At 31.7% G+C, this 57,671-nt stretch carries 51 protein-coding genes and 4 tRNA genes (1 of these 55 running past the window's edge); 30 read left to right on the top strand and 25 right to left on the bottom strand.

The genetic code is table 11. The features are described 5' to 3' along the window. From ACU4C5_RS00425 to yajC, 5 genes are all read left to right on the top strand, one after another. Positions 1-221: the final stretch of a hypothetical protein gene (locus ACU4C5_RS00425; RefSeq protein ID WP_446845074.1), read on the top strand. The gene continues 961 nt to the left of window position 1, outside the view; only the last 221 of its 1,182 coding nucleotides appear in the window; its start codon lies off the left edge, out of view; its stop codon occupies positions 219-221. Positions 222-244: 23 nt separating this feature from the next. Next, positions 245-880, top strand: coding sequence for a hypothetical protein (locus tag ACU4C5_RS00420; RefSeq protein WP_446845073.1), 636 nt, complete (start codon positions 245-247; stop codon positions 878-880). Positions 881-1,029: 149 nt separating this feature from the next. Beyond that, positions 1,030-1,941: a transcription antitermination factor NusB gene (gene nusB, locus ACU4C5_RS00415; protein ID WP_446845072.1), complete on the top strand. Its 912-nt coding sequence runs from the start codon at positions 1,030-1,032 to the stop codon at positions 1,939-1,941. Positions 1,942-2,010: 69 nt separating this feature from the next. Next, positions 2,011-2,571, top strand: a complete 561-nt coding sequence (locus tag ACU4C5_RS00410; protein WP_446845071.1) for a DUF1573 domain-containing protein — start codon at positions 2,011-2,013, stop codon at positions 2,569-2,571. Positions 2,572-2,579: 8 nt separating this feature from the next. Further along, positions 2,580-2,870: a preprotein translocase subunit YajC gene (gene yajC, locus ACU4C5_RS00405; protein WP_446845070.1), complete on the top strand. Its 291-nt coding sequence runs from the start codon at positions 2,580-2,582 to the stop codon at positions 2,868-2,870. Between the two features lie 151 nt (positions 2,871-3,021). Here yajC and pepT read toward each other — a convergent pair whose 3' ends face one another. Continuing rightward, the gene (pepT, locus tag ACU4C5_RS00400; protein ID WP_446845069.1) at positions 3,022-4,266 is read right to left on the bottom strand and encodes a peptidase T; all 1,245 of its coding nucleotides are present in this window, start codon (positions 4,264-4,266) and stop codon (positions 3,022-3,024) included. Between the two features lie 137 nt (positions 4,267-4,403). Here pepT and ACU4C5_RS00395 point away from each other — a divergent pair, with 137 nt between their 5' ends. The 4 genes from ACU4C5_RS00395 to guaB all read left to right on the top strand — a co-directional run bounded on the left by ACU4C5_RS00395 (position 4,404) and on the right by guaB (position 8,531). Beyond that, on the top strand, positions 4,404-5,435 hold the full coding sequence (locus ACU4C5_RS00395; RefSeq protein WP_446845068.1) for a quinone-dependent dihydroorotate dehydrogenase: 1,032 nt from the start codon (positions 4,404-4,406) through the stop codon (positions 5,433-5,435). A 3-nt stretch (positions 5,436-5,438) separates the two neighbouring features. Continuing rightward, entirely contained in the window at positions 5,439-6,068 is a 630-nt protein-coding gene (locus ACU4C5_RS00390; protein WP_446845067.1) for a LysE family translocator, read from the top strand. A 30-nt stretch (positions 6,069-6,098) separates the two neighbouring features. After that, positions 6,099-6,962 (top strand): hydroxymethylglutaryl-CoA lyase, encoded by an 864-nt coding sequence (locus ACU4C5_RS00385; RefSeq protein WP_446845066.1) that lies wholly within the window; start codon positions 6,099-6,101, stop codon positions 6,960-6,962. 96 nt (positions 6,963-7,058) lie between these two features. Continuing rightward, the gene (gene guaB / locus ACU4C5_RS00380) at positions 7,059-8,531 is read left to right on the top strand and encodes an IMP dehydrogenase (RefSeq protein ID WP_446845065.1); all 1,473 of its coding nucleotides are present in this window, start codon (positions 7,059-7,061) and stop codon (positions 8,529-8,531) included. A gap of 76 nt (positions 8,532-8,607) precedes the next feature. Here the strand turns inward: guaB and ACU4C5_RS00375 are convergent, their stop codons facing one another. Genes ACU4C5_RS00375 through ACU4C5_RS00355 form a run of 5 tightly spaced genes read right to left on the bottom strand, consistent with a single transcriptional unit; the run spans position 8,608 to position 13,812 of the window. Beyond that, complete coding sequence (locus ACU4C5_RS00375; protein WP_446845064.1) at positions 8,608-10,053, bottom strand: hypothetical protein; 1,446 nt, start codon at positions 10,051-10,053, stop codon at positions 8,608-8,610. A 4-nt stretch (positions 10,054-10,057) separates the two neighbouring features. Further along, positions 10,058-11,251 (bottom strand): hypothetical protein, encoded by a 1,194-nt coding sequence (locus ACU4C5_RS00370; protein WP_446845063.1) that lies wholly within the window; start codon positions 11,249-11,251, stop codon positions 10,058-10,060. Between the two features lie 33 nt (positions 11,252-11,284). Then, positions 11,285-13,150 carry a M1 family metallopeptidase gene (locus tag ACU4C5_RS00365; RefSeq protein ID WP_446845062.1) on the bottom strand — a complete coding sequence of 622 codons (1,866 nt, stop codon included), beginning with the start codon at positions 13,148-13,150 and terminating at the stop codon, positions 11,285-11,287. Between the two features lie 12 nt (positions 13,151-13,162). After that, positions 13,163-13,579 (bottom strand): hypothetical protein, encoded by a 417-nt coding sequence (locus ACU4C5_RS00360; RefSeq protein ID WP_446845061.1) that lies wholly within the window; start codon positions 13,577-13,579, stop codon positions 13,163-13,165. After that, a complete protein-coding gene (locus ACU4C5_RS00355; RefSeq protein WP_446845060.1) occupies positions 13,576-13,812 on the bottom strand; it encodes a hypothetical protein in 237 nt (78 codons plus the stop codon). The genes ACU4C5_RS00360 and ACU4C5_RS00355 overlap by 4 nt, the downstream gene beginning before the upstream one ends. Positions 13,813-14,290: 478 nt before the next feature. On the opposite strand from ACU4C5_RS00355, the gene ACU4C5_RS00350 reads away from it, so the two are divergent. From ACU4C5_RS00350 to ACU4C5_RS00310, 9 genes are all read left to right on the top strand, one after another. Further along, positions 14,291-16,237: a peptidylprolyl isomerase gene (locus tag ACU4C5_RS00350; RefSeq protein ID WP_446845059.1), complete on the top strand. Its 1,947-nt coding sequence runs from the start codon at positions 14,291-14,293 to the stop codon at positions 16,235-16,237. Positions 16,238-16,239: 2 nt separating this feature from the next. Continuing rightward, positions 16,240-17,094, top strand: a complete 855-nt coding sequence (locus ACU4C5_RS00345; RefSeq protein WP_446845058.1) for a peptidyl-prolyl cis-trans isomerase — start codon at positions 16,240-16,242, stop codon at positions 17,092-17,094. Then, on the top strand, positions 17,078-18,508 hold the full coding sequence (locus ACU4C5_RS00340; protein WP_446845057.1) for a peptidylprolyl isomerase: 1,431 nt from the start codon (positions 17,078-17,080) through the stop codon (positions 18,506-18,508). Before ACU4C5_RS00345 ends, ACU4C5_RS00340 begins: the two co-directional genes overlap by 17 nt. Before the next feature lies 1 nt (position 18,509). Beyond that, positions 18,510-19,463, top strand: a complete 954-nt coding sequence (locus tag ACU4C5_RS00335; RefSeq protein WP_446845056.1) for an AAA family ATPase — start codon at positions 18,510-18,512, stop codon at positions 19,461-19,463. A gap of 440 nt (positions 19,464-19,903) precedes the next feature. Next, complete coding sequence (locus ACU4C5_RS00330; protein ID WP_446845055.1) at positions 19,904-22,681, top strand: bifunctional aconitate hydratase 2/2-methylisocitrate dehydratase; 2,778 nt, start codon at positions 19,904-19,906, stop codon at positions 22,679-22,681. Positions 22,682-23,195: 514 nt separating this feature from the next. Further along, positions 23,196-25,469, top strand: coding sequence for an aconitate hydratase (locus ACU4C5_RS00325; RefSeq protein WP_446845054.1), 2,274 nt, complete (start codon positions 23,196-23,198; stop codon positions 25,467-25,469). A 121-nt stretch (positions 25,470-25,590) separates the two neighbouring features. Then, the gene (locus ACU4C5_RS00320; RefSeq protein ID WP_446845053.1) at positions 25,591-26,262 is read left to right on the top strand and encodes a Crp/Fnr family transcriptional regulator; all 672 of its coding nucleotides are present in this window, start codon (positions 25,591-25,593) and stop codon (positions 26,260-26,262) included. 107 nt (positions 26,263-26,369) lie between these two features. After that, positions 26,370-27,731, top strand: coding sequence for a spondin domain-containing protein (locus ACU4C5_RS00315; RefSeq protein WP_446845051.1), 1,362 nt, complete (start codon positions 26,370-26,372; stop codon positions 27,729-27,731). A gap of 115 nt (positions 27,732-27,846) precedes the next feature. After that, the gene (locus ACU4C5_RS00310; protein WP_446845050.1) at positions 27,847-28,419 is read left to right on the top strand and encodes a TlpA family protein disulfide reductase; all 573 of its coding nucleotides are present in this window, start codon (positions 27,847-27,849) and stop codon (positions 28,417-28,419) included. Here ACU4C5_RS00310 and ACU4C5_RS00305 read toward each other — a convergent pair. From ACU4C5_RS00305 to ACU4C5_RS00265, 9 genes are all read right to left on the bottom strand, one after another. Beyond that, entirely contained in the window at positions 28,405-29,526 is a 1,122-nt protein-coding gene (locus ACU4C5_RS00305) for a lycopene cyclase family protein (protein ID WP_446846412.1), read from the bottom strand. The genes ACU4C5_RS00310 and ACU4C5_RS00305 overlap by 15 nt on opposite strands. Before the next feature lie 50 nt (positions 29,527-29,576). Continuing rightward, a complete protein-coding gene (locus ACU4C5_RS00300; protein WP_446845049.1) occupies positions 29,577-30,026 on the bottom strand; it encodes a sterol desaturase family protein in 450 nt (149 codons plus the stop codon). 8 nt (positions 30,027-30,034) lie between these two features. Beyond that, positions 30,035-30,874 (bottom strand): phytoene/squalene synthase family protein, encoded by an 840-nt coding sequence (locus ACU4C5_RS00295; RefSeq protein WP_446845048.1) that lies wholly within the window; start codon positions 30,872-30,874, stop codon positions 30,035-30,037. Between the two features lies 1 nt (position 30,875). Further along, positions 30,876-32,342 (bottom strand): bifunctional phytoene desaturase/3,4-desaturase, encoded by a 1,467-nt coding sequence (crtID, locus tag ACU4C5_RS00290; protein ID WP_446845047.1) that lies wholly within the window; start codon positions 32,340-32,342, stop codon positions 30,876-30,878. Positions 32,343-32,386: 44 nt separating this feature from the next. Next, positions 32,387-33,286: a MerR family transcriptional regulator gene (locus ACU4C5_RS00285; protein WP_446845046.1), complete on the bottom strand. Its 900-nt coding sequence runs from the start codon at positions 33,284-33,286 to the stop codon at positions 32,387-32,389. A 154-nt stretch (positions 33,287-33,440) separates the two neighbouring features. Beyond that, positions 33,441-33,513 (bottom strand) — tRNA-Lys (locus ACU4C5_RS00280). Between the two features lie 154 nt (positions 33,514-33,667). Beyond that, positions 33,668-33,740: transfer RNA gene (locus tag ACU4C5_RS00275), tRNA-Lys, on the bottom strand. A gap of 26 nt (positions 33,741-33,766) precedes the next feature. Further along, positions 33,767-33,850: transfer RNA gene (locus tag ACU4C5_RS00270), tRNA-Leu, on the bottom strand. Positions 33,851-33,903: 53 nt separating this feature from the next. Beyond that, positions 33,904-33,976, bottom strand: a tRNA-Lys gene (locus tag ACU4C5_RS00265). 146 nt (positions 33,977-34,122) lie between these two features. Here ACU4C5_RS00265 and ACU4C5_RS00260 point away from each other — a divergent pair. Beyond that, positions 34,123-34,620, top strand: a complete 498-nt coding sequence (locus tag ACU4C5_RS00260; RefSeq protein ID WP_446845045.1) for a shikimate kinase — start codon at positions 34,123-34,125, stop codon at positions 34,618-34,620. On the opposite strand, the gene ACU4C5_RS00255 is transcribed toward ACU4C5_RS00260, so the two are convergent. Both ACU4C5_RS00255 and hslR read right to left on the bottom strand, forming a co-directional pair. Continuing rightward, positions 34,612-35,106: a phosphoribosyltransferase family protein gene (locus ACU4C5_RS00255; protein WP_446845044.1), complete on the bottom strand. Its 495-nt coding sequence runs from the start codon at positions 35,104-35,106 to the stop codon at positions 34,612-34,614. The two genes, ACU4C5_RS00260 and ACU4C5_RS00255, sit on opposite strands and share 9 nt — an antisense overlap. Before the next feature lie 54 nt (positions 35,107-35,160). After that, complete coding sequence (hslR, locus tag ACU4C5_RS00250; RefSeq protein WP_446845043.1) at positions 35,161-35,559, bottom strand: Hsp15 family ribosome-associated heat shock protein; 399 nt, start codon at positions 35,557-35,559, stop codon at positions 35,161-35,163. 136 nt (positions 35,560-35,695) lie between these two features. On the opposite strand from hslR, the gene ACU4C5_RS00245 reads away from it, so the two are divergent. Beyond that, positions 35,696-36,640 carry an FKBP-type peptidyl-prolyl cis-trans isomerase gene (locus ACU4C5_RS00245; protein ID WP_446845042.1) on the top strand — a complete coding sequence of 315 codons (945 nt, stop codon included), beginning with the start codon at positions 35,696-35,698 and terminating at the stop codon, positions 36,638-36,640. Positions 36,641-36,716: 76 nt separating this feature from the next. Here the strand turns inward: ACU4C5_RS00245 and ACU4C5_RS00240 are convergent, their stop codons facing one another. From ACU4C5_RS00240 to ACU4C5_RS00230, 3 genes are read right to left on the bottom strand one after another with little or no spacing between them, the layout of a single operon-like run. Beyond that, complete coding sequence (locus ACU4C5_RS00240; RefSeq protein WP_446845041.1) at positions 36,717-37,307, bottom strand: outer membrane beta-barrel protein; 591 nt, start codon at positions 37,305-37,307, stop codon at positions 36,717-36,719. 56 nt (positions 37,308-37,363) lie between these two features. Then, positions 37,364-38,317, bottom strand: coding sequence for a transketolase family protein (locus tag ACU4C5_RS00235; protein ID WP_446845040.1), 954 nt, complete (start codon positions 38,315-38,317; stop codon positions 37,364-37,366). A gap of 19 nt (positions 38,318-38,336) precedes the next feature. Continuing rightward, entirely contained in the window at positions 38,337-39,182 is an 846-nt protein-coding gene (locus tag ACU4C5_RS00230; RefSeq protein ID WP_446845039.1) for a transketolase, read from the bottom strand. A 303-nt stretch (positions 39,183-39,485) separates the two neighbouring features. Here ACU4C5_RS00230 and tgt point away from each other — a divergent pair, with 303 nt between their 5' ends. The 10 genes from tgt (at position 39,486) to ACU4C5_RS00180 (ending at position 52,836) form a co-directional block, all read left to right on the top strand. After that, complete coding sequence (gene tgt, locus ACU4C5_RS00225) at positions 39,486-40,616, top strand: tRNA guanosine(34) transglycosylase Tgt (protein ID WP_446845038.1); 1,131 nt, start codon at positions 39,486-39,488, stop codon at positions 40,614-40,616. Between the two features lie 74 nt (positions 40,617-40,690). After that, positions 40,691-41,767, top strand: a complete 1,077-nt coding sequence (locus ACU4C5_RS00220; protein ID WP_446845037.1) for an LptF/LptG family permease — start codon at positions 40,691-40,693, stop codon at positions 41,765-41,767. Beyond that, positions 41,754-42,653, top strand: a complete 900-nt coding sequence (locus ACU4C5_RS00215) for a DMT family transporter (RefSeq protein WP_446845036.1) — start codon at positions 41,754-41,756, stop codon at positions 42,651-42,653. The genes ACU4C5_RS00220 and ACU4C5_RS00215 overlap by 14 nt, the downstream gene beginning before the upstream one ends. A 140-nt stretch (positions 42,654-42,793) precedes the next feature. Then, positions 42,794-43,747 carry an acetyl-CoA carboxylase carboxyltransferase subunit alpha gene (locus ACU4C5_RS00210; protein WP_446845035.1) on the top strand — a complete coding sequence of 318 codons (954 nt, stop codon included), beginning with the start codon at positions 42,794-42,796 and terminating at the stop codon, positions 43,745-43,747. A gap of 171 nt (positions 43,748-43,918) precedes the next feature. Then, positions 43,919-45,460, top strand: a complete 1,542-nt coding sequence (dnaB, locus tag ACU4C5_RS00205) for a replicative DNA helicase (RefSeq protein WP_446845034.1) — start codon at positions 43,919-43,921, stop codon at positions 45,458-45,460. A 113-nt stretch (positions 45,461-45,573) separates the two neighbouring features. Further along, positions 45,574-46,614 (top strand): AI-2E family transporter, encoded by a 1,041-nt coding sequence (locus ACU4C5_RS00200; protein ID WP_446845033.1) that lies wholly within the window; start codon positions 45,574-45,576, stop codon positions 46,612-46,614. A gap of 142 nt (positions 46,615-46,756) precedes the next feature. Beyond that, a complete protein-coding gene (locus tag ACU4C5_RS00195; RefSeq protein ID WP_446846411.1) occupies positions 46,757-47,941 on the top strand; it encodes an asparagine synthetase B in 1,185 nt (394 codons plus the stop codon). A gap of 1 nt (position 47,942) precedes the next feature. Beyond that, positions 47,943-49,652: a sensor histidine kinase gene (locus ACU4C5_RS00190; RefSeq protein WP_446845032.1), complete on the top strand. Its 1,710-nt coding sequence runs from the start codon at positions 47,943-47,945 to the stop codon at positions 49,650-49,652. Next, positions 49,645-50,313 carry a LytR/AlgR family response regulator transcription factor gene (locus tag ACU4C5_RS00185; RefSeq protein WP_446845031.1) on the top strand — a complete coding sequence of 223 codons (669 nt, stop codon included), beginning with the start codon at positions 49,645-49,647 and terminating at the stop codon, positions 50,311-50,313. The genes ACU4C5_RS00190 and ACU4C5_RS00185 overlap by 8 nt, the downstream gene beginning before the upstream one ends. A gap of 237 nt (positions 50,314-50,550) precedes the next feature. Then, a complete protein-coding gene (locus ACU4C5_RS00180) occupies positions 50,551-52,836 on the top strand; it encodes a T9SS type A sorting domain-containing protein (protein ID WP_446845030.1) in 2,286 nt (761 codons plus the stop codon). A gap of 600 nt (positions 52,837-53,436) precedes the next feature. Here the strand turns inward: ACU4C5_RS00180 and ACU4C5_RS00175 are convergent. The 5 genes from ACU4C5_RS00175 to thrS form a co-directional block, all read right to left on the bottom strand. Then, positions 53,437-54,240 (bottom strand): HAD family hydrolase, encoded by an 804-nt coding sequence (locus ACU4C5_RS00175; RefSeq protein ID WP_446845029.1) that lies wholly within the window; start codon positions 54,238-54,240, stop codon positions 53,437-53,439. 122 nt (positions 54,241-54,362) lie between these two features. After that, the gene (rplT, locus tag ACU4C5_RS00170; protein WP_446845028.1) at positions 54,363-54,707 is read right to left on the bottom strand and encodes a 50S ribosomal protein L20; all 345 of its coding nucleotides are present in this window, start codon (positions 54,705-54,707) and stop codon (positions 54,363-54,365) included. Positions 54,708-54,816: 109 nt separating this feature from the next. Then, positions 54,817-55,014: a 50S ribosomal protein L35 gene (rpmI, locus tag ACU4C5_RS00165; RefSeq protein ID WP_038530922.1), complete on the bottom strand. Its 198-nt coding sequence runs from the start codon at positions 55,012-55,014 to the stop codon at positions 54,817-54,819. 66 nt (positions 55,015-55,080) lie between these two features. Next, the gene (infC, locus tag ACU4C5_RS00160) at positions 55,081-55,635 is read right to left on the bottom strand and encodes a translation initiation factor IF-3 (protein WP_446846410.1); all 555 of its coding nucleotides are present in this window, start codon (positions 55,633-55,635) and stop codon (positions 55,081-55,083) included. A 36-nt stretch (positions 55,636-55,671) separates the two neighbouring features. Beyond that, positions 55,672-57,615 (bottom strand): threonine--tRNA ligase, encoded by a 1,944-nt coding sequence (gene thrS / locus ACU4C5_RS00155; protein WP_446845027.1) that lies wholly within the window; start codon positions 57,613-57,615, stop codon positions 55,672-55,674. Positions 57,616-57,671 lie beyond the last annotated feature (56 nt).

Here is a 57,671-nt window from a genome sequence, read left to right as displayed (position 1 = left end):
ATGCTACAATTGATAATAAATCTAAAGATCAAATTATTCGAAAATGGAAAAGAGAAAAAACAGAATTTTTTATTACTAACCTTTTAGATCAGGGAGGTGGATTTTGGGAAGGTAAGTATTCTTTTTCAGATAGAGATTGGGCTATTTATGATAGAGGAACAAATTTCTCCTATACAATGCCGCATCGCTGGGTACCAGTGGGGAACAATATCAATTATTAAATTGATAGATATCAAATTTATATATGAGGGATTATTATCAAAAAACACAATACATTATTAGTGTTATTTTATTATTAATAAGTACAAATTTATTTGCACAAGAGGATGATGTACAACCCTTTTTTAATAACACTTATTTATCTGTAGAAGCTAATTACAGAAGTTATGGCACAAATGATCATACAGGAATTGGAGTAGGAATAGAAGCTTCCAAAGATATAAAAAAGTGGCTAGGTATTGGTGTGAATTTAAGTTATTGGAATAATGAAAGATTAGATTGGGATTTTGTAAATCCTTTTACAGGAGAATCTTATAAATATTATGGTAAAATTACAGAATATAAAATAGCACCATTTGCTCAATTTATTCCCATAAACACTAAGTATTTTGATTTTTATATACAAACAGGAATTAAAACAGGGTACTACTATCAAAATTATTATTTGGGAGGATATAATACAAGCTATAATCCTGAGAGTTTTGATGTATTTATTTATGATGAAGGAAATAAAGGCATTTCTTTTGGGTACGAATTAGGATTTGCATTAAGGTTTCAATTTAAAAATATAATACTTGTACCAAGTACAATTTTTTCAAATGATATAAATGGAGACGGTTTTAATTCTTTAAACTTAAAAATAGGATGGTATATTAATTAAATAGTTATGTTATGCAGAATTTGTTTCTGTAATGAATAAATAATATTATTTTTGCAAGGCGAAAAGTTAAACTAACTTTTCGCCTTTATAATTTTTAAAAAATAACGCTCTTACAAATGCTTAACAGAAGACACATTCGAATTAAAGTCATGCAAACCGTATACGCTTTTAACGGAACTGAAAGTGATAACTTAAAAAAAGACGAAAGATTTCTCTTAGATAGTCTTGAAAACATGTACGACCTGTACTTAGTAATGTTATCATTATTGATAGAAATTCAAAAAAGAGCAGAAGATCACCAACAAAAAACACAACAAAAACTTTTAGCGACTCAGGAAGAAAAAAATCCTAACCTAAAATTTGTAAACAATCAAGTATTAAAAGCTTTAAGAAACAATACTTTATTAGAAACAGAAATTGAAGGTCGCAAACTTAATTACTGGTATTTAGATTTTGAATATGTTGAAATCTTATTCAAAGAAATTAAAGACAGTAAATTGTACCAAGATTACATGGCTAAAGAAACATCAAGTTTTGATGAAGATAAACGCCTTGTAGTAGATTTATTTACAGATGTAATTGCTCCAAACGAAAAATTATTTGAGTACTTTGAAGACAAAAAATTAACTTGGATAGATGATTTACCTGTAGTAAATACAAGCGTTTTAAAATTACTTAAAAAAGTAAAAAGTAGCTCGCCAGAAACACACTTTACGCCAGAATTATTTAAAGATTTAGACGATAAAGAATTTGCTGTAGATTTATTTAGAAAAACAATCTTAAACCTTTCTAAATATGGTGAAGAAATTGCTGAAAAAACTACAAACTGGGATGCTGAGCGTATTGCAAGCATTGATGGTGTGTTATTGAAAATGGCAATTTGTGAGTTTCAAAAATTTAGTTCTATTCCTGTAAAAGTAACAATGAACGAATATCTTGAAATTTCAAAAGAATACTCTACACCAAAAAGTAGCATCTTTATTAATGGGATTTTAGATAAAATAGTTAAAGAATATACAACAAACGGAAGCCTAAATAAAATTGGTAGAGGGTTGATGTAGTGATAAATTATTAGTACATTTATCGGCTGAAAGGAAAAATTAATTAATAATTATTAAAATTTTATCAAAATGAAAAAAGTGATATTAAGTTTAAGCGCCCTATGTATGGTAGCTTTTACATCTTGTAAAGAAGATGCAGCAAGTAAAGTTAAATCTGAAAATGTAGCACAAGCAGCTGAAAGAGATGCAGTAGCAGGAGACCTTCCAGTGATTTCTTTTGAAGCAGCAGAACATGATTTTGGAACTATCCAAAACGGAACGCCTGTTGAAACAAAATTTAAATATACAAATACAGGTAAAGCTCCTTTAGTTGTAAGTAATATTAAAAGTACTTGTGGTTGTACAGTACCTAAAGACTGGAGTAGAGAACCTCTAGCTCCTGGTGAAACTGCAGAATTTACTGTAAAGTTTAACGGTAAAGGTGCAAACCAAATTACTAAAACTATTACATTAACTACAAATACTGAAAAAGGTTCTGAAGCTGTAAAAATTAAAGCGTTTATACAAGCAGATCCTAACGCAGCAGTAAAATCATCTGCAGCAAGTAGCGCAAAAACAATTATCCAACAACCAGCAGCAGCTACAAAAAGTAGCACGCAAGCAGGTCATGAAGGACATAACCACGACTAATTTATATTATGGACCAGATTCAAAGTTTTTTACCATTTATAGCAATGTTTGCTGTAGTGTATTTCTTTATGATTGCACCACAAATGAAACGTGCTAAACAAGAAAAAAAGTTTGCTGCCGAACTTAAAAAAGGTGATAAAATTATCACTAAAAGTGGTTTACACGGTAAAGTTTTAGAATTTAATGATAAAGACAATAGTTGCATCATTGAAACCTTAGCTGGAAAAATTAAGTTTGAGCGCTCTGCTATTTCTATGGAAATGAGCAAAAAACTCAACACTCCCGAAGTAGTGAAATAATAATACATTGGCTATAAGCATAAAAGCCACTTCTTAATTGAAGTGGCTTTTTTTTGTAAAATAATTAGGGTGGTAAATTTAAAAAAGGGCTAAAAAAAAAGCCTCACATATTAGTGTGAGGCTTTTTATGTAATAAGTACTTCTATGTTAATTAAGCCTTTGCTTTTTCAGCAGTTAATTCTGCAATTTTACAAATCACTTCAGTTGCTTTTATCATACTTTCAACAGGAACATATTCATAACGTCCGTGAAAGTTATGTCCTCCAGCAAAAATATTTGGACAAGGTAAACCCATGTAGCTTAACTGAGAACCATCTGTACCACCACGAATTGGTTTTATAAGTGGTGTAATGTTTAATTGTTTCATCGCTTCTTCGGCAGTATCAACAATATGCATTACAGGAGTAACTTTCTCTTTCATATTAAAATATTGATCTTTAATTTCAATAGAAATTACTTCTCTTTCATATTCCGTATTAATATCAAAAGCTAATTTTTTAATCGCTTCTTTACGTGCTTCATAATGGTCTTTATCATGATCTCTAATAATATAATGCAAAGTTGTATCTTCAACTTTACCTTCTATATGATGTAGGTGAAAAAAGCCTTGGTAACCATCTGTATGTTCAGGTGTTTCTAATCTAGGTAATGCATTAATAAACTCGGTAGCAATGTACATTGAGTTTATCATTTTACCTTTTGCATATCCAGGATGTACAATTTTACCTTTTACTTTTACTGTAGCTCCGGCAGCATTAAAGTTTTCAAATTCTAATTCTCCGACCTGACTTCCATCCATTGTGTAAGCCCAATCTGCACCAAATTTTTCAACATCAAATTTATGAGCACCACGACCAATTTCTTCGTCAGGTGTAAATCCAATTCTTATCGTTCCGTGTTTTACTTCAGGATGTTTTACTAAGTATTCCATTGCCGAAATAATTTCTGTAATTCCTGCTTTATCATCTGCTCCAAGAAGAGTTGTTCCATCAGTTGTAATTAAAGTTTGTCCTACATATAGTAATAAATCTTCAAAATAATCTGGAGATAATACAATGTTTTCAGCTTCACTTAATACAATATCTTTTCCGTCGTAACTGTCAATAATTTGAGGATTTACATTTGCTCCTGTAAAATCTGGAGAGGTGTCAAAATGCGAAATAAATCCAATTGTAGGTACATCATGGTCAACATTACTAGGTAGCGTTGCCATAATATATGCATGCTCGTCAATAGTAACATCTGTCATACCAATAGTTTTAAGCTCTTCAACAAGTGCATTTGCTAAATCCCATTGTTTAGCTGTACTTGGTGTAGCATCTGAGTTTGGATCTGATTCTGTATCTACAGTAACGTAGCTTACAAAACGTTTTATGATAGCGTCTTTTGTAATCATTTGATATAAATATTTAAAAATTTTAGAGCGCACATTAAATCACGCTTTACAGTCTTCAAATTTACAAATATTAAGTTTTTTATCTTTTGAATTGCTTACTTTTTTAATTAGAATTACTTTTGTACAAACATACATTGATGTACAAATTACTGCTTAGACCGTTATTTTTCCTTTTCGATCCCGAAAAAATCCACCATTTTACATTTTCATTAGTAAAAAACACTTCTAAAATTCCAGGAATGGCATTGTTATACAGAAGTTTATATACTATTGAAGATCCTAAACTAGAACGTAAACTTTTTGGCTTAACTTTTAAAAATCCTGTTGGATTGGCTGCCGGTTTTGATAAAAATGCTGTTTTATATAATGAGTTGGCTAATTTTGGCTTCGGTTTTATTGAAATTGGTACGGTAACTCCAAAAGGTCAAGCCGGAAATCCTACAAAACGTTTATTCAGATTAAAAGAAGATCAAGGAATTATTAACCGAATGGGGTTTAATAACGAAGGTCTAGAAACTGCTATTACGCAATTAAAAAAGAATAAAGGGAAAGTGATTATTGGTGGAAACATTGGTAAAAATACACAAACAAAACCTGAAGATTATACAAAAGATTATCTTGAATGTTTTACAGCATTACATCCTTATGTAGATTATTTTGTGCTAAATGTAAGTTGTCCTAACGTAGGAAGTCACGCCAAATTAAATGATAAAGATTATTTGTTAGAATTGATAAGTACGGTGCAAAAAGCAAATAAGACTTTTGAAAAACAGAAGCCTATTTTACTTAAAATTGCTCCAGATTTAAACAATACGCAACTAGATGAAATTATAACGCTTATCGCGGAAACAAATTTAGATGGTGTTATTGCAAGTAATACTTCTGTAGATCGCTCAGAATTAAAAACCTCTCAAGAGCGTTTAACCGAAATTGGAAATGGTGGTGTAAGCGGACAACCGGTTAAGGAGAAATCTACAAAAGTGATACAATATTTATCAGATAAAAGTAATAAAGCTTTCCCTATTATAGGAGTAGGAGGGATTCACTCTGCAGAAGATGCACTTGAAAAAATAAATGTAGGTGCAGATTTAGTTCAAATCTATACCGGATTTATTTACGAAGGTCCTTCTTTAGTGAAGAAAATAAACAAAGCATTATTAAACGCATAATTAGTGTTAGATTATAATATTCTTATATCATTTGTAGTTTCTACTTTAGTTTTAGCATTCTCTCCTGGGCCAGATAACATTTACGTACTTATGCAAAGTGTAGTAAATGGTAAAAAGTATGGTTTGGCAACTGTATGCGGACTCATTTCTGGCTGTTTGGTACATACTAGTTTGGTGGCTTTTGGAGTTTCGGCAATTATAAAAAATAATGATGCATTATTTTTTTCTATTAAATTATTAGGAGCAATCTATCTATTGTATCTCGCTTTTAAAGTCTTTAAAAGTGATGCGCATTTAAATTTAAATGCAGATAATATTCAGCAAAAAAGTCTTGGAGCTTTATATAAACAGGGTTTTATAATGAATGTTCTTAACCCTAAAGTCTCTATTTTCTTTCTAGCATTTTTTCCTGGATTTCTGTTTAGTACAGAATTAAACATTAGGTCTCAGTTTTTTATTTTAGGCGGACTTTTTATGTTTGTTTCATTTATAGTGTTTGCTTTAATAGCTGTTTTAGCGGCATTAATTTCAACTTATATAAAGCAACATAAAAATGTAGGTGTGCTTTTAAAGTGGTTACAAGTTATTGTTTTTATAGGGATTGCGATTTTCATATTACTTTCCGAAAAATAGTGCTATTTTTACGCTATAAATCTAAATAAAATGTCTCAACCTATAAAAATTATTGAATGCCCAAGAGATGCAATGCAAGGGATAAAACCATTTATTCCTACAGCACAAAAGGTGCAATATATTCAGTCGTTACTTCGTGTAGGATTTGATACTATAGATTTTGGAAGCTTTGTATCTCCAAAAGCTATTCCGCAGTTGGTTGATACTACAGAGGTTTTGTCACAGTTAGATTTGTCTCAAACCACAAGTAAATTATTAGCCATTATTGCTAATACTCGTGGAGCTGTAGCTGCAGCAAAACATCCTGAAATAAAATATTTAGGCTATCCGTTTTCTATTTCTGAAAATTTTCAAATGCGAAATACGCATAAAACTATAGCACAATCTGTGGTGACTTTAAAAGAGATTTTAGAAGTTGCCGATAAAAATGATAAGGAAGTTGTGGTGTATATTTCAATGGGCTTTGGTAATCCTTATGGTGATCCATGGAATGTTGATATTGTGGGCGAATGGACAGAACGTATGAGTAAAATGGGGGTTAAAATTTTATCGCTTAGTGATACCGTAGGAACCTCAAACCCTGAAAATATTGATTATCTATTTTCTAATTTAATTCCAGAGTATAACGATATTGAGTTTGGTGCACATTTACATACTACGCCAACCACATGGTTTGAAAAAGTAGATGCTGCTTATAAAGCTGGTTGTGTACGTTTTGATGGTGCAATTCAAGGTTTTGGAGGTTGCCCAATGGCAAAAGATGAACTTACAGGAAATATGCCTACCGAAAAGTTATTATCATACTTTACAACAAAAAAACAATCTAATTTAAATGCGATGTCTTTTGAGAGTGCTTATAATGAGGCTACAAAGTTGTTTTCGGCATATCATTAATGCGTTTTCTATTTTTTAATGAATAATTAATGACAACATTAAATTAAATTAACAATTTATATTGTACATTTGTTTGCAATTAATTCTAATTGCAACATGACAGCACATCAAAATAAAATTGTCGGAGAAGGTTTAACCTATGACGACGTACTTCTTGTTCCTGCTTTTTCAGAGGTTCTTCCAAGAGAAGTAAATATTCAAACTAAATTTACACGTAACATTACTATAAATGTTCCTATTGTTTCTGCAGCAATGGATACCGTTACCGAAAGCAAAATGGCAATAGCCATGGCTAGAGAAGGTGGTATAGGCGTACTGCACAAAAATATGACCATTGAGCAACAAGCTGCTAAAGTAAGAAAAGTAAAACGTGCTGAAAGCGGTATGATTATAGATCCGGTAACTTTACCTCTTACAGCAACTGTTTTTGATGCTAAACAAAATATGGCTGAACACAGTATTGGAGGTATTCCGGTAGTTGATGCTAATGGTATTTTAAAAGGAATTGTTACAAATCGTGACTTGCGATTTGAAAAAATAGGAGAAAGACCTCTAGTAGAGGTAATGACTTCAGAAAACCTTGTGACTGCTGCGGTAGGAACGTCTTTAAATGATGCTGAAGCAATTTTACAAGAACATAAAATTGAAAAATTATTAATTGTTGATGACAATTATAAATTAGCAGGTTTAATCACCTTTAGAGATATTACAAAATTAACTCAAAAACCAATCGCTAATAAAGATGAATTTGGTCGTTTACGTGTAGCTGCCGCTTTAGGTGTTACAGGAGATGCAGTAGATCGTGCTGAAGCTTTAGTGAACGCTGGTGTTGATGCTGTAATTATTGATACTGCTCACGGACATACCAAAGGTGTGGTAGCGGTTTTAAAGGCCGTTAAAGCTAAGTTTCCAACGTTAGAAGTTATTGTAGGAAATATTGCAACTGGTGCTGCTGCTAAATATTTAGTTGAAGCTGGTGCCGATGCTGTGAAAGTAGGAATTGGACCTGGTTCAATTTGTACAACTCGTGTAGTTGCAGGAGTTGGTTTTCCTCAGTTTTCAGCAGTTTTAGAAGTTGCTGCAGCAATTAAAGGAACAGGTGTTCCGGTAATTGCAGATGGAGGAATTCGTTATACAGGAGATATCCCAAAAGCTATTGCAGCTGGTGCAGATACCGTAATGTTAGGATCACTTTTAGCAGGAACTAAAGAATCGCCAGGAGAAACTATTATTTACGAAGGACGAAAATTTAAGTCGTATCGTGGAATGGGTTCTGTTGAAGCTATGAAACAAGGTAGTAAAGACCGTTATTTTCAAGATGTAGAAGATGATATTAAAAAATTAGTTCCAGAAGGAATTGTTGGTCGTGTACCTTACAAAGGTGAGTTGGTTGAAAGTATTCACCAATTTGTTGGAGGTTTAAGAGCAGGAATGGGATATTGCGGTGCTAAAGATATTGAAACACTAAAAGAAACCGGACAGTTTGTAAAAATTACAGCTAGTGGAATTAACGAAAGTCACCCACATGATGTAACAATTACTAAAGAAGCGCCTAATTATTCTAGATAGAATACATTATATAATATAAAAAAACGTCCTAAACTTTTAAAGCTTAGGACGTTTTTATGTTTTATGAGTTTATGTTTTACCAAGTCATTTTAGTAAACCAATAGTCGTTTCCGTAGTTTATAATATAATACGACATATTATATTGTGGCACGGTTACTACTGTATGCGGAATTAAATATGGTGATGTTGGCATACTAGATCCGTTTGGTCTTACAGAAGGTCTGTTAAACGTTGGTTTGCTATCTGTGAAAAATGGATAATTAGTAATGTAATTATTGTTTGTAAATACATGTAAACCGTTCTCAATATATAATGCTGAGAAAGATCCTTTTTCTTTGGCTTCGTTAGTAAAGTTTTTTCCGTTTAATAAAGAGGTGAAACTTTTAAGTGTTCCTTTTGTATCCATATTTACAATCACACTTGCACCAATAGTATAATGATAATCTAAATCGTTAGTTACCGTGTTTCCTACTTTTCTGAATTCACTTTTAGTTAAACGTTTTTCTCCAATCATAAAGATATCATCTCCAATAACTTTTATGTCTGCAACTTCTAAACTTTTTAAGTCTTTAGCGTTTAAACTTTCGCTCCAATTATGAAAACCTATTAATTTGTTTTCAGATAAGCTATATAAAAAAGCACCATCATTATCATTTCCTTCGGTAGAATTTACTTTAATCATTCCCTTTTTACCATTCCAGAAAAAACCAGCAAGCATTGGTTGTCCGTTTACATCAACAAGTGTCATGTGCATTGGTTGAAATTCACTAGTTGTTAACGGTGTGTTTTCAATAGTAACACCATTATACTTTAGTAGGTGAGTCGCTCTTGTTTTTTTGTAAATATCTGTGGTTTTAGCTACGTAAACAGTTCCTGAGTTATCTACAAAAACATCTTCGTTATATGCTCTTTCACTTTCAAAAGATAAGGTTTCAGAATGTTCAGATACAAGATTTAAATTGTTGTCATATACCCAAATTTGTGCTTTTTCATTGGTTTTCTTTACAAATGGCATAGTTGCAAAAATGGCAATCTTGTTTTTGTCTGGTGAAATAGCAATATTGAAAAATCCAGATTTAGAATATTTTTCAATAGCAAAAGATGCTAATACTTTATGGTCACTAACCGTATTATCTTTTTGGTTGTACACCTGTGCGTTTACTTGATGCTTTTGAGATTTTTTATCCATTACTGTAGATAAGAAAATTAATTGATCTCCAATTTCAATAACTTCTTGTAAATCTGCTGCACGAAGGCCTAATTTAGGAAGATTGAATGTTTTGGTTTCAATCGCTTTCATGCTTTGGTCGTACTTAGTTAATACCATGGCTTTGGTATTATCCATCATTACATTATCTAAATGATGTAGTGTCATAAAACCATATGCCGAAGGAAATACAATGCTGTAAATATCTTTGGCACTTTCTTTTTGAAAACGCTCGCTAACTTCAGTATTAAAAACTTGAGCAAAACTAACTGTTACAGTTAAATATGCGAGAACTAATGTGGTAATTTTTTTCATAATTCTATAAGTTATATACTTGTTCTTCTAAGCGCGTGAATGTGTTTTTGTCATCGTAATTAAGATCTAGGTCAATACGTTTTTCTTGCATTTTACTTAATGTCTCTTCAGCTTTAGCTTTGTCTTTTAAACTAATGTCTACACGCATAAGGTTAAATAAAATCATACGACCTACTTCTTTATTCATAATCGCTTTCTTATCGGTATAATCAACTTTTTCTAACTCGCTTAACCAAACCATTCTTACAGCTTCAAGTTCAGATTGCGCACGTTCTCTTGCAGCTAGAGAAGCGTCATTTTTAAGTTTTCGGTAAGCCGAAATTGCTTTAATTTTCGCATTTTCTAAAGCATCATAATCTCTTTTTTTATTCTTCGGAAATTCAATCTTAATTTTTGATGCTACTGGTATATATCCAAATTCTTCATTGATATATTTAGTAACGTTTTTCATTATTTTATTGACATTATTTTTTTCGTAACGTTCTAAGTTAATAGTGTTACTTGAAGATGATGTTAAAAATTGAAATTCAGTATCAAAATTAGCTTCATTAATTACAGTAGCACCTTGCATTACTTTTAAAGTGGTAGGTTGGTTGTAAAATGTTTGTCCTGCATTATCCTGAAATACCATTTTAGAGATATTGATGATAAATAATATGTCTTGTCCGCTTTTTTCATAACCGTATAAATCTACACCATCTGCCAAAACATTATTATCAAAAATAAGATGATCGTTAAGGTTTGGTTGTGCATATCTAGGTTCGCTAGGTTTTACATAAACAGGTTTTCTTGGTGTTTTTAGTGTTGGTTTTTTTCCTTGTTCGGTAAGTGATAAACGCTCTAATAAAGTTAAATCTTTAAAATGCGCCATTTCTTTATCGTAACGTGCTTCTGCTGCTGCAACTTCGTCATCATGATTTGCTAATAGCTCATCAAATTCAGTTTCACTTTGGGCAACAACATTGGCATAATTGTCTTCTACAATTTTAAAATCGGCTTCATATTGGGCATTTAATTCTTCAACAGTTAAAGTATATGGTGTTTCAACAATTACCTTATATGTTTTTACTGAAGCTTCCAAAGGTTGATTTGGACTTTTTACATTATAGTAATTAACTACTTCACTTTGCGCACGTTGAGCAAAACTTATTGAGGTTAATAGAAATAAGCTAAATATTAATGGGAGTTTTTTGTTCATGATAAAGTATTTAATAGTTTTTGATTGGTTTTTTTATTGTTGATATCCTAATAGTTTATCAATGGTATTTGCGGTTACTGAATGATAATTAGGACGTGCTTTCTTGTAAATCTCTAAAGCATCATCTACACGATCTGCATTTTTGAAAGCTTTAAATAAGGTTTCTACATACCAACGTCTTCCAACTTTAGTTAAGAATTCTTCAATTTTTAAATCTACACTTTTTCCATGGTAACCATGTTTTATAGATTGCTCAAACCAAACCATTGCAATGTGTGAGTTGGTAGAATTTGTGAAGTTAAACGTGTCGTCAAATAATTTTAACTGCGGAATAGAAATATCTTCAGGGAAATTTCTAACAAAATGCACCCATTCTTGAGTGGTCCAATCTTTAGTTAAAGGTTTGTAAACCGAATTTCCTTTAATAAATTGCGCTAAAGCAGCTTCAACATTTTTAAATTTATCTGAAACAATAATTGCTTGATTATCTGGAATACCTGGTTTATAAATCCATTCGTTTACATTGAACGTTACGTTGTTTTTTTCTAATAAATTAGTGTTTAAATAGCTTACAAAATCTTCGGTAGTAAGTGTTGAAAATGCATGTGAGTTAAAGTATTCTTTAAGAAAAACATCAAACTTTTCACGACCAACAGTCTCTTCTAGAGTTCTTAAAAATAAATATCCTTTATCGTAGGCGATACTATTCATACCGTCATCAGGATTTTTACCCTTCAAATTTAATTTTAGTTGTGTCGCTTCTGGAGTATCTTTTAAATCTTCAAGTTCATCTGTCAAGTCTTGACGACCAATTAAGGCAATCATATTAGCTCTATCTTTTCCGTAAAGCGCTTCCATAATTCTGATTTCAAAATAGACTGTAAATCCTTCATTCAACCAAAAATCATCCCAAGTGGCGTTGGTTACAAGATTTCCAGACCAAGAATGTGCTAATTCGTGAGCTATTAAAGAGGTTAAACTTTTATCACCAGCAATTACTGTAGGGGTTGCAAAAGTTAAACGTGGGTTTTCCATACCTCCAAAAGGGAAACTTGGTGGTAAAACAATAACATCAAACTGTTCCCAAGCGTAAGTTCCGTAAAGGTTTTCGGCAGCAGTAACCATGTTTTCCATGTCAGAAAATTCTGTATGTACTTTTTCAATCATTGTTTTTTCAGCATAAACACCTGTTCTTTTGCTAATGGGTTGGTATTCTAAATTTCCAACGGCAAGTGCAATTAAATAAGGAGAAATAGCTTGTTTCATAGTGAAATGATATTCGCCATTATTGGTTTTTTCTTTAGGATTTTCTGCACTCATTACCGCCATTAATTTTGCAGGAACTCTTACAGTTGCATTGTAAGTAATACGTATTTGCGGACTATCTTGAATAGGAATCCAGCTACGTGTTAAGATGGCTTGTCCTTGAGTAAATAAAAATGGGTCTGTTTTATCTGCCGTTTGTTGTGGGTTTAACCATTGTAAAGCTTCCGTTTTATCTGTGGTGTTATAAAATACGGTAATGTTTTTGGTAGTTGGTGTGATTGCTATTTTTAAAGCTTGTCCTAACGCTTCGTCATATTCACCTAAAGAAAATGTAGTGTCTTCTCCATCGGCTTGTACACTTTTTATGTCTAGATATTTGGTGTCTAAGATAATTTCAGTAGCATTTTGGTTATCTATAGTATAGGTTGCCGATCCACTAATAATTTTAGTATCAAAATTAACATCTATATCTAAATCTAAATGTGTTGCTGCTGCAGTATTTGGTTGTGCATAAGAGTGTGATTCTTCAACATATTTAAGTGGTTGAGGCTCGGGAAGCTCTTGTTTTTTTTCTTCGCAATTAAAAAAAGTAATTACGGTTAAAAGTAAGGCGTGTTTAATATATTTAGTCATAGGTATAGGATGTTATTCTGTGATTCTTGTAAGTGTGATTGTGTTGTCTCCATCAAGAGATGTTGGTCTTTCTCCATTAAATCCTGCTGCAAAAATTAGAGTGTTATCGTCTTTAAATTTTCCTAGAAATAACATTTTGCGTTGTTTTTCGGTTCTAATTTCAGTGACTATAAAATCAAGTTCAAAAGGAGTTGTTTCAAAATTTGTAGTATAGTACATATTGTATTTTTCGCCATCAACTTCAAAATTTTCACCTCCAAAAGTGAGGTCACCAACTTCAATATAGGCGTTTTTATCATCTTTAAAAGTAATATAGCCAACTTCAGATTTATCGTTTCCAACCCATTTTCCTAATAGTTTTTTATTGTCATTTGTTTTAAAACTTAAAAAACTTAGGGTGATAATTAATAAGAGTAGTGTTTTTTTCATGGTGTATAAACTTGTCCGCGATGTGGTTTTAGTGCATCTCTAAGTGGTTTCATGTCTGCTTCATTCACTACTAAAAAAGCGATAGTATGCATTTCAGATAGTGTTTCAACACCCGTAATTGTAATGTTTAATTTTTCAATTGCAATATATTCTTTAAGGTGAATATCATGGTGTTTTGCAGTTAGCAAAGCATTAGGGCCTCTAAAGTCCCAAATTAATTTTAGTTTACGCATTGGTTACATATGTATTGATATCTTGTTGAAATATAGAAATTAAAGATAGTAGAATTTTTAAATATATAGGTATTTGTACTTCTGGAATCTGTAAAGACGAACTTTGGAAACCCTTGAATACCACGTAATCGTTTTTTTGTGTATTATGTAACAGTTTTGTTTTCAGTGTATATGATGCATGTGTTTATTAAAACTATAAAATAATTAATAGGAAGCTATTTATAATATTTAATTTCGGTTTTTAGAGAGATTATATGTCTTTTAAAAGAGTTTAATACAATTACAGGGTTCTGCTAACCATCATTAATCTTAAGGTTAACGGCAATTAATAAACCTATCACCTAAAAAAGAAGTTCAAATTTATTTAGGAATAAAAAAGAGTTAAGACACTATTATTTTATAAAATACGTTATAAAAAGCATCTTGTTTAATGTGTTATTTGTCTTATTTTTGCTTGAACAGATTATAAATGTAAATTATGAATTTGAAATTAAAGCTATTTGCTGTTTTATTAAGCTTTGCAACTTTAGGAGTTGCACAAACTACAAAAAATGACGTCTTGTTTACGGTAGACGGAGATCCTGTAAAAGCAAATGAATTTATTAGGGTTTACAATAAAAATTTAGACTTAGTAAAAGACGAATCGCAAAAAGATATTGACGCTTATTTAACACTGTTTGTAAATTATAAGCTAAAAATAAAAGAAGCTAAAAGCTTACAGTTGGATGAAGATTTACAATATCAACGTGAATTTAGAAGTTATAAAAAGCAATTAACGCAAAATTATCTTGCTGATAATAAAGTTACCGATCAATTAGTAGAAGAAGCATACAACAGATTAGCTTTTGATATTGATGCGTCCCATATTTTAGTACGATTAGATGCTAACGAAACAGATACAATACAGGCGTATAATAAAATTTTAGCTTTACGAAATCGCGTGTTAAACGAAGGTTATAAAACGGTACAAAAAGAAGTACACAACGGACAAACTATTTTTGCAGAAGATTTAGGTTATTTCTCAGCATTTAAAATGGTATATGATTTTGAAACCGTAGCTTATAATACGCCAGTAGGAGAGGTTTCAATGCCATTTAGAACGCGTTTTGGGTATCACGTTGTACAAGTTCATGATAAAAGAGCGTCACGAGGCGAGGTTGTTGTAAAACATATTATGGTATCAAATAAACAAAAAGATTCGTTGTTAGATCCTGAAGAACGTATTCAACAATTATACAAGAAAATCAATCAAGGAGAAAGTTTTGAGTCTATAGCAACACAATTTTCAGATGATAAAAGTTCATCAAGTAAAGGTGGATTATTAGCTGCTTTTACTGGTGGACAATTAAGCTCAAAAGTATTTGAAGATGTAGCTTTTAGTTTGAATGAAAAAGATGAAATTTCAAAACCATTTGCAACAGATTTTGGATGGCATATTATAAAAATGGTTAAAAAGAAACCGTTTCAAGATTTTGAAACTTTAAAGCCAGAATTAGAACAACGTGTTAAAAGAGATTCTCGTTCTAGTTTAATAAATACAGCTTTAGCTAAAAAATTAAAAGCATCTTATAATGTAGAAGATAATGATAAAGCAATGGCTTATTTTACTTCTATTTTAAATACTAATTTCTTTAAAAAGGGATGGTTATTGCCAACAGATTTACCAACAGATGAAACTTTTGTAACTATCGGTACAACAGCATTAACTTATAAGGATTTTGGAATACATTTATTAGGAAGTCAAAAAACATATTTTGGTAAACATGCTGATTTAAAATCTGTTGTTGAGACAGAATACAATACATTTTTAGAAGCAGAACTGATTAAACATCGTGAAGAAAATTTAGAATTTGAAGATGAAGAGTTTGGTTTTATACTGAAAGAATATAGAGACGGATTATTACTTTTTGACCTTATGGAAAATCAAATCTGGAATGCCGGAGCAAAAGATACTTTAGGGGTGCAAGATTTTTATAATTCACACAAAACAGATTATGTTTGGGAAAACCGTATTGATGGTGTGTTAATCTCTGGAGCTAAGAAGAGTAACATCTCTAAGGCTGTAAAACTATTGAAGAAAGGACAAACTATTACTGACGTTTCCAAAAAATTAAATGCTAAAGATGAGCAAAAAATTATAGTAACTAAAGCTGTTATGGCTGCAACTGATACAGTATTACCAAGTGATTTAAAATTAGAAAAAGGAGTATCTTCAATCTATAAAAAGCACGATGCATACCACGCAGTTATAATTAATGAAATATTACCAAGCGGTCCTAAAACTTTTGAAGAAGCTAAAGGGAAAATAATAAGTGATTACCAAAACGTACTTGAAAATAGTTGGATAGAAGCTCTTAACGCAAAGTATAATGTTAAAGTTGATAACAGTGTATTAGAAAAAGTAAAAAAGCAAATTCTTAAATAATTTTGACAAAACATTTTATAATTTTAGCCTTTTTAGGACTCTCAGTAACGTCTTGTGATTTTTTTGAAAAGAAAGATAATCGCATTCCTATAGCACGGGTAAACGATAGTTATTTATATCAAGAAGATATTAAATCACTTGTTATTGAAGGGACTTCAAAAACCGATAGTACATTACTTGTTAATGGGTTTGTAAACCGTTGGGCCACACAATTATTATTAGTTGATGGTGCACAACGTAATTTACCAGAAACTATGCAAACCGATTTTAATAAATTGGTAGATCAATACAAAAAAGATTTATATACAAAAGCTTATTTAGAAGCACTTGTAAAGAAGAATATAAATACCACCGTTAGCGCTACAGAAACCCAACAAGTTTACGAGAAAAATAAAGAATCTTTTAAACTTAATGAAGCACTTATTAAGTTTAGATATATTAATATTCCTCAAAATGTATTACATAAAGAAGAAATTGAAAAACGTTTTAAGCGTTATAATTCTGAAGATAAAATCTATTTAGATTCAATCTCTATTCAATTTAAATCTTACTCACTTAACGATTCTATTTGGATAAAAGTAGCGCAAGTTTCAGAGAAAATACCAGTTATAAATGCAGAGAATAAAAAAGAACTGTTAAAAAAAACTAATTTCTTACAACTCAAAGATTCATTAAACTTATATTTGATGCAAATTAATGATGTATTGTTGCAAAATGATTACGCTCCATTAGAGTATGTTAAACCAACAATAGATCAAATTGTAATAAATAAAAGAAAATTAGAGCTCATCAAAACGCTCGAAAAAGATATTACCAAAGATGCAATTAAAAACAAAGAATTTGAAATTTTCAACTAATACAAAGCTTACGCTTACCCTATTAACCTTATTAAGTTATAACGTTAATAACGCTCAAGAAATTATTGAAGAGCCAATAGCTGTAAAAAAGGAAGCAAAAAAAGCAGATCCTAGCCAACGCGTAAAAGTAGATGGTGTAGCAGCAGTAGTAGGTGATTTTGTAGTTTTAGATTCTGATATTGATAAGCAATACATGCAATTACAAGCTAATGGTGTATCAACAGAAAACATTACCAGCTGTCAATTATTTGGTAAATTGTTAGAAGATAAACTTTTAGCTCACCACGCTATACAAGATAGTATTGTTGTAAATGAATTAGAAATTCGTTCAAACATCGATCAACAAATTAATGCGTTCCTTGAACAAACTAATGGATCAATGGATGAGTTATTAAAATTCTATAACAAAGATACCGAGCAGAGTTTAAGAGAAGACATGTTTGAAATCAATAAAAACGGGAAATTAGCATTTGAAATGCAACGTAAAATTGTTGATGAAGTAGAAGTAACACCAGAAGAAGTAAGAACTTACTTTAATACTATTCCTAAAGATTCATTACCAAGATTTGGAACCGAATTAAAAGTAGCTCAAATCGTTGTAATTCCTGAAATTAGCGAAGCTGAAAAGCAAAAAGTAATTGACAGATTAAAAGAATTTAAAGCAGACGTTATTGAAAACGGTGCCAGTTTTACTACAAAAGCAGTATTTTATTCAGATGATATCGCTTCAAGAAAAGATGGTGGTAAATACGAATTAAATAAAAAACGCCCACGTATGGTAAAAGAATTTAGAGACGTTGCTTTCTCTTTACAAGAAGGCGAAATTTCTGAACCTTTTGAATCAGATTTTGGATACCATATTATCTTATTAGAAAAAATTAGAGGACAAATTTACGATGTAAGACATATTTTATTACGTCCAGAAATTACAAGTGAAGCAGTTGCTGCAGCTAAAGAAAAAATAGATTTAATAAGACAACGTATTATAGATGGCGAAATTGAATTTGCAGAAGCTGCAAGACAAATGAGCGACGAGAAAGAAACTAAACAAGACGGCGGGCAATTAATTAACCCTAAAACTCAAGATTTTAATTTCGAATTAACTCAAATGGATCCAGAACTTTATGGCCAAATTCAAGAATTAAAAGACAACGAAGTAACTTTAGTATTAGAAGATCAAGATCATGTAAACCGTAAAAAGTTTAAAATCATGACCGTTACAGATCGTATTGATGATCACCAAGCAGATTTTGCTAAAGATTATTTAAAAATTAAAGAATTAGCTTTACAAGACAAACAATTTAAAGCTATTAATAAGTGGCAAGACGAAAAAATTAAAGCCACTTATATTAAAATTAATGGAGAACATAGAGATTGTGATTTTCAAGGAGATTGGTTAAAAAAAGAAGAATAGTATGTCAGATGTCGCGGCTGTAAAACAGTTTGTTAAAAAATATGATGCTTTAAAAAGCGAAGTAGCAAAAGTAATTGTTGGTCAAGAAGATGTAGTAAATCAAATACTGATTTCTGTTTTTTCTGGAGGACACGCCTTATTAGTAGGAGTTCCTGGATTAGCAAAAACCTTAATGGTAAATACCATTGCTCAAGCTTTAGGATTAAATTTTAAACGCATACAATTTACACCCGATTTAATGCCTAGTGATATATTAGGTAGTGAAATATTAGATGAAAACAGACAGTTTAAATTTATAAAAGGACCAATTTTTGGTAATATCATTCTTGCAGATGAAATTAACCGTACACCACCAAAAACACAAGCAGCACTTTTAGAAGCGATGCAAGAACGTTCGGTGACAGTATCTGGTCAACGTTATAATTTAAGCTTACCATATTTTGTTTTAGCAACACAAAACCCTATTGAACAAGAAGGAACATACCCGTTACCGGAAGCTCAATTAGACCGTTTTATGTTTTCTATAAATTTAAAATATCCAACATTTGCCGAAGAAGTTCAGGTTGTAAAAGCAACTACCGCTAATCATAAAGCAACAGTAAATGCCTTGTTTACAGCTCAAGAAATTATAGATTTCCAAGAACTTATAAGACGTGTTCCTGTTGCAGATAATGTGATTGAATATGCTGTAACTATTGTTGGAAAAACAAGACCTAAAGAAGTAACTGCTTCACCACTTGTTAAAGAATTTATTGATTGGGGAGCAGGACCAAGAGCCTCTCAAAACCTTATTTTAGCAGCTAAAACACACGCCGTAATTCACGGAAAATTTTCTCCAGATATTGAAGATGTACAAGCGGTAGCATTTGGAGTGCTAAGACACCGTATTATAAAAAACTACAAAGCTGAAGCTGAAGGTGTATCTGAAGTTGACATCATTAAAAGTTTATTCTAAAAATCATCAAATTATAGTTTTTGAATTATAATAAAATGCCCTTGCGTTATATTTCAAACGAAATAGTTATGTGAAAACTATTAATTTAGAATTGTTCTACATAGTGAGTTTTGTGATATTTCACGCATAATTTTGGGATTCATTATTTTTTACACATCTAAATTATTTTATTCGTAATAAAAGGTGTTCAAAATCGAGTATGATTGAATAATATTCAATCATTCGACCATATCTTTATATATTTTTTAAACTCTCTTAATTTTTGTAAATTCGCCTGATGTTTTTTAAAAACTCAAACCTATTCCTGAGTGCGGTAACAGGTTTTGTAGTCAATACTATTAAAAGTATGGATTAAGCATAAAAATTATTAAACAAGCTTTAATAATTTCAGAATATAAAATTGCATTTAACTAAGATTGAAAAAGAATTATTCTATTTATATGAGCATTTATAAAGATTACATTAAGGAGATTGAAGATCGTAAACTACAAGACCTTCATCCAAAACCAATTGATGGTGCCGAATTATTAAGCGCAATCATTACTCAAATTAAAGATTTAGATAACGAGTATAGAGAAGATTCTCTTAACTTTTTTATCTATAATGTGTTGCCGGGTACGACAAGTGCTGCAGCGGTAAAAGCAAAATTTTTAAAAGAAATCATTTTAGGTGAATCTGTTGTAAAAGAAATTACTCCGGCTTTCGCTCTAGAACAATTATCTCACATGAAGGGTGGACCTTCAGTAAAGGTATTGTTAGATTTAGCTTTAGGAAATGATGAAGCTTTAGCAAAACAAGCTGCAGAAGTTCTTAAAACGCAAGTATTCCTTTACGAAGCAGATACAGCTCGTTTAGAAGATGCTTTTAAAGCAGGAAACGCTATTGCTAAAGAACTAATTGAAAGTTATGCAAAAGCAGAGTTTTTTACTAAGCTTCCAGAAATAGATGAAAAAATAGATGTGGTAACATTTATCGCAGGAGTTGGTGATATCTCAACAGATTTATTATCTCCAGGTGGTGATGCACACTCACGTTCAGATAGAGAATTACACGGTCAGTGTTTATTTGAACATAATAAAGAACAACAAGCCGAATTAAAAGCAGTACAAGCACAACATCCTGATAAAAGAGTGATGTTAATTGCTGAAAAAGGAACAATGGGAGTTGGATCATCAAGAATGTCTGGTGTAAACAACGTAGCATTATGGACAGGTATTAAATCGAGTCCTTATGTACCTTTTATTAATATTGCTCCGGTAATTGCTGGTACAAACGGAATTTCTCCTATTTTCTTAACAACTGTTGGTGTAACAGGTGGTATTGGTTTAGATCTTAAAAACTGGGTACAACAAAAAGATGCGGAAGGAAACACGATTCGTGATGAAAACGGAGATCCAGTATTAAAAGAAGAATATTCTGTAGCAACAGGTACAGTACTTACTATTAATACAAAAGAGAAAAAATTATATAATGGAGATAAAGAGTTAAAAGATATTTCTGCAGCATTTACACCACAAAAAATGGAGTTTATGAAAGCAGGTGGTTCTTATGCTGTTGTTTTCGGTAAAAAATTACAAACTTTTGCTTCTAAAGTATTAGGTATTGATGTTGTGCCAGTATATGCACCATCAAAAGAAGTTACTATTGAAGGACAAGGATTAACTGCTGTTGAAAAAATATTCAATAAAAATGCGGTTGGTACCACTCCAGGTGCAGTTTTACACGCAGGTTCAGATGTTCGTGTAGAAGTAAACATTGTAGGTTCTCAAGATACTACAGGTTTAATGACTTCTCAAGAATTAGAAATGATGGCTGCTACAGTGATTTCTCCAATTGTAGATGGAGCTTACCAATCTGGTTGTCATACAGCTTCAGTTTGGGATGATAAATCGAAAGCAAACATACCAAGGTTAATGAAGTTTATGAACGACTTCGGTTTAATTACTGGTCGTGATCCTAAAGGGAAATATTTCCCAATGACAGATGTTATCCATAAAGTATTAAACGATCTAACAGTAGGAGATTGGGATATTATTATTGGTGGAGATTCTCACACACGTATGTCTAAAGGTGTTGCTTTTGGAGCAGATTCAGGAACGGTTGCTTTAGCATTAGCTACAGGTGAGGCTTCAATGCCAATCCCAGAATCAGTAAAAGTTACTTTTAAAGGACAAATGAAATCTTATATGGATTTCCGTGATGTAGTACACGCTACACAATCTCAAATGTTAAAGCAATTTGGTGGAGAAAACGTATTCCAAGGAAGAATCATTGAGGTTCATATTGGTACATTGACTTCAGATGAAGCATTTACATTTACAGATTGGACTGCAGAGATGAAAGCAAAAGCGTCTATCTGTATTTCTGAAGATGATACTTTAATTGAATCTTTAGAGATTGCAAAAGGTCGTATCCAAATCATGATTGATAAAGGAATGGACAATGCAGGTCAAGTTCTTAAAGGTTTAGTAGAAAAAGCAGAAAATAGAATTGTAGAACTTAAAACAGGTATTAAACCTTCTTTAAGACCAGATGCAAATGCTAAGTATCATGCAGAAGTTGTGATCGATTTAGATGAAATCGCAGAACCAATGATTGCTGATCCAGATGTAAATAATGATGACGTTTCTAAACGTTATACGCACGATAATATTAGACCATTATCTTACTACGGAGGAACCAAAAAAGTAGATTTAGGTTTCGTAGGATCTTGTATGGTTCACAAAGGTGATATGAAAATATTAGCTCAAATGTTAAAGAACGTGGAAGCTCAATATGGTAAAGTTGAATTTAAGGCGCCTTTAGTAGTTGCACCACCAACCTATAATATTGTTGATGAATTAAAAGCAGAAGGAGATTGGGATGTTTTAGTAAAATATTCTGGGTTCGAATTCGATGATAGCGCACCAAAAGGATTAGCACGTACAAAGTATGAAAACATGTTGTATTTAGAGCGTCCAGGTTGTAACTTATGTATGGGTAACCAAGAAAAAGCAGAACCAGGAGATACAGTAATGGCAACATCTACACGATTATTCCAAGGAAGAGTTGTAAAAGATGATGGTGAGAAAAAAGGAGAATCATTATTATCTTCTACGCCAGTTGTAGTACTATCTACAATTTTAGGTAGAACGCCAACTTTAGCTGAATATGAAGCTGCGGTTGACGGTATTGTTTTAACAAAATTCAAACCTTCTACTAAGCAATTAGTTAGATAATATAATTTCTATATATAATAAAAAGCCTGAATCGTAAGATTCAGGCTTTTTTATTTTAATGTCATTTATTGTGGTTATTAACTATGAAAAATTCTATCAATCATTTGGGCGTTACCACAAGGGTCGGGCTTTCTGCTATATCTTTTTTTAGTATTATAGAGAAAGTAAAAAACTTGATAATTATTGGATAAGTCTTCAGCCTTAATTTAATCTTTCTTATTATAAAAAAAGGATGCCGCTACAATCCCTAACGTAAATATTCAAAAACGCTAATCATTTTATATATTCATTATCAAGATGTGTAGCTTCAGTTAATCCAGAATGAATTGCTTAGAGAATAATTTTCTACACGCTACTATTCAATCAATATAATTTCTATATATAGAAAATTAAAGTCTTTCTGTTTTTACTATTGAAAAAAACTATACCATTATCAATTTATACATATGCGTGTCTCTTTTAAAATCCTTCAGTATTTTGTATATTAGTACAATTAACTAAAAAAAATAATACTATGGCATTCGACATTGATATGATCAAAAAGGTTTATGCACAAATGGCAGAACGAGTAGATACTGCACGTGAAGTTGTTGGTAAACCATTAACACTTTCTGAGAAAATTTTGTACAACCACCTTTGGGATGGAAGTCCTACAAAGGCATTTACAAGAGGTAAAGATTATGTTGATTTTGCCCCAGATCGTATTGCTTGTCAAGATGCAACTGCTCAAATGGCCCTATTGCAATTTATGCAAGCAGGAAAGCCAAAAGTAGCCGTACCAACTACGGTGCATTGTGATCACCTTATACAAGCAAAAGATGGAGCTACAAGCGATTTAAAACACGCAAACTCTGTAAGTAGTGAAGTGTTTGATTTTTTAGCTTCCGTGTCTAATAAGTACGGTATTGGTTTTTGGAAACCAGGAGCGGGAATTATTCACCAAGTAGTTTTAGAAAATTATGCCTTTCCTGGAGGAATGATGATTGGTACAGATTCGCACACCGTTAATGCAGGTGGATTAGGAATGGTAGCTATTGGAGTTGGTGGAGCTGATGCTGTAGATGTTATGGCGGGTATGGCTTGGGAACTTAAATTTCCGAAGTTAATAGGCGTGAAGCTAACCGGAAAACTTTCTGGTTGGACGGCACCAAAAGATGTAATTTTAAAAGTAGCTGGTATTGTTTCTGCAAAAGGAGGAACAGGCGCTATTGTAGAATATTTTGGACCAGGAGCAACCTCAATGTCATGTACAGGAAAAGGAACTATTTGTAATATGGGGGCCGAAATTGGTGCAACTACGTCTACTTTTGGTTATGATGATTCTATGGAGCGTTATTTACGTGCTACAGATAGAGCAGATGTTGCTGATGAAGCCAATAAAGTAAAAGAATATTTAACAGGAGACGCAGAAGTATATGCAAATCCAGAGCAATATTTTGACCAAGTTATTGAAATTAACTTATCAGAATTAGGACCATTATTAAACGGACCTTTTACACCAGATTTATCAACAAAAGTTGGTAAGGATATGGGTGAAGCTGCAAAAACTAATGAATGGCCATTACAAGTAGAATGGGGTTTAATAGGATCTTGTACTAATTCATCTTACGAAGATTTATCAAGAGCATCATCAATTGCACAACAAGCACTAGATAAAGGGCTTAAAATGAAAGCTGAATTAGGGATTAATCCAGGATCAGAGCAAGTACGTTATACTGCAGATAGAGATGGTATTTTAGGAATCTTTGAAAAATTAGATGCTAAAATATTTACCAATGCTTGCGGACCATGTATTGGACAATGGGCAAGATATAGCGATCCTAAAAACGCACCAAAAAATAGTATTGTACATTCTTTTAATAGAAACTTTGCTAAACGTGCCGATGGTAACCCAAATACGCACGCCTTTGTAGCATCACCAGAAATTACAGCAGCCATTGCTATTGCAGGTCGTTTAGATTTTAATCCTTTAACCGATTCGTTAATTAATGAAAATGGAGAAGAAGTCATGTTTGAAGAACCAACAGGATGGGAATTACCACCTAAAGGTTTTGCTGTGGAAGATGCTGGTTATGTAGATCCTTTAAAAGATGGAAGTAAAGTAGAAATCTCTGTAAGTCCAACTTCAGAACGTTTACAAATCCTAACACCTTTTAAGCCATTAGGTAATAAAATAGAAGGCGCTAAATTATTAATTAAAGCCTTTGGTAAATGTACAACCGATCATATTTCTATGGCTGGACCTTGGTTGCGCTTCCGTGGACATTTAGATAATATTTCAAACAACTGTTTAATTGGTGCTGTTAATGCATTTGGAAAGAAAACCAACTTTGTTAAAAATCAATTAACAGGAGAATTTGCAGGTGTACCCGATACAGCAAGAGCTTATAAAGCTGCTGGAATTAAAACTATTGTTGTTGGTGATCATAATTATGGAGAAGGATCTTCTCGTGAACATGCAGCAATGGAGCCAAGACATTTAGGTGTTGCAGCGGTAATTGTAAAATCTTTTGCACGTATCCACGAAACGAATCTTAAAAAACAAGGGATGTTAGGATTAACGTTTGCTAATGAAAATGATTACGATTTAATTCTTGAAGATGACACGTTTAACTTTACTGATTTAAATGTATTTGCACCAGACAAACAATTAACCTTAGAAGTTGTTCATGCAGATGGATCAAAAGATATCGTTATGTTAGATCATACTTATAACCAACCGCAAATTGATTGGTATAATGAAGGTTCTGCCTTAAACTTAATTAAAAAAGAAAATGCTTCTGCATAATTTTTTTAAAATTTATATATTGAAAAAGCTTCTGATTATTCAGAGGCTTTTTTTTGCTTCAAACGTAAGTGTAACAACAAACTCACGACTATTTAAGTATATTAATTAGATCCTAAATATTATGAGTGCACTTTGGTTTTTTGATGACGTAAATTTATTTAAAATGTTATGTCCACATAAATTTAAAACGTTTAAAAAAGAGCATAAGTTTTTAGGATATAAAAAGAAAGACTACATCTATTTTGAAGAGGATTCTTCTAATAAAATCTTTTTAATAGAAAAAGGAAAAGTCAAAATAGGCTATTATAGTGAAGATGGTGAGGAGATTGTAAAAGCAATTCTATCAAAAGGAGAACTTTTTGGTGAAAAAGCAATACTTGGAGAGGCAAAACGAGATGAGTTTGCCCAATCATTAGATAATACAACTTCTATTTGCCCAATTGGTGTAGAAACCATGTACGATTTAATGCGAGATAATCAATCCTTCAGTTTTAAAGTCTATAAGTTTATTGGTTTTAAATTCAAAAAACTAGAAAGACGTTTACAGTTATTATTATTTAAAGATTCAAAAACTAGATTAAAAGAGTTCCTAGCAGAATTATGCCAAGATACAGGACGTGATTGTCCAGAAACTGGCGATAAAATTATCTGTCACCACTACACACAAAGTGATATTGCATCATTAATAGGAACTTCAAGACCTACATTAAACATTCTTCTAAACGAACTTAAGGATGAGAATTACCTCGATTTTTATAAAAAAGAGATCAGAATTATAAAAAAAACTGCATAATTTTTCAACTTTTTTCATTTGTGTTAGGTAGCTAACAAAAAAGCTTCTGGATATAAGATAATTTTGTATCAGGAAATATTAATAACACTATTTAAAAGCATAAAATTATGAAAAAGTTAATCTTAGGAGCAGCCTTATTAGGGCTAGTTGGAGTATCATGCTCAAATGACGATGATAATAACTCATCAAATCTTACACCAGACGGATCGTTTACAGTAACTATTGAAAATATAGCACCGTTAAATTCGTTTTTAAAATCTGGAGTTTTTAACACCCCTTTTGGAGATGCTAGCCCAGGACCTGCAACACCAGGAAAGCGTTATGAATTTATGGTTGACGCAGGAAGAAATCAGAGTGTATCTTTTGTAACCATGTTAGCTGCAACAAATGATGCGTTTTTTGGACCAGGAAATGATGGTATTGCTTTATATGACGATAACGGAAATCCAATTACAGGAGATGTTACAGATCAGGTTTACCTTTGGGATGCCGGAACAGAAGTCAATGAAGAGCCATCTGTAGGACCAAATACAGTAACTAACCAATCTGGACCAAATACAGGTGTTGATGAAAATGGAAATGTATTATTAATGAGTAACGTTACTAACGGAGAAGCTTTTGATTTCCCTGCGGTTAACGAAATTATCAATGTATCTGTAACATACATGTCTGGAACTCGCTTCTTAATTAGTATTGAAGACTTAGTTGGAGCAGAATTAATGACAAGTATGGGATCTAGAGTAGCGCCACTTTCTCCAGGTGTTTATGTTGTTCACGGAGGAAACAATCCTTTATTTACAGCAGGAGAACCAGACTTAGGACAAGGTATTGAAAACATTGCAGAAGATGGAAGTGTAACTAATTTAGCAGCATATACTGCAGCAAATACAGGTGTAACTTACCCTGCATCTCCAGGAGTTTGGGTAGTAAGTACTCAAGGAACTAACCCTTTATTTACACAAGGTATAGCAGATTACGGTGACGGAATTGAAGCTATCGCTGAAGATGGAAATGTAGCAGTTTTAGGTGCTAATATCTTTAATTTAACAGGAGTAACCGATGGTGCAATTATGAATACTCCAGTAGGGAGTAGTAATCCAGGACCAATTTTACCAGGATCATCTTACCAATTTACTTTTGATGCTCAAGTAGGAGATAATTTATCTTTTGCTAATATGTTAGCAGCAACAAACGATGTGTTTATTGGAACATCTGATGAAGGAATTGCTCTTTTTGACGCTAGTGGAAACGCAGTAAGCGGAGATGTAACAAGTAGTATTTACTTTTGGGATGCTGGTACAGAATTAAATGAAGAACCTGCAATAGGACCAAATACTGTAACTAACCAAACTGGTGCTGATACCGGAGTGGATGAAAACGGTTTAGTACAACTTTTAAGTGATGTTAATGATGGGTTTACTTACCCTTCAGTGAATTCAGTGATTAGAGTAACTATTACGGCGAACTAAGTTGTAAATTATATAAACAATAAAATTTTTAAAAAATTAAGAGTTTTGTTGTTAGATTTGAAGTGCATTATCGTCTAAGATAATGCACTTTTATCTTTTATAAACACACGTAACTATGGCTAAATCAAAAAAAAGTAAAATTTATAATATCATATTTGTAGTATTTATCTTATTACTGCTTATTCCGCAAACCAGAACGCCTATACAAGTGTTCTTTAATAAAGCGATGACTTATGTGGTTAATCCATCAGTTATTGAAGCGTCAGATCGTGAGATTGTAGCAACTTATGATTGGGATTTACAAGATATATCTGGTGATGTATTTAAATTTAATTCTGTAGAAGATAAAGTTGTAGTTATTAATTTTTGGGCCACTTGGTGTCCGCCATGTATTGCTGAAATGCCCGATTTTCAAAAATTATATGACGATTATAATGGTAAGGTAGAATTTCTTTTTATATCTAATGAAGCTCCAGAAGTCATTTCGGAATTTATAAATAAAAAAGACTTTACTTTTAAAGTGTACAGCCCAATATCTGAAGCTCCAAAAACATTTAATGTGAGCTCAATTCCAAGAACTTTTATCTTGAATAAAAAAGGAGAAGTTGTTGTTGATAAAACGGGTGCTGCAAACTGGAACGGTAGTGATGTAAGAACATTATTAGACCAACTTTTAGCGTCGGAATAAAACTCTAAATAAAGCTTTTATAAACGTTGTAGAAAACAGTGATATAATAATCGCTAAATCTTGAAATATGTTTGAGTCTTCATCTAGAAATTCAAACATATTTTTTATGCTGTTTTTTGAATAATAACGTTCAAAAATCCAAGGTCCTTTTTCATTATTATGCTTTAAGACATTTAAGAAAATGGTGTCATAAAATCTAAATTTCTTATTATATAAATTGTAAGAAGGTAATCTATTATTTTTTAGGTTATCAATAATTTTATCCACATATTTTTCAGTAAGTTTAAAGGCATAACCACTAGAGGGTTTTACCCAACCACCGGCAGTTCCTATTTTGGTAATATGGTTGGTGTTATCCTTCCAGAAAGGATAATCTGTCATAGGTATATTGCCACATTCTGTTTCGATAATTGAATAATCATTGATTTTATAATTCAATTTAATATACTTTTTTATAGCATCATTATAGATCTTATTTGCTACGGTTTCCGAAGAGAAAAAAGTGAATTCAATTAACGCATGATATTCAGAATAAGGAAGTACGTACATGAAGCTTGTAGTGTTTTCGTGCTGAAATTCAAAATCCATTATTGTAAAAGCATCAACTTTAAAACAAGGTTGTTTGGTTTCAATAACGTGACCTCTAAAATGCTGCTGGATAAGCGTGTGCTTTTCTTTTGTAGAATTATAATCTGAAGTGATTCTACTATCAAAAACATGAGAGGCTGCGTAAGTGTTTTTATAACCAGAAACTAAAGGTGTGCTACTTTCACTTACCGACTTTATAGTATCAATTATAAAGCTGATATTAGAATTTTTTTTAAGCGTATTTATGGCCCAAGAATAAAAATCTAATGAGCGTATGTTTTTGTAAGTGTAAGGTTTTAATGGGATATTTAGTGCTACTTTATGAGATTTAAAAAGTGCAGTTTCCCAAGATTGTAGTAGTAGGTGATCCCATTTACCAGCACCTTTTTCCCAAAAACTCCACGTTTTATCATTCATCTTTTTATCAGATGAATCAATAAGTGCTATAGTTTTTGTTTTAAAAAAAGGGTCTTCAGATAAGCGTAAGGCTAGTTTTAAACCTGCCAAACCATTCCCTATAATAATATAATCAAAATGACTTGTATCTTGTGTATGTGTAAGGATAGTGTTTATTTTTTAAAATATTTAAATGGTACTATTAACATTCCAAAACATTCGCCATCTTGTTTGCCAATATGTTTATGATGCATTTTGTGGGCACGTCTTAATCCTTTTGCATATCTGTTATTTGCGGTTCTAAAAAGTTTAAACCGTTGATGTATAAAAATATCATGTACCATAAAATACGTAGCACCGTAAGCCATAATTCCTAAAGCAATAGGTAGGCAATACCAAATATCTTGATAATTCCATAAGTAAAAGCAAGACATGCTTACTATGGCGTAAAAAATAAAAAAAGCATCATTACGTTCAAACCAACTTTTGTGATCTTTTTTATGATGATCTCTATGCAAATTCCATAAAAACCCGTGCATAATATACTTGTGCGTAAACCATGCCATAAATTCCATAAAAGAAAAAACGCTTAAAAAAACGAGTGCCCAAAGTAAAATTTTCATATTTAAAATTACATTAAATTAAGTTGATATTTGATATAACTGCGAGTTAATAACTCTATTTTTTTGTGATTAGAAACTCTAATTCTTGTCGATTTAATTTCTAACGCTGGTGTTTTTTTTAACTTAATTAATAGTTGTTTATAATACCTATACGCCATAAAAACTCCAAATTTTGCTTCAATAGGAAGTTCTTTAATTCCTTGTAAACCTTTTTTAAAATCGGCATCAATATCATCAATAATGGCTTGTTTACTTTCTTCGTTTAAATTTTGTAAATCTATATTAGGAAAATAAGTACGGTTTAAGTCTTCAAAATCTGCTTTTAAATCTCTTAAAAAGTTCACTTTCTGAAAGGCAGATCCCAAATGCATTGCATTCTGTTTTAAATATTCATAGCGATCTGCGTCTCCTTTTACAAAAACTTTTAAGCACATTAAACCCACAACATCAGCAGATCCATAAATATAATTTTCAAAATCTTTTTGAGTAGTGTAAGTATTCTTATGTAAATCTAATCGCATACTATTCATAAAAGCATCAACAAGATGTTTTTCAATACCATGTTTATGATAGGTTTCCTGAAAAGAGTTTAATATGGGGTTTAAACTAATTTTGTGCGTTAATGCAAACTCTAAATCTTCTTCAAATTTATCAAATAAAGTCGCTTTATCGTAATCGTGAAACGAATCTACAATTTCATCAGCAAATCTTACAAAACCATATATGTTGTATATATCCTGACGTATAGATTCAGCAAGCATTTTTGTAGCTAAAGAGAAAGATGTACTGTAAGATGTTGTAGTTATTTTACTACATTCATGCGAAACGGTATCAAAAATTGACTTCATATTAGTTAGGGAATTTGTTATCAATTAAGCCGGCAACCAGTTTTCCTGAAATTAATGAAGGCGGAACTCCTGGTCCAGGAACGGTTAGCTGTCCTGTAAAAAATAAATTATTCACTTTTTTGCTTTTCAGTTTTGGTCTTAAAAAAGCGGTTTGTAATAATGTGTTTGCCATTCCGTAGGCATTTCCTTTGTAGGAATTATAATCTGAAATAAAATCATTTACACAATAAGATTCTTTAAAAAGAATATCATCTTTTACAGATTGAGAAGTTAAATGCTCAAAACGATCAATGATTTTTTCAAAATATTTAGCTCTTAATTCTGGCGTATCTTCTAATCCGGGTGCTAACGGAATTAAAAATATTCCAGCTTCTTTACCTTGAGGCGCAAAAGCATCATCTGTTTTTGAAGGAAAACTCGCATAAAATAGTGGGTTTTCTGGCCATTCAGAGGTGTCGTAAATTGCTTTTGCATGTGCATCAAAATCTACATCAAAAAATAACGTATGGTGATTTACATTTTTTAATTTTTTATCAAACCCAATATAAAACAATAAAGAAGACGGAGCAAATGTTTTTTTCTCCCAATACGCTTCGGAATATTGGCGGTGTTTTTCCTCAACTAATGTTTCGGTATGGTGGTAATCTGCACCACTTAAAACAATATCACTATAGTGTGTAATTCCTTTTGAAATGATACCTGCTGCAGTTTTATCTTGAATAATAATTTTATCAACCGGACTTTTCATTTCAAATTTCACGCCTAAGCTTTTTGCTAAGGTTTCCATTGCTTCAATAACTTTGTACATACCTCCTTTTGGATGAAATGTGCCTATTCCAAAATCGGCATAATTCATGAAATTATAAAAAGAAGGCGTATTGCTTGGTTTTGCGCCTAAAAAGAGCACCGGAAATTCTAATATTTTTACTAATCTATCATTTTTAAACTCTTTTCTAACATCTTTTTTTATGGTGCTAAAAAATTGATTGAGTTTAAATACAGTTTTTGGAGTAATTAATTCTATAGGAGAAACCCCAGGTCTGTATACTAAATCTTTAATAGCAATGCTGTAGTTGCTTTGTGCGTTATCAATAAATTTTTTTAGTTTTATTGAACTTCCTACCTCTTCTTGTTCAAAGGCAATACATATTTTTTCAAGAGTATCTTCAATGGTTATAAAATCGTTTTCACCAAAATATACACTATATGCAGGGTTTAGTTTTTCTAGTGTATAAAAGTCACTAGGCTGTGTATTGAAATCAGCAAAAAAGCGTTCAAACACATCTGGCATCCAGTACCAAGTTGGGCCAATATCAAAAGTAAAGCCGTCCTTTTTTAGTTGTCTAGCTCTACCACCTATAGTTTTGTTTTTTTCAAATATAGTAACATCATTACCGTTCTTTGCCAGATAACAAGCTGCTGATAAAGCAGAAAACCCTGATCCTATGATTGTTATTTTTTTTCTCATTTTGTTTAACAAATATACTTAAAAGTTAAACAAAAAGTAGGTTTTTACATTTTTTTAACTAATTCGTCTATTGATTTTATTACTGAAATGGCTTTTGGAAGTCCATCTGTGTTAATGTTTTCGGCTAGTTTACCTAAAACCCATAATTGATTATCGTTATTTTTAAGTAAGTTATCATAAAAATTTATAAGATAGCTATTTATTTTGTCTGTTTCAGGTTTTACGGTAAAATAAGAAATATAGGTAATGTTTTTATAGTGCTTTTCTAGCCCTTTTAAGCTACTTACAGGAACACTTGGGCCCAAGTATATTGTATGGTTGTTTGCAGCTGTTAGCTTATAGTTAATAAACTGTAAACCTAACTCATGTATTTCGTTATCCGGAAGAAATAAAGCGTAGAGTGTTTTGGTGTTTTTAGGTGTTGAGGTTTGATGTTTTTCAGTATTAATTAGAATCTTTTGTTTTATTAATTCTGAAATAAAATGCTCTTGTGCTGGTGTAATGGTGTTGGTCTGCCATAAAAAACCTATATCACCTATAAGCGGAATAAATATGTTGAAAAAAATGTCAGAAAAACTATAATCCTTTTCAAGTGTATTGTAAGTATTTAGAAATAAAATTTTATCAAAATTAAGCGCCGCAAGCTTAAAAGTATTAATGTAATGACTGTTGTTATTCTCTACGTTAGGCTGGTTTGTTAATAGCTCGTTAAACTCTTCGCTATTAAGTTGAGCAATTTTAGAAATTTTCATCCCGCCATTATACAAGTGGGCAATGTTTAATAGTTTCTGTAAACTTTCTAAACTATAAGATCTAATATTGGTTTTAGTCCGGTTTGGTTCAAAAAGATTATAGCGTTTTTCCCATATCCTGATGGTATGCGCCTTTATGCCCGATAAGTTTTCGAGATCTTTTATGCTAAACTCACTTTTTATATTGTTCATTGTTTTCTTCTAAAGAGTAAACAAAAGTAGGTAAAAAAATGACATAACTGTTTAGCTGTGCAATTAAATATAAAAGAAGTGAAATAGGGGGGAAGTTGGTATTGAGTATTTTTTTAAATAAAAAAAGCTAAACATAAAATGCTTAGCTTTTTTGTGACCCGGCTGGGGCTCGAACCCAGGACCCTAACATTAAAAGTGTTATGCTCTACCAACTGAGCTACCGAGTCGTGTCTGTAATTTCAATATGTTTTTATGTGTACGATAAAATTTAACTTCCACATCCTTTCGGAAACTAACTTTAAAGTTAGCGTGTTTACCAATTCCTTAACGTATATGGATTGATAAAATAAAAAAGCTAAACATAAAATGCTTAGCTTTTAGTGACCCGGCTGGGGCTCGAACCCAGGACCCTAACATTAAAAGTGTTATGCTCTACCAACTGAGCTACCGAGTCGTGTCTGTAATTTCAATATGTTTCTGTGCGCACGAGAAGATTCGAACTTCCACATCCTTTCGGATACTAGCCCCTCAAGCTAGCGCGTCTACCAATTCCGCCACGTGCGCATTGATTTAATTTTTTATGGTACTAAAGTTAAATATTGCTATTTAACTTTTAGTGACCCGGCTGGGGCTCGAACCCAGGACCCTAACATTAAAAGTGTTATGCTCTACCAACTGAGCTACCGAGTCGTTTTCTTTAACGAGGGTGCAAATATACATGCATTTATTGGTTACACAAACTATTCTTTCGTTTTTTTTTCGTTTTTTTGCATTACAATTACTTAGACTTTTAATAATCAATATATAACGTTATGAATTTTTTTTTACTCGGATACATGGGCTCTGGGAAATCTACCATAGGAAAGCAATTATCTGCTAAATTATCATATGACTTTGTTGATCTGGATAGTTATATTGAAACGCAAGAAAATGCGTCTATTTCAGAAATTTTTAAAACAAAAGGAGAAATTTACTTCCGAAAAATAGAGACAAAATATCTTAAAGAAGTTTCAGAATTTAAAATAGCTACAATTATAGCTTTAGGTGGAGGAACTCCTTGTTATGGAAATAATATGGAAATTATTAAAAATGCTGCTGATGCGAAGAGTATATATTTAAAACTTTCAATACCTAATTTAGTAAATAGATTGTTTGACGAAAAAGGAAAGCGCCCATTAATAGCTCATATTACTACCAAAGAAGCGCTGACTGAATTTATAGGTAAACATTTATTTGAGCGTTCAGCTTACTATAGTGAAAGTGATGTTACAATTACTACAGATGGCTTAACGGTACAAGAAGTTGAAGATAAATTTGTTGCAAGCTTACTTTAGGTAGGCTTCAAATTTATCATCATCTAGTATAACTTCTACATGTTCTTTTAATGATGTAGATAATGAAATCCCTTTAAAATCTGCTTTTACAGGGAATTTTTTATGATTTCTATTCACTAAAACAGCAGTTTTAAATTGTTTTAAAGGAACGTTTAAAAAGTGTTTTACACCATATATTAATGTGGTTCCAGAATTTAATACATCGTCTATAAGTACAATAGATTTATTAGTGTAATCTGCTTCGGGAATAGATGTTTTTATTTCCGATATAGGGTTGGTTTTATCTATTGTAACGCGGCAAAGTTTAGGTGATATGGTTGAAATATCATCTAAAATATGTTTTAATTTTTTGGCTAAAACATATCCATTACTATCAATACCTGCTAAAATAATTTCCGTTTCATTAACGTTGTTTTCGTATATCTGGTAAGCAATACGTCTTATTTTATGTTCTATTTCTTGATGTGTTAAGATAGTGTTTTTCATGCTAAAAAGTATTTGTTCAAATATAAAATAGAAATTTCAAAAATGACTTCATTTTTATGATTCATTTTTAGTCTCATTTTCAGTGCTATTTTCATCACTATAATCATCAATATCTCTACGATCTTTTTTAGTTGGCCTACCGCTTCCTTTTTTGCGGTAATAATCTTTAGAGTATTTTAATAGTTCTTGAGCTTCAAAAGCCGATTTAGGTGTGGTATCAGTACGGTAAATATCAACTAATTTGGCACCAACCCGATTAGGAGGGGTGTCGTTTATTTTAAATTGATAGTTAATTTGGTCTTTTCTTAGTTCTATTTTATCGCCCACAAAAACATCTCTACTCGGTTTTACTGGGTGCCCGTTAACTTTTATATGGCCTTTTTTGCAGGCTTCAGTAGCTATGCTTCGTGTCTTATAGTATCTTACGCACCACAGGTATTTGTCTATTCGCATATTAAATGTCTAAAATCTACGTTAATGTTATTGTACAAAAATATTATATTATTGTATCTTGCGCATTCAAAAAATATAATTTTTAATAAAATATATCTTCAAGAGGTGTGTTTTATTTCAGAATAAAAAAAAATATATGAAAATTAAAAAATATCTGTTAGTTGTTTTAGTAATGAGCGTAGTGTTTACGTCTTGTAAAAATGATGACGATTCATCTTCATCTGAACCAGAAAGAGATCGTACAGATCAACAGGTAGTTGATGATGTTACATTATTATCGTATTTTGATACACATTATTATAATTCTTCAGTATTTGAAACTGCTGGTGATTACACTATTGAGGATATTGTAATTACTGAATTGCCAACAGATACTGATGGTAATTATTTAGCTTTACCTGATCCTGAAAATAATACGCTATTAAGTGATATTGGTGTTTTAGAAACACATACTACTACACATTTAGAAGTGGCGTATACGTATTACATTTTAAGATTGAACACTGGAGGAGGAGACTCACCAAACTTTACAGATGATGTAAGATTAAACTATTCGGGTAATTTAGAAGATGGTGAAGTGTTTGATAGTACGGTAAATCCTACACAATTTGACTTGGTGAATTTAATTTCAGGATGGAGAAATGTAATTCCTAAATTTAAAACAGCAACTTCTTTTGTGAATAACGGTGACGGAACTGTAACGTATAGTGATTATGGATTAGGAGTAATGTTTATACCTTCAGGTTTAGCTTACTTTGGTACGCCACCATTAGGAGTAACATCTTACGCTAATTTAATTTTTAAGTTTGAATTATATCAAACGGAAGTAAATGATCATGATGAAGATGGTGTGCCAACATACTTAGAAGATCTTGATGGTGATTTAGATATTTATAATGATGACACCGATGGAGATTTAATTCCAAACTTTTTAGATTTTGATGATGATGGTGATGATGTATTAACAATTTACGAAGATTTAGATGGTGATGGTGATCCAACTAATGATGATTCAGACGGTGATGGGGTTCCTAATTATTTAGATGAAGATTCTACAGTATCTACTCAAGACGAAGAATAAAAATTAAGGTAATTTATTAAATAAAAAAAAACCACTCTAAATTTAGAGTGGTTTTTTTATACTGTATTTTTAAGTGCTATAAAGCTATAGATAAACTTAAAATAAGTTGTTCTGGTCTAGTATCTATTCTACTAACAGTGGCACTTCCTAGATTATTGTTTATAAAAACGGCTTCGTTATCACTAAACCCTCTTTCGTATCTTAAATCTATACCTACTTTATTAAAGTTAACGCCAATACCAAAATTTAAACCTAACGTAAAGTCTTCTTCAATGTCATCAATGTCAACACCATCAAAGTCGGTATCTACAATATATTGAAGTGATGGTCCTGCAAATACACTAACAGGTCCTAAGACTTTAATACCTACTAAAAGTGGCGCATCAATTTTCTTCATTGAAAATTCATTACTATCGTATTCACTTTTAGTACTTGTATATATCAATTCGGGTTTAAAGTATAAATCGTCTCCAATTTTACCAAAAACACCTATATGATACCCAACATTACGTTCTGGGTTTTCTGCGTTGGCGCCAATAGATTCAAAATAATCTCCATTAGCATTGTAGTTTAGCCCTCCTTTTATACCAAATCCACTTCCGTTTTGTGCCTTAACACCAAAAGTAAATGCGGAGAAAAGGAGCGCTGTAATAACTAGTTTTTTCATAATAATGCGTTTTATTGATTCTGTGTTATAGTATCAAAAACGCTGCCAAAGACATATTATTTTCTATTAACTACTTTTTCTGTAGCTTTTATAATAGCGTCAGCATTTAAACCATACTTATCCATTAATTGTGCAGGCGTACCAGACTCACCAAAAGTATCATTTGTTGCAACGAATTCTTGTGGCGCAGGTGTGTTAAGTGCTAATGTTCTTGCAACACTTTCTCCTAAACCTCCTAAGATGTTATGCTCTTCGGCAGTTACAACACAACCTGTTTTTGCAACAGACTCTAAAATAGCTTTTTCGTCTAATGGTTTTATAGTGTGTATGTTGATTACTTCAGCAGAAATTCCTTTAGCTTCTAAAGCTTTAGAGGCTTCAAGTGCTTCCCATACTAAGTGACCAGTTGCTAGGATAGTAACATCTGTTCCTTCTGTAAGTTGTACAGCTTTACCAATTTCAAATTTTTGATCTGCAGGTGTGAAAACTGGTACAGATGGACGCCCAAATCTTAAGTAAACAGGACCGTCATATTCTGCAATAGCAATTGTAGCTGCTTTTGTTTGGTTGTAATCACAAGGATTAATAACTACCATTCCTGGAAGCATTTTCATTAATCCAATATCTTCTAATATTTGGTGAGTTGCACCATCTTCACCAAGTGTTAAGCCAGCGTGAGAAGCACAGATTTTTACATTTTTATTAGAATATGCTATTGATTGACGAATTTGGTCGTAAACTCTACCTGTTGAGAAATTAGCGAAAGTTCCTGTGAAAGGAATTTTCCCACCAATAGTTAATCCGGCAGCAATACCCATCATATTTGCTTCAGCAATTCCTATTTGAAAAAAACGTTCTGGATTTTCTTTAATGAACTCGTCCATTTTTAAAGATCCAATTAAATCGGCACAAAGGGCAACTACATTAGGATTTGTTCTTCCTAATTCAGCTAAACCAGCTCCAAAACCGCTTCGTGTATCTTTTTTTTCTGTATATGTGTATGTTTTCATTGTAGTTGTAATTGATAGATTAGTAATCTCCTAAAGTTTCTGGATTTTGCGCTAATCCAATTGCTAATTGCTCGTCATTTGGTGCTTTACCATGCCATGCGTGTGTATGCATCATAAAGTCTATTCCGTTACCCATTACTGTTTTTAATAAAACACAAACAGGTTTTCCTTGTCCAGATTTAGCTTTTGCTTCAGCCATTCCTTCTAAGATAGCAGTAACATTGTTTCCTTCTTCAATTTCTAAAACAATCCAACCAAAGGCTTCAAATTTATCTTTTACACTTCCCATGTCTAAAACATGATCTGTAGAGCCATCAATTTGTTGTCCGTTTAAATCTACGGTTGCAATAACGTTGTCTACTTTTTTTGCTGCTGCGTACATGATTGCTTCCCAGTTTTGACCTTCTTGCAATTCACCATCACCACATAAGCAGTAAACTAAATGGTTGTCTTTGTTTAATTTTTTAGCTTGTGCTGCACCTAAAGCTGCTGATAATCCTTGACCTAAAGATCCAGATGCAATTCTAATTCCTGGTAAACCTTCATGAGTTGTTGGGTGACCTTGTAAACGAGAATTGATTAATCTAAATGTGTTCAATTCTTCAACTGGGAAATATCCAGTTCTTGCAAGTACGCTGTAAAATACAGGTGAAATATGACCGTTTGATAAGAAAAATAAATCTTCTTCCATACCATCCATATCAAAACCTTCTTTGCGGTCCATGATTTCGCTGTATAAAGCGACAAAAAATTCGGCACATCCTAAAGACCCTCCTGGGTGTCCAGAGTTTACTTTGTGTACCATTCGTAAAATGTCTCTACGAACTTGAGTTACTAAATCTTCTAATTGTTGTGTGTTTGGCATGTTTTAAGTGTTATTTTTTTCCACTACAAAAATAGTACTTTATATACACTTAAAGAAAGGGAAAAGCAGCATTTATTAACGAATTTAGTGCAGTTGCTAATAATTTGCTAGCTATAATTTCCGCGGAAGCGAAAAACATTTTTTTAAAGTGAATAATTAGTTTGTGAAATGTTTAGGATTCAATCTTGATAACGTTATGTAACTTTACCTAAATAAGCTTGTGTTTTAAACAAAAGTCTAGGTACTTAGATCATAATTTTAATTAAAAAAGATGTAAGTTTGCCAACTGATGATTTTTTGAATATGAAATTTGAACTAAAAGCTAAAGATAGCCAAAGTAAAGCCAGAGCAGGAGTAGTAACTACTGATCATGGTATAATAGAAACTCCAATTTTTATGCCTGTTGGTACAGTAGCATCTGTAAAAGGTGTGCACCAAAGGGAACTTAAAAATGATATTAATCCGGATATTATTCTTGGAAATACGTATCATTTATACCTGAGACCACAGATTGACGTTCTTGAAAAAGCAGGAGGGTTGCATAAATTTATGAATTGGGATAGAAATATCTTAACCGATTCTGGTGGGTACCAAGTGTATTCTTTATCAGCAAACAGAAAAATTAAAGAAGAAGGCGTAAAGTTTAAGTCGCATATTGATGGAAGTTACCACGTATTTACTCCTGAAAATGTAATGGAAATTCAACGTAGCATTGGTGCCGATATTATTATGGCATTTGATGAGTGTACGCCTTACCCATGTGATTATAACTACGCAAAACGATCTATGCATATGACGCATCGTTGGTTAAACCGTTGTATTAATCATTTAGAAAAAACACCTTTTAAATACGACTATTCGCAAGCATTTTTTCCTATTGTACAAGGTAGTGTTTATAAAGATTTACGTAAACAATCTGCCGAATATATTGCAAATGCAGGAGCGGTAGGTAATGCTATTGGAGGATTATCTGTAGGAGAACCAGCTGAAGAAATGTACGCAATGACTGAGGTTGTTACTGAAATTCTTCCGGAAGACAAGCCAAGATATTTAATGGGGGTTGGTACGCCTATTAATATTTTAGAAAATATAGCTTTAGGTGTAGATATGTTTGACTGTGTAATGCCAACACGTAACGCAAGAAACGGAATGTTATTTACAGCTCACGGATCTATAAATATTAAAAATAAGAAATGGCGAGACGATTTTTCACCAATTGATGAAATGGCTATTACTTTTGTAGATACAGAATATAGTAAAGCTTATTTACGTCACTTATTTACTGTGAATGAATTGTTAGGAAAGCAAATTGCTACAATTCATAACTTAGGATTTTACATGTGGTTAGTTAGAGAAGCTAGAAAACATATTATTGCAGGAGATTTTAGAACTTGGAAAGATATGATGGTGAAACAAATGGCTACCCGTTTATAAAAATATAATTTTTACTGACTTATAAAATTAAACACAATTAATACCGTTCTTCTTCTTGAAGACTTATAGAGCGAATGAAAATATTAGATTGGTACATACTTAAACGCTATTTGTTTACATTTTCAATGATGTTATTGCTGTTTATTCCTATTGGAATTACAGTAAATCTAGCTGAGAAAATTGGAAAGATTTTAGAAAACGAAGTGCCTTTCTTGGCAGTAGCGGAGTATTATTTAAACTTTACCATATACTTTGCCAATCTACTGTTTCCTTTATTCTTGTTCTTATCTGTAATTTGGTTCACTTCAAAATTAGCCAATAATACTGAAATTGTAGCTATTTTGAGTTCTGGAGTATCGTTTACTCGATTTTTAAGACCTTATTTAATAGGTGCAACAATAGTATCTGGTTTTGCATTAGTATTAGGAATGTATTTAGCACCAGCAGCTAGTAAAGGGTTTAATCAGTTTAAATACGAATACCTAAAAGGAAATAAAAAAGCTGTTGAAACTCAGGATATTTACCGTCAAATTAACGATAACGATTTTATATATGTAAGTCGTTTTGATGTAAAAGCTAAACGTGGTACGAAATTTACTTTAGAGCATTTTGAAGACGATGTGATGACTTACAAAATCTTTGCAAATACGATTACTTATGTCGAAAAAGACTCTACATTTCGTTTAATTAATTACGAAAAACGCATGTTTAGTGCCGATAATGAAATTTTAAAAAGCTCAAGACGTTACGATACACTTTTTAAATTTGATTTAGAAGATTTAACCCCAGCCAATTATATTGCTGAAACATTACCGTACGGAGAATTAACCAGTTTTATTGAAAAAGAAAAACAACGTGGGTCTTCTAGTATTGGACGTTACGAAGTGGTGAAATATAAAAAATGGAGTTTACCAGCATCGGTATTTATTTTAACAATTATTGCTGTTGCTGTATCGTCAATTAAACGACGTGGAGGAATGGGGGTAAACCTTGCTATAGGAATTTCAATAGCTATGGTTTATGTGTTTTTTGATAAAGTATTTGGTGTTATGGCAGAACAATCTGGTTTCTCACCAATAGTAGCCGTTTGGTTTCCAAATATTATCTTTGGTATTTTAGCTATATACCTATTATACAATGCCAAACGCTAAGCTTAAAAATTACCTTCATTTACATTTATTAGTCTTAATTGCTGGTTTTACAGCTATTTTAGGTGAGCTAATTACTATAGGATCTACCGCTTTGGTATGGTACCGAATGTGTATTGCCATCATTTTAATGTTTGCATATATCAAGGTAATAAAATTGAATATTGCCTTACCTAAAAAGGTAATTATTCAGTTTTTTGGAGCCGGTATACTTATCGCTTTACATTGGATTACTTTTTTTGAAGCTATCAATCAATCTAACGTGTCTATTACATTAGCAATGTATTCTACAGGAACATTTTTTGCTTCATTTATAGAGCCTTTAATTTATAAACGACGGGTAATATGGTTTGAAATTTTCTTCGGAATTATTGTTATTCTCGGCGTATTTTTAATCACACAAAGTGAATTGAAATATTTAAACGGTATTATTTTAGGGATTATTTCAGCATTATTATCCACCTTATTCGCTGTTATTAATGGTAAGTTTATAGAGAAACATAACGCGACAGTAATTTCATTTTACGAATTTTTAAGTGGTGTAATATTCTTAACAGCATTTATATTAATTTTCGAAGACGGCTTTACTCCGCAATTTTTCGCTATTTCAGCCTCAGACTGGGTGTATCTACTCATTTTAGGGTCAGTTTGTACCGCTTATGCTTTTATAGGATCTGTACATGTTATGCGATTAATTAGTCCATATACAGTTGTATTGTCTTACAATTTAGAACCCATTTATGGCGTTACTTTAGCATTATTACTATTCCCAGAAAACGAAACTATGAGTCCCCAATTCTACTATGGTGCGCTTATTATTTTGGCAACAGTAGTGATGGATGCGTACTTAAAAAACAAAAGTCAAAACACAGTTAATACGCAAAATTGATTTAAGGTTTTATATTCTCTTTCATTATCCGTAATTTTGCAGTCAACATAAAAATTGAGTCTACATTTCAAGAATTTTAACGAATTTAAAAAGAAATTTATGTAGGTTTGTAGGCTAACTAAAATTAAACTTAAGTTTCAATGGAATATTTAGAATTTGAACTTCCAATTAAAGAACTTCAAGATCAATTACAGAAATGTGAAATCATCGGTGAAGAAAGTGATGTAGATGTTACTGAGACCTGTAAGAAAATTGAAAAGAAATTAGTTGAAACCAAAAAAGAGATATACAAAAATCTTACTGCTTGGCAACGTGTACAATTATCACGTCACCCAAACAGGCCATACACTTTAGATCATATCAATGCACTTTGCGGTGAAACATTTTTAGAACTTCACGGGGATAGAAACGTAAAAGACGACAAAGCAATGATTGGTGGTTTAGGGAAAATTGGTGATCAAACGTATATGTTTATTGGGCAACAAAAAGGATATAATACAAAAACACGTCAATTTCGTAACTTTGGAATGCCTAATCCAGAAGGCTATCGTAAAGCATTACGCTTAATGAAATCTGCTGAGAAATTTGGAATTCCAGTAGTATCACTTATTGATACTCCAGGAGCATACCCAGGATTAGAAGCTGAAGAACGCGGACAAGGAGAAGCAATTGCTCGTAATATTTTAGAGATGACACGTCTTAAAGTGCCAATTATCACTATTATTATTGGTGAAGGTGCTTCAGGTGGAGCTTTAGGAATAGGTGTTGGGGATCGTGTATTAATGTTAGAAAACACTTGGTACTCGGTAATTTCACCAGAATCTTGTTCGTCAATTTTATGGCGTAGTTGGGAGTATAAAGAACAAGCAGCTGATGCTTTAAAATTAACTGCTCCAGACATGAAAAGACTAAAACTTGTTGATGGTATCATAAAAGAACCTTTAGGAGGTGCACATACTGATAGACCAAAAACTTTTCTTGCTGTAAAAGATACTATTGAAAAAGTATATGCAGAATTAAAAGAATTATCTACAGTAGATTTAGTAAACCAACGTATGGATAAATACGCAAACATGGGAGTTTATAAAGGATAAGCCTCTTTTTTTAATACAAAATAAAAAAAAACTGAAGTAATGTACTTCGGTTTTTTTTGTCGCTATTAACAATAAAATTAAGTTATTAACAGTTAAATTGTTGATGGATTGTTGAGATTGAAATTGTTAAAATCACCAAAAATCTTTACAATTTAACTACATTCGCATCTTATGAAGCAACCCAACCAAATGCAAGGCTATAAAGTAGATAAAAGTACACTAATTAGCTTAGAGAAAGGAAAGATACCGCCTCAGGCAACTGATTTAGAGGAGGTTGTTCTTGGTGCGATGATGATTGATAAAAAAGGGGTAGATGAAGTTATTGACATCTTAAGCCCTGATGCATTTTATAAAGAAGCACACAAAGTTATATTTGAAGCTATTTTTAAATTATTTGAAAATAGTGAACCTGTCGATTTATTGACTGTGTCTACACAGTTAAAAAAAGATGCGAAATTAGAAATAGCAGGAGGAGATTTTTACTTAATTTCTCTAACGCAACGTGTGTCATCTTCTGCTCACATTGAATTTCATGCACGTATTATTCTTCAAAAATATATTCAACGTAGTTTAATTAAAATTTCAAATGAAATTATTGAAGAAGCTTACGATGAAACTAAAGATGTTTTTGATTTATTAGATACTGCAGAATCTAAACTATACGAGGTTACACAAGGAAACGTAAAGAAATCTACCGAAACCGCGCAAAGTTTAGTAATTCAAGCCAAAAAGAAAATTGAAGAAATTTCTAATCAAGAAGGACTTAGCGGTATTCCAACAGGATTTACTAAGCTAGATAAGTTAACTTCTGGTTGGCAACCCAGTGATTTAATTATTATTGCAGCACGTCCAGGTATGGGTAAAACCGCCCTAACCTTAACTATGGCAAGAAATATTGCGGTTGATCAAAATATACCTGTAGCATTTTTCTCTCTAGAGATGGCATCTGTACAGTTAATTACACGTTTAATATCTAGTGAAACTGGTTTATCTTCGGAAAAACTAAGAACAGGAAAACTAGAAAAACACGAATGGGAACAACTTAACGTTAAAGTAAAAACCTTAGAGAAAGCACCTTTATTTATTGATGATACACCATCACTTTCTATCTTTGATTTACGTGCAAAAGCAAGACGTTTAGCCTCTCAATACGGTATAAAAATGATTATGATTGATTACTTGCAGTTAATGACCGCAGGTGGAAGTCAGAAAGGGGGAGGAAATCGTGAACAAGAAATATCAATGATTTCTCGTAACCTTAAAGCCTTGGCAAAAGAACTTATGTTACCTGTAATTGCTTTATCACAATTATCTCGTGCCGTTGAAACACGTGGAGGAAGCAAAAGACCTTTACTTTCCGATTTACGTGAATCTGGAGCGATTGAGCAAGATGCCGATATTGTAAGTTTTATTTACAGACCCGAATATTATAAGATTGACGAATGGGATGATGAAGAACGTTCGCCAACCGAAGGTCAAGGAGAGTTTATTGTTGCAAAACACAGAAATGGTGGATTAGAAAATATCCGATTGAAATTTATTGGACACTTAGGTAAGTTTGATAATTTAGATGATTTTGATACCCCTTTTGATAATGAATTCCATTCAAAAATGAATGCCGGTGAAAGTGATGACAGTTTTAAACCTAGTAACTTTACACCATCTGCTCAAGATGCTTTTGGAGACCCAGATGATAGTGGCGTACCATTTTAAACCTGACAGTAACTTTATCGTAAAATTGAAACAATAGGTTATATAAAATTTAGTAAAAAAAACTTGAAGTTTTCGTAAGTTAATAATAGCTTTTTCTACTAAATTTGTACCTGTTGAAAAAAGAAGATTATCTCATGTTAGAGCAAAGACGCACCACAAATTTCTTGTTACTTATCATTGTAATTCCTTTAGTGTTTTATTTACTAAAAATACTATCGTTTATATTTATACCATTGGTATTTTCAATGTTTATTGCATTGTTATTTTTACCATTAATGCGTTGGTTAGGAAAACGTAAATTACCAAAATCTGCAAGCATTGTGGTTGTGGTGTTATTAATTATTGGAGGTTTAGCACTAGGGGGCGAACTTATAAAATTATCTAGCAAGCAAATTATATCTTCTGATACCATGTTTTTTGAAAATGCTGAAACTAAACTTAGTGATGCAAAACTATATTTAATATCTACATACGGTATTGAGTTTAATGACGATAAAAGCTTAATTGCTCAATTTGTTGAAAAAGACAACCTAGGCTCTACAGTCGATTTTCTTCGTAAATTTTTAACCACCATTCTTATGACAGCCTTTTTTGTTGTGCTTTGGTTGGCCGAATCTATTAACGTACAAAAACTATTAAATAATACCATTTTAAAACTTAAACATGCATCGGTAAAGACTTTTATGAAAATTGAAAACGACTTAATTACTTTTATTAAAGTGAAGTTTTTTGTGAGTTTTCTTACAGGTGTTGGTACCGGATTAGCTTGTTTCTTTTTTGACGTAAGTTTTCCAATATTTTGGGGGCTATTTGCATTTGCCATTAATTTTGTTCAAATGGTAGGCTCATTTGCAACGGTAATCTTACTTTCTATTTTTGCTTTTGTAGAATTAGATCCTACAAGTACATTATTCTTTTTTATAATTTCAATAACAGGTGTGCAAGTATTGTTTGGTGCCATTTTAGAACCTATATTTATGGGAAAATCATTCTCTATAAATATTATTACTGTATTGGTTATGCTAATGCTTTGGGGTTTTATTTGGGGAATTCCAGGACTTATTATGGCGATTCCTATTACTGTATTTCTTAAAATTATTTTAGAGCAATTTCCAAGTACAAAGCGAATAGCTAGTCTGCTTTCAGGAAAATAATACACGCCTTAGGTTAAATATATTTTAAAGCTATTTTAAGAGGTTAAATTTTAAGTATCTTTAGGCTATGAAGAAATTATGCTGCGTATTTATTTTGTTATTGATTTCCATGCAAACTTTTGCATCCTATATTCTCATCCCTATGGATGCAGACGGACAAGAGAATCATTTAAAAGCGTATGGAGTTACCTATTGGACACTAGAAAAACAACTTAAAGTAAAATGGCTGTTAAATTATAGAGGTGGTTCTTTTTTACTTCCTAATACCGAAGATCTACAACGCGAATGCCAAATTAGAGGTGTAAGTTTTGAAGTGATTTCAAACTCTAAAGCCGAAGAAATATTACAACTTATAGCAAGTCCATCACAAAATATGGAAGCTGTAGTTTTAGAAAAAGCACCTAAAATTGCTGTGTATACACCTAACGGAAAATTACCTTGGGATGATGCGGTAACTATGGTATTAACTTATGCCGAAATTCCTTACGAAACCATATATGATGAAGAAGTGCTTAATGATGCGCTAATTTTATATGATTGGTTACATTTACACCACGAAGATTTTACTGGACAGTATGGTAAATTTTATCGTTCGTTTAAATCTGCCGCTTGGTATATTGACGAAAAAAAATCTGCCGAAGCACGTGCTTTAGCTTTAGGTTATGCGAAAGTTTCGGAAGAAAAATTAGCAGTCGCAAAAAAGATAAAAGATTATGTAGTTGGAGGCGGATTTATGTTTGCCATGTGTAGTGCAACCGATAGTTTTGATATTGCATTAAGTGCAGATGGCGTGGATATTTGCGAACCTATGTTTGATGGAGATGGGAGTGATGCTAGTTATCAAAATGAAATAGACTACAGTAAAACAATGGCTTTTAAGGATTATATTTTAGAACGTAACCCTAATGTGTATGAGTTTTCATCAATTGATATGACTCAAAAACGTAAAATTCCAAAAACAACAGATTATTTTAGTTTAATGCAGTTTTCGGCAAAATGGGATCCTGTTCCAACCATGTTAAATCAAAACCATACTGCGTTAGTGAAAGGTTTTATGGGACAAACTACATCATTTACTAGAACCGAAATTAAAAGTAATGTATTGATTTTGGGCGAAAACAAAACAAATAAAGAAGCTAAATATATTCATGGAATTAAAGGGAAAGGTTTTTTTACATTCTATGGCGGTCATGATCCGGAAGATTATACACATAGAGTTGGTGATCCAAAAACAGAACTCGATTTGCACCCTACATCTCCAGGTTATCGATTAATACTAAACAACGTATTATTTCCTGCTGCTAAAAAGAAAAAACAAAAAACGTAATATGAAATATGTTTTTTATATCATTTTTAGTCTAACCTATTTTATGTCTTCTGCTCAAAATGATTCAATTTTAATAATTGGAGACCATTTAATTAATGAAAATAAATTAAATGGAGCAATAACTCATTATAATAGGTTTTTGGTTAAGGCATTGCATTCTAAAAATAACGAAAATCAAATATATGCCTATTTAGGTTTAGCCGAAGCTTATAAGCTAAAGTTAGATTATGATACCGCTTTAGAGAATTATACACTAGCTTACAAAGCAATAAAAAACAATGATAATAAGCAATTAGAATTTTTGTATCATGTTAAAATGGGGGAGTTTTATAGAAAAAGAACCTTATTTTTAAATGCTATAAAAGAGCTTAATATGGCAGATAGAATCTTGAAAAATAATAAGATTAAGGATTTGTACTTGGCTAAATATTACAATAGAAAAGCGGCACTTTTTACTGAGTATTATAATATTAATGATTCTACGATTTTTTATGCTAATAAATCTTTAAAGCTTGCCAAAAAAATTGATGACAAAGATAATATTTTTTATTCTACATTAGAAATTGCTTCTGTATATGAACGTTTAAAAGCGTATGACAAATCCATTGTTTATTTTGAAGAATTAATAGCCTATGCAAAAGTAAACAGATTGATACAGCATCAGGCAGATGCATATATTAGTTATACAAGCTTATTAATAAAAATGAAGTCGTATCAAAAAGCGCTAAACCAATCTTTGATAGCTTTAAAATTTTCAGAAGAAAATAATTTACTCTATAACGAAAATATCTTCACCATAAACGTCTACGAATGTTATAATGCGTTAGGGAATTCAAAAAAAGCTTTTGAATATTTAGAACACAGATTAGCACTAACTGAACGCTATTACAAACAAGAACACAATCAGTTTTTATTCGAATTAGAAGAAAAATATAAACTCACCGAAAAAGAGAATCAAATTATAATTAACAATTTAGAATTAGATAATAAAAACAAAGAGTTAGCATCTAGTGAAGTAAAACTCTATATAAGTGGTGTGTTATTTTTGACAACTATTTTAATTGCTTTATTTATTGCTTATTTCCTTAGAGTTTCAAAAGAAAACAACAAAAAATTACAAGCATTATCTAAGGATAACGAATTTTTATTAAGTGAAGCCAATCATCGCATTAATAATAATTTACAATTGGTGATTATTTTAATATCCAATCAATTAAAAAAAGCTTCAGAAAAAGAACAATTTCAACTTAAAAATATCTTAACTAAAGTTGAAGCTATTTCTACACTTCACAGACATTTATATACAAATGAAGACAAAAAGGAAGTTGAAATAAAAAAATACCTCAATGATGTGAAAATTAGTTTTTTTGATGTTTTTAAAGAGAACGAAATTACAACTCATTTTAAAATGGTATCTGTAAAATTACCAACAGATTACGCCATGTATCTTGGCTTATTACTTACTGAACTCTGCATAAACTCCATAAAACACGCATTTACCAAACAAGAAAACAGACAAATTAATTTTGAATTATCTTACAAGGAGAGTATCTTGTATTTTAATTATAGTGATAACGGAACGGTATCCATTAGTAAAGATATTAAACCTAAATTAATAGATAAAATCTGTCGACAATTGGAAATAAAATATACTATAAAAACGCGTAATGGTTTTTCATTTTCATTTGAAAAAGAACTCATCAATGACTAAGCTTTTAAACACAAAAATACTGATTGTAGAGGATGATGTAATTATATCGGATTACATTTTAGAACTTCTAGAGGAAGACGGTTTTATAAATGTAAAAATTGCAAATACAAAAGAAGATGCTATAAAACTGATGGCCAACTTTCTTCCAGATATTATTTTAATGGATATTAACTTAAAAGGAATAAATTCAGGGATAGAATTGTCACAATCTAAAAATAGTAATGCCAATGTTATTTTTATTACAGGTCAATACGATTTTTCTTTAATGGATCAAGCCTTAAAGACAAACCCCGATGCGTATTTAACTAAGCCTATAAAACGTGTAGATTTATTAGCCTCTATAAGTTTAGCAATTCAAAAAAAGAAAGAGTATAGTTTTAATTTTAAAAATGGCTATGATACAATTAATTTAGAATTTTCAAAAATTAGATATTTTGTTGCCGATGGTAACTATGTAAATATTTTAACCGATTCTAAAAAATATACTATTCGTCAATCTTTAGGTTTAATTATTGAACAATTACCTACAGATATGTTTAAGCAATCACACCGTTCTTATATTATAAATGTCGATAAAATACAACGTATAACATCAAACACAATAATTATAAATAACGTTGAAATCCCGCTTTCACGTTCCTTTTCAAAACAGTTTAAATAGTTCTTTATATACAAAGTATTGTGTCTGGTTTCACTGCGTTTGAATTTTATAAATTAAAATTTTAACTTTTAGGTATTATTAATCATTAATTTAAAAACAGCGATATCTTAATGGAAATCGCTGTTTTTGTTTTGTAGTCATTCAGATACAAAGTATTGCATTTCATCACTTGTTTTTTGTATTTCATGGATTAAAATTTAGATTTGACGTGTTATTAATCATTATAAATTTTAAAATATGAATTTAAAAAACTACTTTTTCATCTTGGTGTTCTTATGCCATTTTATGTCTTTCGGACAAACGCTAGATCAGCAAAATATTGCTGATGTAACTACAGACCTCTCTAGTAGCGATGACAACTTAGGAGGACAATCTTTTACAGCAGGATTAACAGGAAAACTATCTCAAGTTAATTTTAAAGTAAAAAGAAATACATCAAATATACTTGATGTTAATTTTGAAATTGCTATTTATGAAGGTGATGGGTATACAGGTAATTTATTAGGAACGGCATCTAAAGCTATGTTTTTAGGAGGAGAAGGCATCTCTATTCATGAGGTAACTGTACCAATTTCTACAGATATAGCAGTTGTAAGTGGTACAATGTATACATTCCGTATTTATAACCCTAATACACAAAATAACCCTGATATACAAAACCTAGATATTCAAACTACAGGTAATGATTATGAAGATGGAATAATTTATTATTCAAATGGCCAAAATGGATTTGCTTCTTTTGCAGATTTATGGTTTAAAACCTATGTAACTGAAGGTATACCAGGACCAACAGTAGAAGCACAATCTTTTTGTGTGGGAGCTACGGTAGATGATTTAGTTGCAACAGGAACTAATTTACAATGGTATTCAAGTGAAACAAGTACTTATGCATTGAGTGATAATTCGTCTTTATATACATCAACATTTTATGTGTCTCAAATTGTTGATGGTACAGAAAGTGATAGAATAGCAGTAAGTGTTACTATTTATAATGCAGGTTCAGCACCAAGTGTAGATTCTCCAGTGATATATATACAAGGTGATACAGCAATACCTTTAACAACCAATTATTATGGTGAAGGTCAATTATGGTATACAAGTGCAATAGGAGGTGAAGGAAGTACCGAAGCACCAACACCAGATACTTCAGAGTTAGGGTCAACTTCATATTGGGTTGCTATTCAAAATGATTTTGGTTGCGAAACAGATCGTTCAGAATTAGTTGTAAATATTGTTGAATATTCTGTTGGAGATTATGCGAAATTTGATGTAGATACCTATTCTACTTTTGCTAATAGTATTGATGTTACAGGAGATTTTACTATTGAAACATGGGTTAAACCTACCATTGGATCAACTTATATTGATGATGAATATAACGTAGATAGTGAAGAAATTGCAGGAGGAACAATAATTTCTGGAATTATTAATATTGAAGCTAATAATAACTCAGTTTTTAATGTAGATCAATATGGACAACTTGTATTTGCTATTTTTGGTAACATGGAAACGGAACCAGATTTGTTATTTTCTGTAAACTCTATTACTGGTGACAATTGGCACCATATTGCTGTAACTAGAAGCGCAGGAGTTTATAGTTTATATATTGATGGGATTTTAGATAATTCATCTTCAGACTTACCACTTATAGATTTATCCTTTTTAGGAATTGGTGCACCTCAAGCTATGCCTTTTAGTGGAGGTATAGATGACTTGCGTATTTGGAGTGTAGCAAAAACAGAAAATGAATTAGCTACTAATAAGAATTGCGAGTTATCAGGAACAGAAACAGGATTACTTGCATACTATAAATTTAATCAAGGTATAGCTAACGGAGATAATACTACCGAAACCGTAATTATAGATGCATCTTCAAACGCTAATCATGCCTCATTAAACGGATTTGATTTATCAGGAACATCTTCTAATTTTTTATCAGGCTCACTTGTAGGACCAAAAGCTACAATTACTGTTCAACCTCAATATCAAACATTATCTGCAACAGATGAGTCTATATCTTTTAGTGTTACAGCAACAAATGCTAATACCTATCAATGGCAAATTGGTTTTGATTACCCTGAAGGGGTACAGTGGGAGAGTTTATCTGATGGCTTTACAGATCCAGAAGTTTCAGGAGCTACAACAAATACATTAACATTTTCAGGAGAAGGTTTAAGTATTATTAATGAATTTAAGTTTAGAGTTGTAATAAATGGAAGTACAAGTTGTGAAACAATTTCAAATGAAGTTGAAATTACCGAAACAACTTTAGGACTTGTTAGTAATGAATTAGAAAACGTTAAGATATTTCCAAACCCAACACATAATACGGTTTCAATAGCTTTACCAAATGCTGAAGACACTAAAATTTCAGTATACGATTTAAACGGAAGATTACTATTACAACAATCACATACAAGTGCTCAAATTAATATCAATTTAGCAACTTATGCTGTAGGGGTTTACTTATTAAAAGTAGAAACTAATAATAGCGAAGTTATTAAACGTGTAATAAAACAATAAGCTTGCAGTTTTTAATATTCAATTTTATGAAAGCGATACCCCCTAATAGGTATCGCTTTTTTTTATAGGTTGACTAAAATTATATTTTGTGTATTAAAAGAAGATTTTTTTAGAAAACAGCTTTTTTTGAAACTACTTAAGTATTAGTAGGTAAGAAAAAACATACAAAAAATAAACTTTTTTTAATTACCATTCACATACATAAAAAGGTAACTCACACCACTTTTTTTGAGTTTACCTATTTTAAAATTACCTTTGAGTAGAAGTAAATATAAATTTCTATTAATTTTTTATGAGGGTAAAAGTATTAATTTGTCAAGAAATTTAAAAATAAAAAAAGCGTTGTCTTAATTGACAACGCTTTTTGTTTGTTTAAAAACTAGAAAATACTGCGATTATTTAATATGGAAATACCTGAAACTATCTCTTAATTTAAAGTTCTCTTTCTAATTGCTATAAAAAAACTTAAAATTTAAATAGCGTTTATTAGCACCTATTTATATATTCTAATAAAAATGGCTAGATGAAGTTTTTTACTCAATATATTTAATGCTGTTTCAATATTTTTAATAATATACAAATAGAGTAAGAGGAAGTAAATTAGTTACTACGGCTTTCAACAATTAGATTTTTTAAAACAACTTCTACCCCAAAATTATCGTTATTCTTGGTTTCAAAATTTGAAATAGCTTTTACATCTTGGTGAGCATTTGCCATAGCATAACTGTATTTTGCACATTTCAACATTTCTAAATCGTTATTGTAATCACCAAAAGCCATCGTTTCAGAAGGCGTAATATTATAACGCTTTTGTAAAAATGTAAGTGCGTTACCTTTGTTAGTAACCGCTTCAGAAATATCCACCCAATTATTTCCAGAAACCACAACATTAAGGTCAGGTTTTAAATGTTTTACTAACGGAAAAATATAAGCTTCAGAATTACTAGGATGATATAACGCTATTTTAATAACATCATCTTTAATCTCTGCTAACGAATCAATAATAGTATAAACCGAATAATATTCAGAAAAAACAGATATCAATTCATCAGATGCTCTAACTATAAACGCTTGGTCTTTGGTACAAAAAATAGGGTAGGTGTTATCAATATTAGTAACTAAATCATATAAATCTGATAACCTATCAGGATTAATAATATGAGACATAAGTACTTTTTCATCTTTAATAACCAAACCACCATTTTCGGCAACTATAATTATATCGTCCTGTATCGTTTTAAGCTTTTTAACAATACTATAATAAGGTCTGCCACTAGCAGCAACAAATAGAATGTTTTGCTGCTTCAAGTCTTTAAATATTTCAAAAAAACTAGCACTAACTTCATGATTAGAGTTTAGTAAAGTGCCATCCATATCGGTGACAACCATTTTTACATGCTTCATATTTTATAGTTTTAGGGGCTTTAAATTATTTTGAAATAAATTTAAATAAAAAAGACCGATTCAAATAAATGAATCGGTCTTATCTTAATAAGCGAATTGTTGTTATTATTTAGGCTAAAGCCTTATTTTACTTTGTTTACTATAGCTTCAAAAGCTTCTGGGCTATTCATTGCTAAATCAGCAAGAACCTTACGGTTCAATTCGATATTGTTAGCTTTAAGTTTTCCCATAAATCTTGAATAAGTCATTCCATGTAATCTAGCTCCTGCGTTAATACGCATGATCCATAATGAACGGAATGTTCTCTTTTTTACTCTACGGTCTCTATACGAGTATTGCATCGCTTTGTCAACCGCATTTTTTGCTACTGTCCAAACGTTTTTACGTCTTCCGAAGTAACCTTTTGCTTGCTTAAGAACCTTTTTTCTTCTGGCTCTTTTTGCTACTGAATTTACTGATCTTGGCATTCTTTTAAATTGTTTTTTTGTAGTAGGCGATCACTAATGTGATACTTTGTATTATTGTTTTGCCTAACTCCAGGGTTTATAATTTTTGTTAACCGATTAAAACTTTAGATTACTTTAAACGTAATAAAGTTTTAATATTGTTCTCATCTGCTTTATGTACTAAACCATCATGAGTTAATTTAAGCTTACGCTTTTTAGATTTTTTTGTCAAAATGTGACTCTTAAATGCGTGCTTTCTTTTAATTTTACCGGTACCAGTTAGTTTAAAACGTTTTTTGGCACTCGATTTAGTTTTCATTTTAGGCATTTTCTCCTAGTTTTAATTTACTCTTCGCTTATTATTTTTATAAGATAGTTGAATAGTATTCAACGTCTATTTTACTTTCTTAGGTGCGATGAACATTGTCATACGCTTTCCTTCTAATTTAGGCATTTGTTCAACCTTACCAAATTCTTCAAGATCTTGGGCTAACTTTAATAAAAGTATTTGTCCTTGTTCTTTAAAAACGATTGATCGTCCTTTAAAAAACACAAATGCTTTTAGTTTAGCGCCTTCCTTTAGGAATTTTTCGGCATGCTTCTTTTTAAACTCATAGTCATGGTCATCTGTTTGAGGACCAAAACGTATCTCTTTTACCACAACTTTGGTGGCCTTAGATTTAAGAGCCTTGTCTCGTTTCTTTTGTTCGTAAAGAAACTTCTTATAATCCATAACCTTACATACAGGCGGATCAGCTTTTGGTGATATTTCTACTAGATCTAATCCTTGCTCGTCGGCAAGGGCCAATGCTTGTTTTGTTTGGTAAATACCAACTTCAACATTGTCTCCTACAAGTCTTACCTTTTCGGCTCTAATCTTAGCATTTATATTATGCTGATCTTCTTTCTGTACTCTTCTAAAGTTATTTCTGTTTCTACGTATTGCTATGGCTCAAAAATTTTAGTTAAACTTATTTTTTTATTTCTATTTAAAGGTCTTTAATGTCTTTTTTACTTCGTTTTCCACGATTATTGAGAAGTCATCTACACTAATTGTGCCCAAATCTTCTCCTCCGTGTTTACGAACAGAAATCATGTTTTCTGCTTCTTCTTGCTCTCCAATGATAATCATATAGGGGATTTTCTGCATTTCGGCTTCCCTAATTTTCTTACCAATGGTCTCATTCCTGTTATCTACCAGAGCGCGAATTTCGTGATTTTCTAACAGATTTAAAACTTTTTCTGAATATTTTTCATATTTCTCACTTAATGAAAGTATAATTACCTGTTCTGGCATCAACCAAAGTGGGAAATTTCCACCTGTATGTTCCAGTAAAATTGCGATAAATCTTTCCATACTTCCAAAAGGAGCACGGTGAATCATTACGGGTCTGTGTAACTCATTGTCGCTACCTTTATACGTTAAATCAAAACGTTCTGGTAAGTTATAGTCTACTTGTATAGTTCCTAGCTGCCACTGTCTTCCTAAGGCGTCTTTCACCATGAAGTCTAACTTTGGTCCGTAAAAAGCGGCTTCACCTGTTTCAATAACGTAATTAAGATTTTTATCTTTTGCGGCGTTAATGATAGCTTGCTCTGCTTTTTCCCAGTTTTCTAGACTTCCTATATATTTTTCAGGATTTTCAGGATCTCTTAGCGATACTTGTGCTGTAAAATTTTCAAAACCTAAAGATCCAAATACATAAAGAACTAAATCTATAACATCTTTAAATTCTTTATCTAATTGATCTGGTGTACAAAAAATATGCGCATCATCTTGAGTAAAACCTCTTACACGAGTTAATCCATGTAATTCTCCACTTTGCTCATATCTATAAACGGTACCAAATTCAGCAAAACGTTTAGGTAGTTCTTTATATGAAAAAGGCTTACTATTATAAATCTCACAGTGATGTGGGCAGTTCATTGGTTTTAATAAAAACTCTTCACCTTCATTTGGCGTTCCAATAGGTTGAAAACTATCAGCACCATATTTTGCATAGTGGCCAGAAGTTTCATAAAGTTCTTTTTGCCCAATATGTGGCGTAACAACCATTTCGTAACCTGCTTTCTTTTGTGCAGCTTTCAAAAAGTTTTCAAGACGCTCGCGTAATGCAGCTCCTTTTGGTAACCAAAGAGGTAAACCTTGACCAACTCTTTTAGAAAAAGTGAATAATTCTAACTCTTTTCCTAATTTTCTATGATCACGTTTTTTAGCCTCTTCTAATAAAGCTAAATATTCAGTTAATTCCTTTTGCTTCGGAAACGTAATTCCGTAAATTCTAGTTAACTGTTTGTTTTTTTCATCACCTCTCCAGTAAGCTCCGGCTACAGATAAAAGTTTTATAGCTTTTATAATACCAGTATGTGGTATGTGGCCTCCTCTACATAAATCGGTGAAAGTAGAATGATCACAAAATGTAATTGTACCATCCTCTAAGTTCTCAATCAACTCTACTTTATATTCGTTGTTTTGAGATTTATATAATTCTAGTGCTTCAGCTTTTGTAGCCGAACGCATTTTAAATTCATGCTTACCTCTTGCTATTTCTAGCATTTTAGTCTCTATCTTTTTAAAATCTTTATCAGAAATAGTATGATCTCCAAAATCTACATCATAATAAAAACCATTCTCAATAGCAGGACCAATAGATAATTTTACACCAGGATATAACTCCTCAAGTGCTTGAGCCAATACGTGAGAAGAAGAATGCCAAAATGCTTTCTTTCCCTCAACATTTGTCCAGGTATATAAAACTAACGCACCATCCGTTTGTAAAGGAGTAGTGGTTTCAATAGTTTCTTTATTAAAACTTGCCGAAATAACGTTTCTAGCAAACCCTTCACTAATACTTTTTGCAACATCCATTGGTGTTACACCTTTTTCAAAGCGCTTTACAGTGCCGTCTGGTAATGTAATATCTATCATTTATACTCTTTCTATGAATTTTAAGATAACAAAGATACTATGATATATACAGACAT

Source organism: Lacinutrix undariae (assembly GCF_052934785.1).
The sequence above is the reverse complement of the archived record's forward strand: the minus strand, read 5'-3'. Positions and strand labels throughout refer to the sequence as shown.

Bases quoted from the DNA above. Each gene is read 5' to 3' on its own strand.
- ACU4C5_RS00235 (WP_446845040.1), bottom strand. From the start codon at position 38,317: ATGAAAACATACACATATACAGAAAAAAAAGATACACGAAGCGGTTTT.
- ACU4C5_RS00330 (WP_446845055.1), top strand. From the start codon at position 19,904: ATGAGCATTTATAAAGATTACATTAAGGAGATTGAAGATCGTAAACTA.
- ACU4C5_RS00335 (WP_446845056.1), top strand. From the start codon at position 18,510: ATGTCAGATGTCGCGGCTGTAAAACAGTTTGTTAAAAAATATGATGCT.
- crtID (WP_446845047.1), bottom strand. From the start codon at position 32,342: ATGAGAAAAAAAATAACAATCATAGGATCAGGGTTTTCTGCTTTATCA.
- ACU4C5_RS00310 (WP_446845050.1), top strand. From the start codon at position 27,847: ATGGCTAAATCAAAAAAAAGTAAAATTTATAATATCATATTTGTAGTA.
- hslR (WP_446845043.1), bottom strand. From the start codon at position 35,559: ATGCGAATAGACAAATACCTGTGGTGCGTAAGATACTATAAGACACGA.
- ACU4C5_RS00370 (WP_446845063.1), bottom strand. From the start codon at position 11,251: ATGAACAAAAAACTCCCATTAATATTTAGCTTATTTCTATTAACCTCA.
- ACU4C5_RS00190 (WP_446845032.1), top strand. From the start codon at position 47,943: ATGAAATATGTTTTTTATATCATTTTTAGTCTAACCTATTTTATGTCT.
- ACU4C5_RS00230 (WP_446845039.1), bottom strand. From the start codon at position 39,182: ATGCCAAACACACAACAATTAGAAGATTTAGTAACTCAAGTTCGTAGA.
- thrS (WP_446845027.1), bottom strand. From the start codon at position 57,615: ATGATAGATATTACATTACCAGACGGCACTGTAAAGCGCTTTGAAAAA.
- nusB (WP_446845072.1), top strand. From the start codon at position 1,030: ATGCAAACCGTATACGCTTTTAACGGAACTGAAAGTGATAACTTAAAA.
- guaB (WP_446845065.1), top strand. From the start codon at position 7,059: ATGACAGCACATCAAAATAAAATTGTCGGAGAAGGTTTAACCTATGAC.
- ACU4C5_RS00215 (WP_446845036.1), top strand. From the start codon at position 41,754: ATGCCAAACGCTAAGCTTAAAAATTACCTTCATTTACATTTATTAGTC.
- ACU4C5_RS00195 (WP_446846411.1), top strand. From the start codon at position 46,757: ATGGATGCAGACGGACAAGAGAATCATTTAAAAGCGTATGGAGTTACC.
- pepT (WP_446845069.1), bottom strand. From the start codon at position 4,266: ATGATTACAAAAGACGCTATCATAAAACGTTTTGTAAGCTACGTTACT.
- ACU4C5_RS00320 (WP_446845053.1), top strand. From the start codon at position 25,591: ATGAGTGCACTTTGGTTTTTTGATGACGTAAATTTATTTAAAATGTTA.
- yajC (WP_446845070.1), top strand. From the start codon at position 2,580: ATGGACCAGATTCAAAGTTTTTTACCATTTATAGCAATGTTTGCTGTA.
- ACU4C5_RS00240 (WP_446845041.1), bottom strand. From the start codon at position 37,307: ATGAAAAAACTAGTTATTACAGCGCTCCTTTTCTCCGCATTTACTTTT.
- tgt (WP_446845038.1), top strand. From the start codon at position 39,486: ATGAAATTTGAACTAAAAGCTAAAGATAGCCAAAGTAAAGCCAGAGCA.
- ACU4C5_RS00255 (WP_446845044.1), bottom strand. From the start codon at position 35,106: ATGAAAAACACTATCTTAACACATCAAGAAATAGAACATAAAATAAGA.
- ACU4C5_RS00350 (WP_446845059.1), top strand. From the start codon at position 14,291: ATGAATTTGAAATTAAAGCTATTTGCTGTTTTATTAAGCTTTGCAACT.
- ACU4C5_RS00285 (WP_446845046.1), bottom strand. From the start codon at position 33,286: ATGAACAATATAAAAAGTGAGTTTAGCATAAAAGATCTCGAAAACTTA.
- ACU4C5_RS00420 (WP_446845073.1), top strand. From the start codon at position 245: ATGAGGGATTATTATCAAAAAACACAATACATTATTAGTGTTATTTTA.
- ACU4C5_RS00315 (WP_446845051.1), top strand. From the start codon at position 26,370: ATGAAAAAGTTAATCTTAGGAGCAGCCTTATTAGGGCTAGTTGGAGTA.
- ACU4C5_RS00245 (WP_446845042.1), top strand. From the start codon at position 35,696: ATGAAAATTAAAAAATATCTGTTAGTTGTTTTAGTAATGAGCGTAGTG.
- ACU4C5_RS00180 (WP_446845030.1), top strand. From the start codon at position 50,551: ATGAATTTAAAAAACTACTTTTTCATCTTGGTGTTCTTATGCCATTTT.
- ACU4C5_RS00295 (WP_446845048.1), bottom strand. From the start codon at position 30,874: ATGAAGTCAATTTTTGATACCGTTTCGCATGAATGTAGTAAAATAACT.
- ACU4C5_RS00210 (WP_446845035.1), top strand. From the start codon at position 42,794: ATGGAATATTTAGAATTTGAACTTCCAATTAAAGAACTTCAAGATCAA.
- dnaB (WP_446845034.1), top strand. From the start codon at position 43,919: ATGAAGCAACCCAACCAAATGCAAGGCTATAAAGTAGATAAAAGTACA.
- ACU4C5_RS00325 (WP_446845054.1), top strand. From the start codon at position 23,196: ATGGCATTCGACATTGATATGATCAAAAAGGTTTATGCACAAATGGCA.
- ACU4C5_RS00375 (WP_446845064.1), bottom strand. From the start codon at position 10,053: ATGAAAAAAATTACCACATTAGTTCTCGCATATTTAACTGTAACAGTT.
- rpmI (WP_038530922.1), bottom strand. From the start codon at position 55,014: ATGCCTAAAATGAAAACTAAATCGAGTGCCAAAAAACGTTTTAAACTA.
- ACU4C5_RS00300 (WP_446845049.1), bottom strand. From the start codon at position 30,026: ATGAAAATTTTACTTTGGGCACTCGTTTTTTTAAGCGTTTTTTCTTTT.
- ACU4C5_RS00355 (WP_446845060.1), bottom strand. From the start codon at position 13,812: ATGCGTAAACTAAAATTAATTTGGGACTTTAGAGGCCCTAATGCTTTG.
- ACU4C5_RS00175 (WP_446845029.1), bottom strand. From the start codon at position 54,240: ATGAAGCATGTAAAAATGGTTGTCACCGATATGGATGGCACTTTACTA.
- ACU4C5_RS00260 (WP_446845045.1), top strand. From the start codon at position 34,123: ATGGGCTCTGGGAAATCTACCATAGGAAAGCAATTATCTGCTAAATTA.
- ACU4C5_RS00360 (WP_446845061.1), bottom strand. From the start codon at position 13,579: ATGAAAAAAACACTACTCTTATTAATTATCACCCTAAGTTTTTTAAGT.
- ACU4C5_RS00365 (WP_446845062.1), bottom strand. From the start codon at position 13,150: ATGACTAAATATATTAAACACGCCTTACTTTTAACCGTAATTACTTTT.
- ACU4C5_RS00395 (WP_446845068.1), top strand. From the start codon at position 4,404: ATGTACAAATTACTGCTTAGACCGTTATTTTTCCTTTTCGATCCCGAA.
- ACU4C5_RS00185 (WP_446845031.1), top strand. From the start codon at position 49,645: ATGACTAAGCTTTTAAACACAAAAATACTGATTGTAGAGGATGATGTA.
- rplT (WP_446845028.1), bottom strand. From the start codon at position 54,707: ATGCCAAGATCAGTAAATTCAGTAGCAAAAAGAGCCAGAAGAAAAAAG.
- ACU4C5_RS00410 (WP_446845071.1), top strand. From the start codon at position 2,011: ATGAAAAAAGTGATATTAAGTTTAAGCGCCCTATGTATGGTAGCTTTT.
- ACU4C5_RS00220 (WP_446845037.1), top strand. From the start codon at position 40,691: ATGAAAATATTAGATTGGTACATACTTAAACGCTATTTGTTTACATTT.
- ACU4C5_RS00385 (WP_446845066.1), top strand. From the start codon at position 6,099: ATGTCTCAACCTATAAAAATTATTGAATGCCCAAGAGATGCAATGCAA.